Source organism: Stenotrophomonas maltophilia complex sp. Om-AH-Sm3 (assembly GCF_059337855.1).
The window spans coordinates 1-56,965 of sequence record NZ_JBYBLQ010000014.1 but is presented as its reverse complement, the minus strand read 5'-3'; the positions used below and the strand labels follow the sequence as shown (position 1 = coordinate 56,965).

The following is a 56,965-nucleotide window of genomic DNA, read 5'->3' as shown; positions in this document are numbered from 1 at the left end:
GGTTCGGGCCTCGGCGCGTGGATGCTGGGCAATCCGGGCAGCGTGCACCTGGGCGCCAGTGGCGTGACCCACGGCCTGATGTTCCTGCTGGCCAGCCTCGGCCTGCTGCGCCGCGACCGTGCGGCGATCGCCACCGGTCTGATCGGCATGCTGTTCTACGGCGGCATGCTGATGACCATCCTGCCGCACGCCGATGGTGTGTCCTGGCAGTCGCACATGGGCGGCGCCTTCGCCGGCATCATCGCCGCGCTGCTGTTCCGCAACGCCGACCCACTGCCACCGCGCCAACGCTACAGCTGGGAAGACGAAGAAGACGAGGCCGAGCCGCTGTCCGAAGACGAGCTGGAGCCGCCGTCACCGCAGCGCGTGCCGGTACTGTGGCAGCCGCGCGAGGGCCAGGACTACGTGGTGATCCCGTTCCGCCGCCCGGACGAACCGCGCGGTTGAGGTGAGGGTGGTGCCGGCCGCTGGCCGGCAACTTCATGAATCGGTAGTGGCCGACCTTGGTCGGCGCGGTTGTTGTGTGCCAACCAAGGTTGGCACCTACCAGAGCACACCGGCCCCCGGGTAGCGCCGGGCCATGCCCGGCGCGTTGATCGCTCAGTTCCCCGCCGCGCCCATCCCATCCACCGCTTGCCGGCCGAGCGCCGGGTCATCGGTGAAGAACGCATCGATGCCCGTCGCCAGGTAAGCCCGCATCTCGGCGATCGATCCCTCGGCATTGCGCGCGCTGTCGGCACCCTTGCGCAGGTTGCTGGGCTGGAAGTGGTTTTCCGGGCGGAAGGTGTACGGAATCACCATCAGGCCAGCGGCATGCGCATCACGTACCAGCGAGGTCGGCGTGCCCAGCGCGCCCTTGGCATCCAGTGGAATGATCGAACGCAGCTCGGGGCCGATACCATCGGCGTAGCCGGCAATGTCCTTCAGGCCGGCCGGGGTCATCATCTGCGCATAGGTCAGCGCGCCGCCGGCCTTGACGATGTCGGCCGGCTGGGTATCGCCCTTCCACAGCAGCTGCAGCAGCCGGATGTTGCTGCCCCGGCCGATCCTGCCGCGCAGGTAGCGCAGGTTGGCGGTCTCGAACGACTGGATCGTGACCGGCCCGACATTGGTATACGCGTTGCCACGCAGTGCGGCCAGCAGCTTGTCTTCCATCGGCAGGCCGATGGACTGGAAGTAGGTCGGGTGCTTGATCTCCGGCACCAGGCCGATGCCGCGGTTGGCACGCCCGGCCTGCTGCACCAGGAAGGCCAGGATCTCGTCCAGGCTGGCGATGCGGAACTGCCCGTCGTAGGCGGTGCTGCGCAGTTCCGGCAGGCGCTCGCGCGCATAGAGGGTCTTCAGCTCGGCCAGTGTGAAGTCTTCGGTGAACCAGCCGTCGACCTTCTGACCATCGATCACCTTGCTGGTGCGGCGGCTGGCGAACTCTGGATGCGAAGCGACGTCGGTGGTGCCGCCGATCTCGTTCTCGTGGCGGGCCACCATCACCCCGTCCTTGGTCATCACCAGGTCCGGTTCGATGTAGTCGGCGCCATCGGCGATGGCCTGTGCATACGAGGCCAGGGTGTGCTCGGGCAGCAGTGCGCTTGCCCCGCGATGGCCGTAGACCGACACCTTGGGTGCGGCCGGGGTGGAGGATTCAGCACTCATGGCTACCGATGGTGCCACGGCCAGCGACAACAGCAACGCACAACCCCACGACTTCACTGCGACTTCCTCAAGCGGTATGTGATGGCTGTCAGTATGCGGCGGCAATGTGACAGGTGGGGGAAGGGGGGGAGCGGATGCCGGCAGGGGCTCCGATCTGACCGCCGCCGCTCTTCAAACAATTCTGATTGAAGCGCTGTAAGGCCCGCGACTAGCCTCGAATGACCAAAAGCGGGTTGTCAGGGGCAGATCATGGAACAACCGATGTACATGCCGATCCTCAAATGGCGACAGGGTGAGTATCTCGCGGTGGGTCGTACCAACGAAGGAATCAAGGATGGGATCTATCCTCTGTTCGAGATCCCTATCGAGCAGTGGGACTTCGAGAACGATGCGCCGGCCAAGTCACTCGATGACCACCTGAAGAATGTGGGCAGACGTCTGAGCAGTAACTGGAAGTCGCGCCGCTGCCTGTTTGATTCGCCCTATCTTGCTGGGGACGACACCATGGCGGACGGCCAGCATCATCTGGAGCGGATCTTCGACCTCATTCGCACCGCGGGATGCGAGGCCATTCCCGTTACCGGCATTGACCGGCACGTCGACTACCAACAGGCGGTGGCACGCATTGTCGCACGCGATGATCGTGGCTGCGGATTGCGGCTCGTACCGGATGATCTTGAAGGAGGACGCCTTGCTCGGATCTCCGGGCTGCTGAGACTGTTGGGAGTGGTATCTGGTCAGGTGGATCTGATCCTCGACAGCTCGGCCGACGTCGCCGACTCACCCACGCTGCAGGCATCGACTTGGCAGGCATGGATTGCGGCGGTTCCGGATCTGGCCGACTGGAGATCAATCACCATCGTAGGAGGCAGTTTTCCTGCCAGTCTGAGCCCCTCTTCGAGCTATCGCCCACATGGCGATGTGAATCGCCGGGAATGGCGCGCGTACACGCGGCTAGCCGGCATGCATTCTGGACGGATGCCGTGGTTTGGTGACTATGGCTGCGCTTCCCCGCAGACGGAACTGATGGATCCGCGCCTGTTCGACCCCAACGCCAAGATCAAGTACACGATCGATGATCAGTGGCGGATTGTTGTGGGTACCCAGATCAAGCGCAATGGCCGCGACCAGTACCGTGATCTGTGCAGGCACCTGGTCTCCGATCTGCCGGTGGTCTTCATGGGGCGCGGCTACAGCTGGGGCGATGCGTACATCGAAGACTGCGCAAACAGTGTCACCAGTACCGGGGGAAGCTCGACCTGGCCAACGGTGGCGACCAACCACCATATGACTAAGGTTGTTCGCGACCTCGCCAGTCTGACCGGCGCTTCAACTGTTCCCTGACCAGCGCACGGATTTCCGCAAGACTGTAGAGCTCCGACAGTCGTTCGCATAGCGTTGCGCGGTTGCCGCGCAGCGCTGATCTTTCCGGCGTCCGCCCACCGATCAGAGCAGAAAGTTCATCGCGCCATAGGAGTGCTGCGACGGCCGTCGCGCTCACTGATGGATTGAGTTTTGCAGGCCGCACTAGTTCTAGCCTCACTGCGTTGCGCGCTCCACGTGATGCCAGCCTGACCCCCCACCAAGCAGGCAACGTCTCCAATGCATGGTCCAGGTGGCGCTGACCCACCACGATCGTCGCCTTGTCGAGGACATCGGAGTAGAACTGCTGCTGCAACGGGAGTCTCCGCAGCGTGTCGACATCACTCTTGATCTCGTAGCCGTGCAGGTGGCCATTGATGACACATACATCGACACGGCAGGCGCCGCGCGCAAGCCCCATTTCCTCCACCACAAGCGTGTTTGGATTTGCGACATGCTCAGCAATGACCTTGCCCAGCAGAGCTGATCGCACGTCACTGTCGGTAATCGGGTTCATGACGGGATGATATCAAGGAGGTGTCGCGCACAGGTTTGAAACCCATTGCCGCCAGTCATGGGTAAGCTAGACGATCAGAGCGTCTTCGGGGATGTGACCCCGTGTTACTTGCCGATGCAGAAACTGGAGAAGATCCTTCCCAGCAGATCATCGGCACTCATCTGCCCGGTGATCTCGCCCAGTGCGTCATGGGCCAGCCGCAATTCCTCGGCGGCCAGTTCCAGGTGCTCATGCGCCAGTTCGCCATCGGCGCGCTGCGCGTGTTCCTGCGCTCGCTCGATCGCGTCCACATGGCGCGTGCGCGCGGAGAACTCGCCATCCACCTGCTCCCCTGCCCCGGCCGAGGCAATCGAACGCAGGCGCGCATGCAGGTCGTCCAGCCCGGCGCCGGTGGCTGCCGAAACGAATACGCGGTCCGGGTCGTCCAGCGCCGGCAGCACACCGAGCAGGTCCGACTTGTTGTGGATGTAGATCTTGTGCGGCACCGCTGCCACGGCGTCACCCAACGCCGCCTGCCCGGCCGCCGGATCGCGCGCATCCAGCACGATCAGCGCCAGGTCGGTGCGCTCGATTTCCACGTGGGCGCGGCGCATGCCTTCGCGTTCGATGGCGTCGCCGCCGTCGCGCAGGCCGGCGGTGTCGACCAGGGTCAGCTCCAGGCCATCCAGGCGGATGGTCTCGCGCAGCGTGTCGCGGGTGGTGCCGGCGATGTCGGTAACGATGGCGCGCTCGCTGCCGGCCAGCGCATTGAGCAGTGAACTCTTGCCGGCGTTCGGCGGACCGATCAGCACCGCGTGCAGGCCATCGCGCAGGCGACGGCCGCGTTCGGCGTCGCGGCGCAGCAGGGCCAGATCACTGCGCGCCTGCTCCAGCCCACGCCGCACCTGCGCACCGCCGAGGGTATCCAGCGGTTCGTCGGCGAAGTCGATGGCTGCTTCCACGTGGATGCGCAACAGCACCAACTGCTCGACCACGGCGTCGATGCGCCGCGAGAACACACCATCCAGCGAACGTCGCGCGGCGCGTGCGGCGCGGTTGTCGCCGGCCGCGATCAGGTCGGCGATGGCCTCGGCCTGGGCCAGGTCGAGCTTGCCGTTGAGGAACGCGCGTTCGCTGAACTCACCCGGCCGCGCCTGGCGCGCACCGAGCGCAATGCAGCGCGCGACCAGTTGCTGCAGCAGTACCGGGCTGCCGTGCCCCTGCAGTTCCACCACCTCTTCGCCTGTGAAGCTGTTCGGCGCCGGGAACCACAGCACGATGCCATCGTCGATGACGTCGCCATCGGCGTCGCGCAGGCGCGCATAGTGTGCATGGCGCGGGCGCAGTGCAGGCGCACCCAGCGCGCGGGCGATCGCCGCAGCGCGCGAACCGGACAGGCGCAGAAGGCCGACACCGCCAGCGCCCGGAGCGCTGGCGATGGCCACGATGGTGTCGGTACGGATCGCGTCGTTCATGGTTCAGAGTTTCTCCAGCTGCGCGCGTGCCTGCGCGGCACCACTGCCCTGCGGCTGCAGCGCCAGGTAGGTCGTGTAGGCCTGCTTCGCCTTGGCCTTGTCGCCGGCGTTGAAGTAGGCATCGCCCAGGTTGAGATAGGCCACCGCACGCGACGGATCGATCTTCAGCGTGTTCTCCAGCCAGCGTGCGGCTTCAGCGTAGCGCTGCTGACGGTAGTAGACGAAGCCGAGGTTGTTGGCGGCCTGGGCAAAGTCCGGACGCAGCTTCAGCGCTTCGGTGAACTGCGCGGCTGCCTCGTCGTACTGCTTCTCGCGGTACAGCTGCAGGCCACGGTCGTTGGCCTGCTGCGCGCGCTGGCGGTCGGACGCCGGTCCGGCGGAGGGCACTACCAGCTTGGCCTTGCCGCCCTGCAGGTCAGCCACCGTCACCGGTGCCTGGCTGCCCTTGGCCTCGCTGGCGGCCTCCACCTTGTTGTTCAGCGCGATCGCATCGGCGGTCAGCTGGCGCGTATCGGCATTGAGGAATTCCTGGCTGTCCGGCACCTGGAACACGAACTCGCCGCCCTGCGAACCGGGCAGGCTGCCGAAGGCCGGGGTCTGGTGCGAGACCGCCGATACGGCCGGCGCCACGTAGGCGGCCAGCTCGGTACCGGTGATCAGGCCGTCGCCGTTGAGGTCACCCTTGCCGGCCAGCGCCTGCAGTAGCACCCAGGTGAACACCGAGTGGCCGTTGGGGCCGGCATCGGCCACCTGCTGGTCGGCACCACCGGCGGTCAGCATCTGCCGCGCGCTGCGACGCGCGTTCTCGCGCAGGAACGACGACGACGACGGGCCGCCACGGGTCAGGCCCAGGCCGCTGTAGCAGGCATCCATCACGAACATCACATGCTTGGCCTGCATGCTTTCGGCGATGTTCTGGATGTCGGTCATCGCAATCGCGTCGGTGGCGAATTCCTTCGGATCCGAATCGACCGGGATGATGTAGCCGAGGTCGCGCCCTGAGGCGAGCTGGCGGGTCGCGCCATGGCCAGCGAAGAATACGAACACGCGGTCGTTCTTCCCGGTGCGATCGTCAGCCAGGCGGTCGTGGAAGGCCGCGAGGATGTTGTTGCGCGTGGCCTGCTCGTTCTTCAGCACGATCACCTGCGAGGACGGGAAGCCGAACTGCCCGGTCAGGGTATCGGCCACCGCCTGCGCATCATGGCTGGCGTATTCCAGCTTCGGCCACTTGGCGTAGTTGTCGATGCCGACCACGATCGCCCACGACTTCTCGTAGCCGGTGGTGACGGTGGCGGCAGCGGCATCACCCTTGCGCGCACGGGCCACGGTGAAGTCGCGGCCGTTCCAGCCGGCAAACTGGTAACCCTCGGCGATCAGCCGGTCGAGGATCTGCGGCAGCGCCTTCACTGCGCGATCGTGGATGTCATGGAACAGGATGATGCCGCGCTGCTCCTTGTTCACCTGGTCGAGTACGCGCTGCACGATCGATTCCGGCACCGGGTCGGCCCAGTCCATCGAGTCGATGTTCCACATGATCGACTTCAGCCCGGCTTCGTTGAGCAGCTGCAGGCCTTCGGCATTGCGCGCGCCGTACGGGAAGCGGAACAGCGGCGCGCGCTTGCTGTCGACATCCTTCAGCAGCGTGTCGGTGTCCAGCACCTGCTGGCGCAGGGCGTCGCCGGTGGTGCGCGACAGCTGGGCGTGGGTCAGGCTGTGGTTGCCGACCGCATAGCCCTGTTCCATCAGGTTGCGGCTGATCTTCGCCATCGGGCCGAGGCTGACCTTGCCATCGGCCTCGACCTTGCCCAGGTTGCGGCCCACTTCGAAGAACACGCCCGGCACGTCGTAACGCTTGAGGATGGCCACCACTTCATCGGTGTAGGCCTTGTGCGGACCGTCGTCGAAGGTCAGCACCACGGTCTTGGCCGGCAGGTCTCGGCCGAAGATCTCGCGGTCACTGTCCTTCATCGACATCGGATACGGCTCGATCACCCCGTAGTCGCGCAGGATCGCTTCACGGCTGTAGTCCTTGTGCAGGTGGGCGATGTAGTCGTCCCACTTCTCGCGCTTCAGTTCGATGGCGCGGGTGCGCTCGAAGCGGCTGAAGATGCGGGTCAGTTCCTGGTTGTAGTTGCGCTCGATCTCATCGAGCGCTTCCAGATCCTCACCGATGCGCTGGTGCAGCTTCACCGCCGGCAGCGAGGAATCGGTGCCGACCCGCTCATGCAGGTCACGCAGCACTTCACGGAAGGCCAGGCGATCGGCGTCGAACAGTTCCGGCGCAGACTCGATGTAGTCCAGCACCGTGCCGAGAGTGGCAAAGCGCTGCGGGCTGGAACCGCGCAGCAGGGTGTCGAACTGCGCGGCGATGGTCGTGCGCTGTTCCAGGCCATCGTGGAACAACTGCTGTCCCACACGCGTGGAGGTGCCGCGGTCGGCGGTCGACTGCTGCTCCTCGTCGGCCAGCAGCACGATGATCCGGCGGTAGCCATCGAGCTGCTTCTGCAGCGCCGCCAGCAACGGCGCAGCGGCAGGATCGGCGGCGGCCGCAGCCTGCGCGCTCGCCTGGGTGACGGTGGCCGCCGGCGCCTTCGCGTCCTTGTCGCCGCAGCCGGCAACAACCAGCGTCAACAACAGCGAAGGCAGGAACAGGCGGAACGACGACGCACGCATGGCGGACTCGAAGATGGGAGGAACGGTGTGCAGGCGATTCTAACGCCGCATGCGAAAAGCCCGCCTTGCGGCGGGCTTCTGCTGGGGTCAGCCGGCCAGCGGCCGGCTCTACCGATTACTTCTTCTTGACCGGGGCCGGAGTGGTGGTGGCCGGGACCGGCTCGCCGCCATGGCGCTTGGTCATCCACCACTGCTGCAGCAGGCCCAGGCCGCCGTTGACCACCCAGTACAGGACCAGGCCGGACGGCATGAAGGCCATCATGACGCCGAACACCAGCGGCATGAACTGCATCATCTTCTGCTGCATCGGGTCCATGCCCGGTGCCGGGGTCAGCTTCTGGGTGAACCACATCACCGCCACGTTGATCACCGGCAGGATGAAGTACGGGTCGCGTGCAGTGAGGTCCTGGATCCAGCCGAACCAGGGCGCCTGGCGCAGTTCGACCGATTCCACCAGCACCCAGTACAGGGCGAAGAAGATCGGCATCTGGATGAGGATCGGCAGGCAGCCGCCCATCGGATTGATCTTTTCCTTCTTGTACAGCTCCATCATCGCGGTCTGGAACTTCTGGCGGTCATCGCCATAGCGTTCCTTCAGCTGCGCGATGCGCGGCTGGAAGCGACGCATCTTGGCACCGCTCTTGTACTGGGTCGCCGACAGCGGGTACAGCACCAGCTTCAGCAGCACCACCAGGCCGACGATCGCCCAGCCCCAGTTGCCGACCAGCTTGTGCACCTGGTTCAGCACCCAGAACAGGCCCTGGCCGATCACCGCCATCATCGAGAAGCGGCTGTAGTCGACCACGCGGTCCAGGCCCGGCACGTCTTCCTTGGCAATCAGGTTGACCAGCTTCGGGCCGACCCACAGGCGGGCTTCGGTGCTGGTGGACTGGCCCGGGGCCACGGTGAAGGCCGGGCCACGCGCTTCGATCAGGTCACGACCGGCCACCTGCGACAGTACGTAGTGTGCGGTCTGGTCCTTCTGCGGGATCCAGGCGGTGAAGAAGTGGTGCTGCAGCATCGCCAGCCAGCCGCCGGTGATGTTCTGGTTGAGCGTGCCGTCTTCCAGGTAGTCCTTGAACGCACGACGCTGGTACTTCTTGTCGTTGTCGTACCAGGTGGCACCGTTGAAGCTGAAGGAGTCCGGGTTGGTCATGCTCCGCGACAGGATGGTCGGGGTGCGGTCCAGGGTGCGGTAGACGTAGCCGTTCCACGGCGCGGCGCCGGCATTGCTGACTTCGTCCTTGAAGCGCACGGCGTACTCGTTGCGCGAGACAGTCAGGGTGCGCTTGATGGTCACGCCGTTGTCGGCAGTCCACACGAACGGGATCTGCAGCTCGTTCTGGCCCTTGGCCAGCACGAAGTCCTTGGTGTCACCGACCAGCTTGAAGCCGTCGGCGCCGGGAACCGGGGTGTTCTTGTCTTCGCTGGCCCAGCCACTGATCGCGCTGTACGGATGCGCGGGGTCTTCGGTCAGCAGGCGAACCGGCGGGCTGCCTTCGTCCTTGGTCTGCGGGAACTGCAGCAGCTCGGCGTCGAGCACGCGGCCACCATCAAGCACCAGGCGCAGCACGTCAGTGGTGACGGTCACGCGCTGGCTGGCCGGGGTGGCACTGGCCTGCGCCTGCACAGCGGCCTGGCCCGGGGCGCCCGGGACCTGTGCACTGGGAATGCTGCCCGAGGCAGCGCCCGGAACACTCTGTACGGCAGCCGGGGCCGACGTGGTCGTCGGTGCCGGGGTCGGAGCAGCCTTTTCACGGCTCCACTCCATCCACAGCAGCACGGCCACCATCAGCCAGGCAAAAATGAGGAATACGCGGGTCTGGTTCATCAGCGGACAGGCTCGGCGGGGCCGGGACGCGATGCCGGCTCGGTCAAAGAAGGAGTTGCGATGCCATCAGGCGGCGGCATTGTGCCGTCCATGCCCGGCGCGGGCAATGCACGCAGGCGACGCAGCAGGCGCAGGAAGGCCTGGCGGATCTCGTCGTTGCTGGCGGAACGCGCAGCACTACGGGCCACGACGACGAAGTCGCCTGGCTGGATATCGGTACGTGTCTGACGCAGGATGTCGCGCAGGACGCGCTTGATCCGGTTACGCCCAACGGCGTTCGGATCGACCTTGCGGGAAACCGCCAGACCCAGCCTGGCCGGCCGGTCAGCCGGCAGCCAGTGCAGGGTCATCAGCGGATCGGACACACGGCGGGCGCCGTTGAAGACCGTTGAGTATTCGGCACGCGTGCGAACCCGCGCAGAGCGAGGGAATCGCTTGCGCGGGTCTGCAGTATTCACTGTCGAAGGGATTGCGTCTGCCGCAGGGTGCGGCATGGCAATCAGGCGCTCAGGACTTTGCGGCCCTTGGCGCGGCGACGCGACAGGATCTTGCGGCCGTCAGCGGTCTTCATACGGGCACGGAAGCCGTGGTCGCGCTTACGCTTGAGGTTGCTGGGCTGGTAGGTGCGCTTCGTGGCCATTGGGGGCCTCTCGTATGAATGGGACGGAAAGAACCGGAAATTCTAGAGAGGTCTCCCCCCTCACGTCAACCCCTGGGGACTACGCGAATTCACCGGGCTGTGCAATAGCTGTGGATGTTTTTGTGAATAAGTAGGGGACAAGCATTCCGAAGGCGGGCGCTCGGTGGTAGTCTGAGCCATCCATTTCCCCCCTTTCCGGCCTGTGTTTGGGCGCCTTGTCGCGTCCATGCCCCGGCCACCGGACGATTATTGCTGATGGATGCCTGGTCCCGTAGTCTCGAGCGCCTCGAAGCGGAGTTCCCGCCGGAAGACGTTCATACCTGGTTGAAGCCGCTGCAGGCCGATCTGCGCGTGGACAGCCTGGTGCTGTATGCACCGAATGCCTTCATCGTCGACCAGGTCCGCGAGCTGTACCTGGCCCGGATCCGTGAACTGCTGGCTCACTTCGCCGGTTTCAGCGACGTTTTTCTTGAAATCGGCTCGCGCCCGCGCCCCGTGGAGGCGCAGAACGCGCCGGTTTCCATGTCGCCGGCGCCTGTGTCCAGCGAACCGCAGGTGCCGTTCGCCGGCAACCTGGACAATCACTACACCTTCGCCAACTTCGTCGAAGGCCGCAGCAACCAGCTGGGCCTGGCCGCTGCCTTCCAGGCAGCGCAGAAGCCGGGCGACCGGGCCCACAACCCGCTGCTGCTGTACGGAGGCACCGGCCTGGGCAAGACCCACCTGATGTTCGCCGCCGGCAACGCGATGCGCCAGGCCAATCCAGGCGCGAAGGTGCTGTACCTGCGTTCGGAACAGTTCTTCAGCGCCATGATCCGGGCCCTGCAGGAAAAGACCATGGATCAGTTCAAGCGCCAGTTCCAGCAGGTGGACGCGCTGTTGATCGATGACATCCAGTTCTTCGCCGGCAAGGACCGCACGCAGGAAGAGTTCTTCCACACCTTCAACGCGTTGTTCGATGGCAAGCAGCAGATCATCCTGACCTGCGACCGCTATCCGCGCGAGGTCGAAGGCCTGGAAGCGCGCCTGAAGTCGCGGCTTGCCTGGGGCCTGTCGGTCGCGATCGAACCGCCGGACTTCGAGACCCGCGCCGCGATCGTGCTGGCCAAGGCGCGCGAACGCGGTGCCGAGATTCCCGATGATGTTGCGTTCCTGATCGCCAAGAAGATGCGCTCCAACGTGCGCGACCTCGAGGGCGCGCTCAATACCCTGACCGCCCGCGCCAACTTCACCGGCCGCGCGATCACCACCGAATTCGCCCAGGAAACCCTGCGCGACCTGCTGCGCGCCCAGCAGCAGGCGATCAGCATTCCCAACATCCAGAAAACCGTTGCCGACTACTACGGCCTGCAGATCAAGGATCTGCTGTCGAAGCGTCGGACCCGCTCGCTCGCTCGCCCCCGCCAGGTCGCCATGGCCCTGACCAAGGAACTGACCGAGCACAGCCTGCCCGAGATCGGCGACGCCTTTGCCGGTCGCGATCACACCACGGTGCTGCATGCCTGCCGCCAGATCCGGACCCTGATGGAAACCGACGGCAAGCTCCGCGAAGACTGGGACAAGCTGATCCGGAAGCTGAGCGAATGATGCACGGATGCCGATGAGGCGTCATCGCACAAAACGGTGCAGAATCCGGTAGCAAGCGCGGGACACGTTGTGGATAAAAATGGCGTCTGAAATCACGTCGAATTTATCCACAGCTTTCCCCACCCCTTGGGGGTCGGTAATACAGAGGGTTTCGATGCCTGAAACTCCTTTATTTACAAAGACTTAGCATTGTTTTCCAGCGATTCTGTCTCTACCAGCACCACCAAGCTTTTGATTTATTCCACATTTTTTAAAGCATAGGGGCACGGAACCACATGCGTTTCACACTGCAGCGCGAAGCCTTTCTCAAGCCGTTGGCACAGGTCGTCAACGTGGTCGAACGCCGCCAGACCCTTCCGGTTCTGGCCAATTTCCTGGTCCAGGTCCAGAACGGCCAGCTGTCGCTGACCGGTACCGACCTGGAAGTGGAGATGGTGTCGCGGATCGCGGTTGAAGACGCCCAGGACGGCGAAACCACCATTCCCGCCCGCAAGCTGTTCGAGATCATCCGCGCCCTGCCCGATGGCAGCCGGATCACCGTCTCGCAGACCGGAGACAAGATCACCGTGCAGGCCGGTCGTAGCCGCTTCACCCTGGCAACCCTGCCCTCCAATGACTTCCCGTCGGTTGACGAAGTGGAAGCCACTGAGCGCGTGGCCATCGGCGAAGCGACCCTGAAGGAGCTCATCGAGCGCACCGCCTTCGCGATGGCGCAGCAGGACGTGCGCTATTACCTCAATGGCCTGCTGTTCGATCTGCGCGGTGACGCCCTGCGTACCGTTGCCACCGACGGCCACCGTCTGGCGCTGTGTGAAACCGACCTGGCCAAGCCGAGCGGTTCCAAGCGCCAGATCATCGTGCCGCGCAAGGGCGTGACCGAGCTGCAGCGCCTGCTGGAAAGTGGTGATCGCGAGATCGAGCTGGAAGTCGGCCGCAGCCACGTCCGCGTCAAGCGCGACGATGTCACCTTCACCTCCAAGCTGATCGACGGCCGCTTCCCGGATTACGAAGCGGTGATTCCGATCGGTGCCGACCGTGAAGTGAAGGTTGATCGTGAAGCGCTGCGCGCCTCGCTGCAGCGCGCTGCGATCCTGTCCAACGAGAAGTATCGCGGCATCCGCGTGGAAGTGTCGCCGGGCAACCTGAAGATCAGCGCGCACAACCCGGAGCAGGAGGAAGCCCAGGAAGAGATCGAAGCCGATACCACGGTCAGCGATCTGGCCATCGGCTTCAACGTGAACTACCTGCTGGATGCCCTCTCCGCCCTGCGCGATGAGGAAGTCATCATCCAGCTGCGCGACTCCAACTCCTCGGCGCTGGTGCGTGAGTCCAGCAGCGAGAAGTCGCGTCACGTGGTGATGCCGCTGCGTCTCTGACAGCAGCGCTGTTCCACGTGGAACCGAACGACGCCCGGGATTTTCCCGGGCGTTTTTTTTTACGTTCCACGTGGATCATCGGGCTGAACCCTTTCCAGCACGGATTTCGAACGGACAGCATCTTCCTTGATGGACCCGGTTGCGTGCGCTTTGCTTCCCAGGCCGAACTGGCGACGGGACTTTGAGTCGATGCCAGGGACTGCTTCCAAATCATGTTTGATCGGGGCCGGTACCTAGGGTCTCAACGCAGTTGCTATGGACTTGGCTGGTCGGATGCCGAAGCGCATCCACGCTGCGGCGACCGTGCTCGCTGTTGATGAAATTCTCTCTGTCCACAGGACCCATTCGGGACAGATCGGGCCACGCCTAGCTTCTAAATCTGGGTATAAATCTAAAGCATGGTGGTGATGGTAGAGCCAGATTTCGTTGAAAAATGTGTTATCTGCATGATTTAAAAGGAATTTATGAGGGTGAAACCCCCTGTATAGAGGCGTCTCAGGCTGGGGGGGAACCTGTGGATAGTTTCCAGACCCAGGCAAAAGGGCTTTTTTATCCACAGATTGCCCATACCTTGTGTATAAGTCATACAGTCCCGCTGTGGACAGCGTGAAACTAATGGTCCGGATTCTTTGAAATCTGTGGAACCTCCCAAGGTATCGGATCTCAGATTTGGAGGAATCCGGGCGCCCGCCCGCTCACCCGGCCGGGCAAGCGCTCATCAAACACCTGCGGCCGTGGTCCTGAAATCGTTGAAATCTGGCGGGCCACGCCCCGCAACCCTGTGCAGAATTGAAGGAATTTCAGCTGCGTCCGGAGCTGGAAACGGGCATGCCGGTGAACCGGCGCCACGTGGAACCCGCGATCAGTTGGTGCGCGGGAGCTTCTGCTCCGCATCGATGCGGGTGCAGCGCGTCCGGCTTGACCGATGCAGTAAGCTGATGGATTCCCTTCCCCTCTACCGCCTCGAGCGGATGGTCGTTCGCGCCCCATGCTTATCCGCCGCCTCGCCTTGCACCAACTGCGTCGCTTCAGTGCGGTGGATCTCTTGCCCCAGCCGGGGCTGAACCTGCTCACTGGCGACAACGGTGCCGGCAAGACCAGCGTGCTGGAGGCCCTGCATCTGATGGCCTATGGCCGGAGCTTCCGCGGCAGGGTTCGCGATGGACTGGTGCGCCAGGGCCAGGAGGCGCTGGAGATCTTCGTGGAATGGGACGAACAGCGTGCCGACCACGCGCCGCATCGCCGAAAGGCCGGCCTGCGCCACAGTGGCCAGGACTGGAAGGGACGATTGGACGGTGAAGACGTGGCTCAGCTCGGCAACCTCTGCGCAGCGCTGGCGGTGGTGACGTTCGAGCCCGGCAGCCATGCGCTGGTCAGCGGCGGTGGCGAGCCCCGCCGTCGCTTCCTGGATTGGGGCTTGTTCCACGTGGAACCTGATTTCCTGTCCTTGTGGCGCCGCTATTCAAGGGCGCTGAAGCAGCGCAACGCCCTGCTCAAGCAGGGCGGCCCGTCGCGGATGCTGGACACCTGGGATCACGAGTTGGCTGAGGCCGGAGAGCCCCTTACCAGCCGGCGTCAGCACTACCTTGAGCGGCTGCAGCAGCGTGCCGTGGCGCTCGCGGCCAGTTTGGCACCGCAACTCGGTATCCAGGCACTGCAACTCAGTCCGGGCTGGCGTCGGCATGAGCTTCCCCTGGCAGATGCGCTGCTTCTGGCCCGGGATCGTGACCGCCAGGCCGGCTACACCTCGGTTGGGCCGCACCGGGCGGACTGGAGCGTGGATTTCCACAGCATTCCTGGTCGCGATGCACTGTCACGCGGTCAGGCCAAGCTGACCGCATTGGCGTGCCTGATGGCGCAGGCTGAGGACTATGCAGAACAGCGCGGCGAATGGCCGGTGATCGCACTGGACGATCTGGCCTCCGAACTGGATCGTACCCACCAGGCGCGGGTATTGGAGCGCCTGCTCACCGGCCCGGCGCAGATCTTCGTCACCGCTACTGAACCTCCGGCGGCCCTGCAGGGCCTGACCCAGATCGCCCGGTTCCACGTGGAACATGCACAGATCGTGGCTGTGCCATAGTGGGCACATCAGGGCCACTCGACCCCGGCTGGTATAATTCGGGTTGGAATCCTTTCATTCTCGGCACACCGCCCCAAGCGGTGTCCGACCTGCGGAGCCTACGGCAAGCGCAATGAGCGACGAACAGAACACCCCGGCAAACAACGGCAATTACGACGCCAACAGCATTACCGCCCTGGAAGGCCTGGAGGCTGTCCGCAAGCGACCCGGCATGTACATCGGTGACGTGCATGACGGCACCGGTCTGCACCACATGGTGTTCGAGGTTGTCGACAACTCGATCGACGAAGCGCTGGCCGGCCACGCCGACCATGTCGCGGTGACGATCCACGCTGACGGCTCGGTCTCGGTGTCCGATAACGGTCGCGGCATCCCCACCGGCAAGCACGAGCAGATGAGCGCCAAGCTCGGTCGCGAGGTCTCCGCCGCCGAAGTGGTGATGACCGTCCTGCACGCAGGCGGCAAGTTCGACGACAACAGCTACAAGGTTTCCGGCGGCCTGCACGGCGTCGGCGTCAGCGTGGTCAACGCGCTGTCGCAGAAGCTGCTGGTGGACGTGTTCCAGAACGGCTCCCACTACCAGCAGGAATTCAGCAACGGCGCAGCCGTGACCCCGCTCGCCAAGCTGGAAGCCACCACCAAGCGTGGCACCACCGTGCGCTTCTGGCCGTCCACCGTCGCCTTCCACGACAACGTGGAATTTCACTACGACATCCTGGCCCGCCGTCTGCGCGAGTTGTCGTTCCTGAACTCCGGCGTCAAGATCGTTCTTGCCGACGAGCGCGGCGACGGCCGTCGCGATGACTTCCACTACGAAGGCGGCATCCGCAGCTTCGTGGAGCATCTGGCCCAGCTGAAGACCCCGCTGCACCCGAATGTCATCTCCGTCACCGGCGAGCACAACGGCATCGTCGTGGAGGTGGCGCTGCAGTGGACCGACTCCTACCAGGAGACGATGTACTGCTTCACCAACAACATCCCGCAGAAGGACGGCGGTACTCACCTCGCCGGTTTCCGCGGTGCGTTGACCCGCGTGCTCAATAACTACATCGAGCAGAACGGCATCGCCAAGCAGGCCAAGATCAACCTGACCGGCGACGACATGCGCGAAGGCATGATCGCGGTGCTGTCGGTGAAGGTGCCGGACCCGAGCTTCTCCAGCCAGACCAAGGAGAAGCTGGTCAGCTCCGACGTGCGTCCGGCGGTGGAAAACGCCTTCGGTGCGCGCCTGGAAGAGTTCCTGCAGGAAAACCCGAACGAAGCCAAGGCGATCGCCGGCAAGATCGTCGATGCCGCGCGTGCGCGTGAAGCTGCGCGCAAGGCCCGCGACCTGACCCGCCGCAAGGGCGCGCTGGACATCGCCGGCCTGCCGGGCAAGCTGGCCGACTGCCAGGAAAAGGACCCGGCGCTGTCCGAACTGTTCATCGTCGAGGGTGACTCGGCAGGTGGCTCGGCCAAGCAGGGCCGCAACCGAAAGAACCAGGCGGTGCTGCCGCTGCGCGGCAAGATCCTCAACGTGGAACGCGCGCGCTTCGACCGCATGCTGTCCTCCGACCAGGTCGGTACGCTGATCACCGCACTGGGTACCGGCATCGGCCGCGACGAGTACAACCCGGACAAGCTGCGCTACCACAAGATCATCATCATGACCGACGCCGACGTCGACGGCGCCCACATCCGCACCCTGCTGCTGACGTTCTTCTACCGTCAGATGCCGGAGCTGATCGAGCGCGGTTACGTCTACATCGGCCTGCCGCCGCTGTACAAGATCAAGCAGGGCAAGCAGGAGCTGTACTTGAAGGATGACCCGGCGCTGGACAGCTACCTGGCCAGCAGCGCAGTGGAAAACGCTTCACTGGTGCCGGCCACCGGCGAGCCCGGCATCGAAGGCCTGGCGCTGGAGAAGCTGCTGCTGGCGTACGCCGCCGCGCTCGATTCCATCGAACGCAACGCGCACCGTTATGACCGCAACCTGCTCGAAGCGCTGGTCGATTTCGTGCCGATGGACATGGACAGCCTGCGCAATGCGGGCGAAGGCGAAGGCCTGGATGCGCTGGCCAAGCGCCTCAACCAGGGCAGCCTGGGCAGCCCGCGTTTCAGCCTGGAACTGCAGGAAGCCAACGACGAGCGCCCGGCCGCCGTGCTGGTGACCCGTCGCCACATGGGCGAGGAGCACATCCAGGTGCTGCCGATGTCGGCGTTCGAGAGTGGCGAACTGCGTGCGATCCACCAGGCCTCCAAGCTGCTGCACGGCCTGGTGCGCGAAGGTGCAACGATTTCCCGCGGCGCCAAGTCGATCGAAGTCGACAGCTTCGCGAAGGCGCAGAACTGGCTGCTCGAGGAGGCCAAGCGCGGCCGCCAGATCCAGCGATTCAAGGGTCTGGGTGAAATGAATCCGGAGCAGTTGTGGGATACCACGGTGAACCCGGAGACCCGTCGCCTGCTGCAGGTGCGCATCGAGGATGCGGTCGCTGCCGACCAGATCTTCAGCACCCTGATGGGCGATGTCGTCGAGCCGCGTCGCGACTTCATCGAAGACAATGCGCTGAAGGTCGCCAACCTGGATATCTGACACAATCGGGACCTGGCCGGTGCGCGGGGAGCTGCACCGGCCTTCGTCCCTTGAACACAGGTACCTGATGTCCGCATCCACCCCGGTCTCCGCCGCCCCGCCCCCGGTTCCGCCGGTGTCTGCCCCCCCGCGCACCGTGGCACCGTTGGCAGGCTTCTTCATCGACCTGGGCATCGCCGCCGTTACCCTGGTCGGCCTGAGCATGGTCACCGGCCTGTTCTGGGGCTTCTACCGTGCAATCGTGGTCAGCCGCGCCAACGCCGAGGCCAATGGCGGTGGACTGACACCTGACGCTGTCGGCGCGGCAGTGGGCCAGCCCGGTGCCCTGGCGCAGATCCTGATGGCCCTGATCGCCACCGGTGGCGCCGCGCTGCTGCTGTACTTCTGGCGACGCCCGGCAAGCGCCGGCGAACGCATGGCGTCGCGACAGGCGTTGCTGCGGCCGTCCACCTGGGGCTGGACCCTGCTGGTGGCCACGCTGATCGTGCTCGGCAGCAACGGCATCGCCTTCCTTTCCAAGCAGTTCGGCATCGAGCCGGTGCCCACCAACGTGGAACTGATGCAGAGCGCGATCGCTCGCTTCCCGCTGTTCCTGGTGCTGTTTGCGGTCGTCCTCGCCCCCGCCTACGAAGAGCTGCTGTTCCGCCGCGTCCTGTTCGGGCGCCTGTGGCAAGCCGGCCGCCCCTGGTTGGGCCTGATCCTCAGCAGCCTGGCGTTCGCCCTGGTCCATGAAGTGCCCGGTGTCAGCAAGAACTCGCTGCTGGGCATGGCGCAGCTGTGGCTGGTGTACGGTGGCATGGGCGCCGCCTTCTGCTGGCTGTACCGCCGCACCGGCACCCTGTGGGCGGCGATTGCCGCGCATGCGCTGAACAACGCGGTTGCGCTCGCCGCGATGGTGTTCCTGGGGTCAACGTAACGCCGTGCCCGCTTGACGAAAGATTAAGCAGGTACGCTACACACTGCGCACATGAACACGGGGGCGGACCCATGAAACAACTGCTGCTGGCTCTAGTCATCACCACCTTGGTCAGTGCCTGTGCAACCACCACCTCGCCAACCGGACGACGGCAGATGGTGGGCGGTGTGTCGCAGGCACAGCTTGACCAGCTCGGTGCGCAGGCGTTTGCCGAGACCAAGCAGAAAGAGAAGATCAGCACCGATGGCCGCCAGAACGGCTACGTGCAGTGCGTGGTCAATGCGCTGGTCGCACAGCTGCCGCCTCAGTACCGTGGGGTACGGTGGGAGACTGCCGTATTCGTCGACAAGGAACCCAACGCCTTTGCCCTGCCCGGCGGCAAAGTGGGCGTGAACACCGGCATCTTCACCGTCGCCAGGAACCAGGACCAGTTGGCTGCCGTGATCGGTCATGAGATCGGCCACGTGATCGCGCGTCACCACGAGGAACGCATTACCCGGCAGATGGGCGCGCAGACCGGCCTGGCCGTGCTGGGCGCGCTGGCCGGTGCCGCCTATGGCGATGGTGCCGCCAATACGGTCAATCAGCTGGGCGGCATGGGCGCGCAGGCGGCCTTCCTGTTGCCCGGCTCGCGGACCCAGGAAAGCGAGGCGGACGTGATCGGCCAGCGGCTGATGGCGCAGGCCGGATTCAACCCGGCCCAGGCCGTGGATCTGTGGCAGAACATGATGGCCGCCAGCGGCGGTCGAAGCCCGCAATGGCTGTCCACCCACCCCGATCCGGCCAACCGGATCCAGGAGCTGCGACGCGATGCGCCGGGCCTGGCGCCGGTCTATCAGCAGGCCCAGGCGGCCGGGCTGCGGCCAAAGTGCGGATGAGTGCGCAGTTCTATGCTGTATTGCAGCACATAAAACGATTTCTCACGCCATCTGTTTCTGATACGTTTGGCGGCTCAGATTTTTCTGACAGTCCGACTTTGCCGCTATCCGGCGGTTCGATCGAGGTGAACGATGATTTTCCGTAACCACAAAGCTGTGCTTTCCGTCCTCGTCGCGACCGCCCTGACCGGCGCCGTGGTCACCGATGCCTTCGCGCAGTCCTCGCGTTCCTCCGACCGTGGCAGCCGCGGCGGCAGCAGCAAGCAGGCCAAGGCCGAACCGCTGTACCCGAATGCGACCCGCCAGGAGCCGACCGCCAAGGCCTCGGCCAAGATGGGCAGCAAGCTGCAGAAAATGATCGACAGCTACAACAAGGAAAAGTTCCCGGAGACGCGCACGCAGGCTGACGCGATCCTGGCTGACAGCGCCTCCAACGAGTACGACAAGTCGCTGGCCGCGCAGCTGGCCTCGCAGGCCGCCTACCAGACCGACGACACCCCGGCCGCCATCGCCTACCTGAAGCAGGTCATCCAGTTCAACGGCCTGGACAACAACGGCCACTTCCAGTCGATGCTGATGCTGGGCCAGCTGCAGCTGCAGGAGGACCAGACTGCCGAAGGCCTGGCCACCCTGGACAAGTACTTCGCCGAGAGCAAGTCGACCAAGCCGGAAGAGCTGATTGCCAAGGGCCAGGCGCTGTACCAGCTGGAGCGCTACCAGGAAGCGATCCCGGTGCTGAAGCAGGCTATCGCGGGCGCTGCCGAGCCGAAGGACAACTGGAACCAGCTGCTGATGGCGGCCCTTTCCGAAGCCGGCCAGACCGGTGAGGCCGTGCAGGCCGCAGAAGCGCTGGCGGCCAAGAACCCGTCGGACAAGAAGGCCCAGCTGAATCTGGCCAACATGTACATGCAGGCTGACCAGATGCCGAAGGCCGCCGCGGTGATGGACAAGCTGCGCAGCAGCGGCCAGCTCACCGAAGAGCGCGAGTACAAGCAGCTGTACTCGATCTATGCCAACACCGAGAACAAGGAAAAGGACGTCATCGCGGTCATCAACGAAGGGTTGCAGAAGGGCATCCTGAAGCCGGATTACCAGGTCTACCTGGCGCTGGCCCAGTCCTACTACTACTCCGACCAGGTGCCGCAGGCGATCGATGCGTGGCAGAAGGCCGCCCCGCTCTCCAAGGACGGTGAGACCTACCTGAACCTGGCACGCGTCCTGCATGCCGAAGGTCGCGTCCCCGAGGCCAAGCAGGCCGCCCAGCAGGCGCTGGCGAAGGGCGTGAAGAACCAGGCTGATGCCAAAAAAATCATCAACCTGAAGTAAGTAGGAATAACGCCTGAATGCCTGCTCAGTTGATGCGCAGGCGCTCAGGATTGGTATAAGCTTGGAGGTTCCTGCGGTGTCATGCACCGCTGATCAGGGATCCCGCCCCCGGGATTCCGGCCCCACTATTGAGCTCTTGGCGCATGACGGAACAACTAGTCGTTCACCGGTACGAACAACCCGATGACAAGGGGCTGAGCTGGCCTCGCATCGTCGGCATCGCGTTTGTAATTGCCCTGCATCTGGCCGCCTTCATGATGCTCCTGATTCCCGCCGTGGCTCCCAAGGCCGTCGCGGAGAAGGAGCGCAACGTCATGGTGACCATCGTCGACGCGCCGCCGCCGCCCCCACCGCCGCCGCCGCCGCCGCCGCCGCAGGATACTCCGCCACCGCCGGTGAAGAATCTGTCGCCGCCGAAGCCGTCGCCCGTACCGCCGCCGCCGCAGGCGCCGGTTGTCGACGTGCCGGAGCCGCGCCCGAACGATATCGTCACCCCGCCGTCGCCTCCGGCGCCGCCGGCACCGCCGACCTCGATCGAGGCCAGCGTGGACATCTCGTCGAAGGCCATGAATCCGCCGCGCTACCCCCCGGCAGCCTTCCGCGCAGGTATCCAGGGCGAAGTGATCCTGATCATTGATGTCGATGCCAGCGGCAACGTCACCAATGTCACGGTGGAAAAGTCCAGCCGTAACCGCGACCTGGACCGTGCTGCGATGGAAGCGGCTCGCAAGTGGCGCTTCAACGCCGCTGAAGCAGGCGGTAAGAAGACGGCAGGTCGCGTTCGCGTCCCGGTCAACTTTGCGCTGAACTGATGCGCCCGGGTGGCCGCCTGGCCACCCCCGCTCCCGGTTCGATTGTTTAGCTTAGCTACACCCTTTATCACCACACACAACAAAGGTAAGCGTCATGCTGCAGGAAATTTTCATCGCCGCTGCTGCCGGGGGCAATCCGTCCAACGCCCTGTCGCAGATGGGCTTCGAGCACCTGATCCACGAAATGACCACCAAGCCGGGTGATTTCGCGGTTTCCTGGGTCGTGCTGCTGACCCTGATCGCCATGTCGGCCATGTCCTGGTACTGGACCGTCATCAACATCTTCCGTGCCACCCGCCTGAAGAGCGCCGCTGATCGCGTCGTCAGCCTGTTCTGGGACACCCCGAACGCGCAGGACGCCATCCGTGCGATGGAAGAGCAGCCGGCTTCGGAGCCGTTCTCGAAGATCGCCCTGGACGCTGCCCAGGCAGCCGCCCACCACCAGCGCGCTGAAGGCGGTGCTACCGGCGGCGTCGGTGAGAACCTGAGCCGTTCGGAGTTCGTCGACCGCGCTCTGCGTCAGGCCGTCACCCGCGAAAGCAACAAGCTGCAGTCGGGCATGACCCTGCTGGCCACCGTCGGCGCGACCGCTCCGTTCGTCGGTCTGCTGGGTACCGTGTGGGGCATCTACGGCGCGCTGATCAAGATCGGTGCCACCGGCTCCGCTTCGATCGACGCCGTTGCCGGCCCGGTGGGTGAAGCGCTGATCATGACCGCGATCGGTCTGTTCGTCGCAATCCCGGCCGTGTTCGCCTTCAACTTCTTCAGCAAGATCAACAGCGCGACCATCAGCAAGTTCGATACCTTCGCGCACGACCTGCACGACTTCTTCGCCACCGGTTCGCGCGTCCGCTGATTGCGGCGCGCGTCACCCAGCGACGAAGTAAGTAGTCACCAAGATCTAGACGGAGCCCGTTATGGCTTTCAGTAGTGGTAACAGCGGCGGCCCCATGGCCGACATCAACGTTACGCCCCTCGTGGACGTGATGCTGGTGCTGCTGATCATCTTCATCATCACGGCGCCCCTGATGTCCCACAAGGTCAAGGTGGATCTGCCGGAAGCCAACCTGATCCAGAAGCCGGAAGATGCTGAAAAGCGTCCGAACCCGATCACGCTGGCAGTCAAGGAAGACGGCTCGATCTACTGGAACGACGAAGAAATCAACAAGCAGACTCTCGAGTCCCGCTTGGCGACCGCCGCACAGCAGACCCCGCAGCCGCCGCTGAACCTGCGTGGTGACCGCACCACCAAGATGCGCGTCATCAACGACCTGACCAAGGTCGCGCAGGAACAGGGCATGCTGGACGTCGGCTTCGTTGCGACCAAAGAAAAGGGGCAATAAGCCATGGCATTCAGTAGTGGTGGTGGCAAGGGCCCCATGGCAGACATCAACGTCACGCCCCTCGTGGACGTGATGCTGGTTCTGCTGATCATCTTCATCGTGACCGCGCCGATCATGACGTACCCGATCGCCGTGGACCTGCCGCAGCGCGTGCTCAACCCACCGCCGCAGCTGGTCGAACCGCCGCCGCCGATCGAACTGAAGATCGACGCCAGCAACCAGGTCTCGTGGAACAACAGCCCGATCAATACCAGCGAGCTGCAGCAGCGGATGGAGCAGGAGGTCCAGCGTGACCCGACCAACCAGCCGGAACTGCGCATCGACGCCAGCCCGGATTCCGAGTACGACGTGATGGCCAAGGTTCTGGCCGCCGCGAAGAACGCTCAGATGAAGAAGATCGGTTTTGTGCAGCAGTAAACGCGACACCGCAACACAACAGTCATGACGCGACTGCAGACGCCCCTGGAGACAGGGGCGTTTTTTTGTTTGTGGGATGCAGTCGGGGTCAGATCCTTATTTGGCAGGAAAAGGGATCTGACCCCATCAGGGAGCACGCGCCCGCTATGATCGGCGCATGCTTGCCCTCTTCGATTCCCTGCGCCATTGGCTCGACGGTATCGCCCACCTCGGCACGATCCTGGCGGTGGCTTACCTGCTGTACCTGTTCGCGCTGGCGGGCTGGATCATGCTGCAGAAGCGCGAGCCGGTGGCCACGCTGAGCTGGATCCTTTCGTTGGCACTGCTCCCCTATCTCGGGCTCTTCATCTACTACCTGCTGGGCCCGCAGAAGGTGAAGCGGCAACGGCTGCGTCGTGGCCGTGCACGCTCGGGCATGGAGCACTACAGCGATGTCTGCCCGCCCGATTCGGACTGCACCGAACTGGCCAAGGTTGCCCAGGCAACGACCGGACTGGCCCCAAGCAGTGCCACCGAAGTGACCTGGCTGGTGGACGGTGCGGCGACCTACGCGGCCTTGCTGGAAGCCGTTGCACAGGCGCACGATCACATCCATCTGGAGTACTACATCTTCAATCCGGATCGCGCAGGCACCGCCCTGCGCGATGCCCTGGTCGAGCGCGCACGTGCCGGTGTGCAGGTGCGCCTGCTGCTGGATGCGGTGGGCTCATCCGCCCTGCCCCGCCGTTTCCTGCAGCCCCTGCTCGAGGCTGGCGGTGAAGCGATCTGGTTCCACCCACGGCAGCTGCTGAAACCGTTCAAGCGCCCGTGGCTGAACCTGCGCACGCACCGCAAGCTGGTGATCGTCGATGGCCGCCTGGCCTTCACTGGCGGCATCAACATCACCGACGAGGAAGACGAAAGCCGCAGGCCCGACGCCTATCGCGACCTGCACATGCGCATCCGCGGTCATGTGGTGCGCAGTCTGCAGCTGGTGTTCGCCGAGGACTGGCTCTACGCCAGTGGCCAGGAACCCTCGCGGATGGATATCGCCCGCTTGTGGCCGGCCGATATGCCGCTGCGCGGGGATGGCGCAATCAACGCGCAGGTACTGGTGTCCGGCCCGGATTCGGGCTGGGAGACGATCCACCGGCTGCACGTCGCCGCCATCCAGGAAGCGCACGAGCGGGTGTGGCTGGTGACGCCCTATTTCGTGCCGGGTGAAGCGGCGCGGATGGCGCTGACTTCGGCCGCGCTGGGCGGCCTGGACGTGCGCCTGCTGGTACCGAAAATGAGCGATTCGTGGTTCGTCACCCAGGCCGCGCGCTCGTACTTCGATGAGCTGTTGCATGCCGGCGTGAAGATCTACGAGTACGGCCCGCGCATGCTGCACACCAAGGCGTTCATCGCCGACGACGACGTCTGCATTGTCGGCAGTGCCAACTTCGACCACCGCAGCTTCCGCCTGAACTTCGAGCTGTCGATGATGATCAGCGACCGGGACCGCGTGGCGGCCCTGGCCGAGCTGCTGCAGGGTGAATTCGATCGCGCCACGCGGGTGCATGACCAGGCCGGGCGCTCGCTGTGGCTGCACCGCCTGCCCGAGGCCTTCGCCCGGCTGGCCTCGCCGCTGCTCTGACGCAGCGCTACACTGCGGCGATCATCCGGGGAGCCCGACTATGTACTGGTTGTACCTGCTGCTGGCGCTGGGCTGCTTTGCCTTCGCGCTGAAGACCCCAAGCGCAGGGTTGATGACCCTGTGCCTGCTGGCCGCGCTCGGCTTCCTGCTGGCCTGGGTACGCGGTCGTTACGTGGCCCGTTTCGGCGACCTGCAGCGCGACCCGGCCACCCTGATCGATGCCGAGGAACTGCGCCGCCTGCGCGAGCAGGCCCAGGCGCGCCGCAACGATGACGCCAACGACAACGATCCGTCCCCTCTTTCCAAGTAGTTCCGTTCCATGACCCAGCTCAGCGTCAACGTCAACAAGATCGCCGTCCTGCGCAATTCGCGCGGCGGTGCCGAACCGGACGTGGTGCGCGCCGCCCAGGCCTGCCTGGATGCCGGCGCGCATGGCATCACCGTGCATCCGCGGCCGGACCGCCGCCACATCACCGCCGAGGACGTGCTGGCCCTGTCCACGTTGACCCGCGCCCGTGGCGTTGAATTCAACATCGAGGGCAATCCATTTGCGCCGCCGCGCGAGGGGTACCCGGGGCTGCTGCCGCTGTGCGAACAGACCCGTCCGGCGCAGGCCACCCTGGTGCCCGACGGCGATGGCCAGATCACCTCCGACCACGGTTTCGACTTCGAACGCGACGCCGAGCGCTTGCGCCCGTTGATTGCCCAACTGAAGGCGATGGGCTGCCGGGTCAGCCTGTTCGTGGATGCGGGCAACCCGTCGCTGGAGCAGGCCGCCGAGGTCGGTGCCGACCGCATCGAGTTGTACACCGGCCCCTACGCAGAGGCGCATGCGGCGGGCGACGCTGCGGCAATGCTCGAACTGTTCGCCACTGCGGCGCGGCGGGCGCAGGCGGTGGGCCTGGGCGTCAACGCCGGCCATGACCTGTCGCAGGACAACCTGCGCGATTTCCTGGGCCACGTGCCGGACGTGCTGGAGGTGTCGATTGGCCACGCGCTGATCGGCGAGGCACTGTATGACGGGCTGGATGCCACCGTGCGGGGCTACCTGGCGCTGCTCTGACCGATGGATACAGCCGAGCATGGGCTCGGCTCTACAGCGCCGACCCCATGCTCGGCTCAGCGTTCCGCTGAACCCTTCAGGCGGCCGTCGCAGCCATTGAGACAGCCCCGGCGTACGCTGCCGCAATGGGTATTGCGATCAAGGGCCGAGGTTCCACGTCCCACCTTGCTGGGCGCTTCGAAAGCACCGTCAGCGAGGCGGTGGACGACGGCTGGGCGGTCGATGAGAGCGAGGAGTTCCTCGCGCCGCGCCTGCGTACCGAGGTGCGCGCCGAGACCGCGCGCAGCATCATCACCCGCAACAATTCGCCGGACGTCGGCTTCAGCCAGTCGGTGAATCCGTATCGCGGCTGTGAGCATGGGTGTTCCTACTGCTTCGCGCGCCCTTCCCATGCCTATCTGAACCTGTCACCTGGTCTGGACTTCGAGACCAAGCTGTTCGCCAAGACCAATGCGCCTCAGCTGCTGCGCAAGGAACTGTCGAAACCCGGTTACGTGCCGCAGCCGATCGCGCTGGGCATCAACACCGATGCGTATCAGCCGATCGAGCGCAAGTTCAAGCTGACCCGCCAGCTGATCGAAGTGATGCTGGAAACCAGGCATCCGTTCTCGCTGATCACCAAGAACGCACTGGTCGAGCGCGACATTGATCTGCTCGCGCCGCTGGCGGCGGAGAACCTGGTCAGTGTGCATTTCTCGGTGACCTCGCTGGACCCGCATCTCTCCGCGAAGCTGGAACCGCGCGCATCAGCACCCCATGCACGATTGCGCGCGATGAAGCGCCTGCATGACGCGGGTATCCCGGTGGGCGTGATGGTGGCACCGGTGATTCCGTGGATCAACGACAGCGAACTTGAAGCGGTGCTGGAGGCTGCGCACGATGCAGGCGCCAGTACTGCAGGCTACGTGCTGCTGCGCCTGCCGCTGGAAGTGGCGCCACTGTTCCGCGACTGGCTCGATACCCATCATCCCGATCGCGCCGCGCACGTGATGAGTACCATCCAGCAGCTGCGTGGTGGCAAGGACTACGACAGCCAGTTCGGCACCCGCATGCGCGGCCAAGGCGTGTATGCCGATCTGTTGAACAACCGCTTCAAGCTGGCGCGCAAGCGGTTGGGATTCAATGCGCAGAACAGCCATTGGCCGAAGCTGGATTGCAGCCGGTTCCAGAAGCCGTTGCCGCCGAAGAAGGATTCGCCGCAAGGGTCGTTGTTCTGAGGCCATCAGTCGAGCATGGCTCGACTGTACATCAAGGCCGACGAGCAGTTCGGCGTCACCCCCCAAACAACTTCTGCGCACTCTGGAACAGGATCCAGCTGGTGGCGATGAACTTGTCGCCACCCTGTGGCCGATTGCCGCGATGGGTGTGGGTGAACGCCGTCGGCGCAATCAGCAAACTGCCGGTGCGCGGCGCGATCTTCCGCCCCTGGAACAGGAACTCGGTTTCGCCCTCGTCGAAGTCGTCATTGAGGTACAGCGTCCACAGCACATGCCGGTGCAGGGTCTCGGCCTGCGCATCCTTCGGGTACAGCTCGCAGTGCCAGTACGGGTAGCCACCCTCGCCCGCGGCGTACCACTGCAGGTTGATCGCACCCGGACGAAGGCAGGTGCGGGCCAGGTCGGCCAGCTGCTGTTGCGGCATGTCGGGAAAGTCCTCGGCAGACAGGCGTCGCGGTTGGCCATTGCTGTCCTGGATCTGCAACATCAGCGGCGCGATCAATGCCTGTGGATAACGGCGTAGATAAGTCAGCAGGCCGTTGAACACCGCGATCTGCAGCTGCTGGTCGACGTCCTGCCAGCCGTCCAGGCCACTGATGCGCAGATCCTTGCTGTGCTTGAGTTCGGGGAACACGCCACTGCCCACCGCACCGGGCAGCAGGCCACGCGTGGCACGCATGCGCTCGACGATGGCCGCGCAGACCTCACTGGGGACGGCGTTGTGGATGACTTCGATGAAATCGACCGGGCCCTGCTCGTGCATGCGTGCATTCCTTCGGCGGCAACGGCTTGATGGTGCCGTTTGCCGCCCGCGGTGTCACCCTGCGGTCATGTCATCGAACTGCCATGACCGCCGTCAGGCGTCGAGCCGTCAGCCCTGCGCTTCGTCGTGCGCGTGGTGGTAACGCACCGCTTCGGCCACTTCCTCGCGCGAACCCAGGAACACCGGCACGCGCTGGTGCAGCTGGTCGGGCTGGATGTCGAGGATGCGCTCGCGGCCGGTCCAGGCGGCGCCGCCGGCCTGTTCGACCAGCAGGCCCATCGGATTGGCTTCGTACATCAGGCGCAGCTTGCCGGCCTTGGACGGATCCTTCTTGTCCCACGGGTAGATGAAGATGCCGCCGCGGGTCAGGATGCGATGCACGTCGGCCACCATGCTGGCGATCCAGCGCATGTTGAAGTTCTTGCCGCGCGCGCCTTCCTTGCCTGCCAGCAGGTCGCTGACATAGGCCTGCATCGGCGCTTCCCAGTGACGCTGGTTGGACATGTTGATGGCGAACTCCTGGGTGGCCGCCGGAATCTGCATGTTCTCGGTGGTCAGCACGAACTCGCCCTTCTCGCGGTCCAGAGTGAAGGCGTGGGTGCCGTGGCCGACGGTCAGCACCAGCTGGGTGCTGGGCCCGTAGATGCAGTAGCCAGCGGCGATCTGCTTGCTGCCCGGCTGCAGGAAGGCGTCATCGCCTGGCAGCTCGACGTTGGTCGGGCAGCGCAGCACCGAGAAGATGGTGCCGACGGAGACGTTGACGTCGATGTTGGAGCTGCCGTCGAGGGGATCGAACAGCAGCAGGAAATCACCGCGCGGATAGATATCCGGCACCGGCTGGCTGTGGTCCATTTCCTCCGAGGCGCAGGCGGCAAGGTGGCCGCCCCAGGCATTGGCTTCGAGCAGGATCTCGTTGCTGATCACGTCCAGCTTCTTCTGTGCTTCACCCTGCACGTTGCCGGTACCGGCGTCGCCGAGCACGCCTCCGAGGGCGCCCTTGCTGACGGCGATGGAAATGCTGGTGCAGGCGCGGGCGACCACGGCGATCAGCTGGCGCAGGTCGGCATTGATGCGGCCGGCGTGCTGTTCCTGGATCAGGAAGCGGGTCAACGAAGTACGGGACATGGTCGGGCAGGTCTCGGCAGCGGGAAAACGCCTATTGTCGCCCGTCTGGCGGGGGCGTGCGTGAGCGCGGGAAGGCGTAATCGTTTCCAGATGCGTTGCGCTCGTGGCGCCTTCCTTCATGGAGGCACAGGGCGAGGTACACCGTGGCCAGGACACGCCGTAAACCCATCCATGGGGGCTCGGTCGGCGCATCCATGCGCCTCACGGTCCTGGCCACGGTGTACCTCGCCCTGCGCTTCAGGGTTCGCCGCGAGCGCGGAGGGTGTGGCAAGGGCAGAGGCAAAGCAGAAGCAAAAACAAAGGCGCCTTTCGGCGCCTTTGTTCTCAAACCCGTGCAGCCTTGCTTCAGCCCTTGGCGACGGTGGCCACGGCCTTGGCGACGTATTCCAGGTTGTTCTGGTTCAGCGCGGCCACGCAGATGCGGCCGGTGCCGACGGCGTAGATGCCGAACTCGTCGCGCAGGCGTTCGACCTGCTCACGGCTCAGGCCGGAATACGAGAACATGCCGGCCTGTTCGTTGATGAAACCGAACTGCGGCGCGCCGGCGGCGGCCAGCTTCTCGACCAGGCCCTGGCGCAGGGCGTGGATGCGCTCGCGCATCTCGGTCAGTTCCTGCTCCCACATGGCGCGCAGTTCCGGATTGGTCAGCACGCCGGCCACCAGCGCGGCACCGTGGGTGGACGGACTGGAGTAGATGGTGCGGATCACACGCTTGACCTGCGACTGCACGGCCTTGGCGTCAGCAGCGGTCGGCGCCACCATCGACAGCGCACCCACGCGCTCGCCATACAGCGAGAACGACTTGGAGTACGAGTTGGCGACGATGAAGCTGTCGATGCCGGCTTCGGCGATGATGCGCACGGCGGCGCCATCCTGCTCGATGCCCTTGTCGAAGCCCTGGTAGGCCATGTCGATGAAGGGGAACAGCTGCTTGTCCTTCAGCAGTTGCGCGACCTGCTTCCACTGGGTGACCGTGAGGTCGGCACCGGTGGGGTTGTGGCAGCAGGCGTGCAGCAGCACTACGGTGCCGGCTTCCAGCTTGCCGAGGTCGGCCAGCATGCCGTTGAAGTCGACGCCATGGCTGGCCGGGTCGAAATAGGTGTAATCCAGCACCTCGAAACCGGCCGCGCTGAACACCGCACGGTGGTTCTCCCAGCTCGGGTTGCTCAGCGCCACGGTGGCATGCGGCAGCAGCTTCTTCAGCACGTCGGCGCCGACGCGCAGCGCACCGCTGCCACCGACGGTCTGTGCGGTGGTGACGCGGCCGGCGGCCAGCAGCGGCGAGTCTTTGCCGAACACCAGCTCTCGCGTGGCCTGCGTGTATGCCGGCAGGCCATCGATCGGCAGGTAGCCGCGCGGTTTGGCGTCAGCGGCAAGCTGCTGCTCGATCTGCTTGACGGCGCGCAGCAGCGGGATGCGGCCGCTCTCGTCGTAGTAGATGCCCACACCCAGGTTGACCTTGGTCGGGCGGCTGTCGGCGTTGTACGCCTCGGTCAGGCCCAGGATCGGGTCGCCTGGGACCAGTTCCACGTTTGCAAAGAAGGACACGGCGGTACTCGTTCGGTAGACGGAAAGGGGGAGGAAGTGCGCTACGCGGTCTGCGGCCTTGCAGCCGGAAACAGCCCATCGTAACAAAGCCTGCCGGGGCTGGCCGCCGCCGTCGTCATCCGTGGCCCCGTACCATGGCGTGCGTTGCCGCCTGATCCATCAACCTGAATCATGAATCCCGCCGCACGTCGCCATTGCCTGCCGTTGTCCATCCTGCTGCTGTCGCCCTGGGCGGCCGTGGCCGGGCCCGCACCGACCGCCCTGCCCAGCGTGCAGGTGCAGGCAGCGCGGGTGCCGGGCATCGACCCGTTCGCGTTGCCGGCCAGCCTGGACACGGTCTGGATCGACGCCGGCCGCGCCGGCGCCGGCGCACAGCTGTCCGAGGCGCTGGCCGGGGTCCCGGGCCTGGTCGCCCGTGACCGCCAGAACTTCGCGCAGGACACCCAGCTGTCGATCCGTGGCTTTGGTGCGCGCTCGACCTTCGGTGTGCGTGGGGTGCGGGTGTTGATCGACGGGGTGCCGGCGACCATGCCCGACGGACAGGGCCAGCTGTCGCATGCCAGCCTGCTCGGTGCCGAACGGATCGACGTGCTGCGCGGGCCGTTCTCGGCGCTGTACGGCAATTCCTCCGGCGGCGTGCTGCAGGTCTGGAGCGCACAGGGCCAGGCCGGCGACCCGTGGCGGCTGCGCGTCAACGCGGGTGCCGACAACACGCTCAGCGTCGGCGCGCAACTGAAGGGTGCCGGCCGTGTTCTGGATTACAACATCGCCGCCAATCACTTCCGCACCGATGGCTGGCGCGACCACAGCCGTGCCCGTCGCGAATCGCTCGCTGCGCGTATCGGTGGCGATCTCGGCGGGGGGCGGCTGGAGCTGCTGCTCAATGGCTTCGATGCCCCCGATGCGCAGGACCCGCTGGGCCTGAGCCGTACCCAGGTGGCGGCCGATCCGCGCCAGGCCACCGCCGTGGCGCACCAGTACAACACCCGTAAATCGGTGCGCCAGCAGCAGGCTGGCCTGCGCTGGACCCGTGAAACCGGGGCGCAGCGTTGGCAGCTGATGGGCTATGCCGGCCAGCGCGCGGTACGCCAGTACCTGCCGATCCCGCCGGCAGCTCAGACCAACAGCCCGTTGCATGCCGGCGGGGTGATCGACCTGGAGGGCGGCTATGGCGGGCTGGACGCGCGCTGGGGCTGGCACGGCGACCTCGCCGGCCGACCGCTGGATCTGGTGGCCGGGCTCAGCGCCGACCGCCAGCGCCAGCATCGCACCGGCTACGAGAACTTCATCGGCAGCGCTCTCGGCGTGCGTGGGCGGCTGCGCAGAGACCAGATCGACACCGTGCAGAACGTCGATCAGTTCGCCCAGGCGTGGTGGCAGTGGAGTCCACGCTGGTCATTGCTGGCTGGCGTGCGTCACAGCGCCGTGCGCTTCGAATCCGACGATCGCTACATCACCGCCCGCAACCCGGACGACAGCGGCCACCGCCGCTACCAGGCCACCACGCCGGTGGCCGGAATCAGCTTCGAGGCCAGCCCGCAGTGGCGACTGCACGCGGCGGTGGGCCGTGGCTTCGAGACGCCCACCTTCAACGAGCTGGGGTATCGCGCCGACGGGCAGGCGGGACTGGCGCTGGATCTGGCGGCGGCGCGCAGCCGCAGCCTGGAGGTGGGCAGCAAATGGCATGCACAGGACGGAACCCAGCTCGATATCAGCCTGTTCCGCGCAGATACCGACGATGAGTTGGCAGTTGCCAGCAACATCGGCGGACGCAGCACCTATCGCAACATCGGCCGCACCCGCCGCCAGGGTGTGGAACTGCGCTACCGGCAGCCGTTGGCAGAACAGTTGGAACTGCAGGTGGCCTGGACCTGGCTGCAGGCGCAGGTGCGTGCGCCGTACCTGACCTCGAACACCTGGGTTTCCGCCGGCAGCCGCTTGCCCGGCGTACCGCGCCAGCAGGCGTTTGCCCGGCTGCAGTGGACCCCGGCCGACTGGCAGTGGGCGCTGGAGGCCGCCGCCAGCACCGATACCCTGGTCAACGACGTGGCCACGGAGCGGGCGCCGGGCTACGCGTTGCTGAACCTGGAGGCCGGTCGTTTCTGGACACTGCCAGGTGGCGAGCTGCGCGCCTTCGCCCGGCTGGAGAACGTGCTGGACCAGGCCTACATCGGCTCGGTGATCGTCAACGACGGCAACGGGCGCTTCTACGAACCGGGGCCCGGGCGCCGGGCCAGCGTGGGCCTGCAATGGTCCTGGCGTTGACTGGGTAGTGCCGGCCGCTGGCCGGCATCGCGCCGTGCACGACGTCAGGAGGTTGCCGGCCAGCGGCCGGCACTACCCGTAAATCGGGGGCAGGGCGTCAGGGGGTTGCCGGCCAGGGGCCGGCACTACCCGTCAGTCGGGCGCCTTGGCCGGTACGAACGGCGAGGTCGGGTCGCTGGCCGGGAAGGTCTCCTCCAGCGCCTCGTCCTGGTTGTCGCTGGCGCGCTGCTTGCGTTCGCGACGCTTGAGCGGGCTTTCCTGGCCGCCGCGATGGCGGTCGCCGCCATCCTTGCGGTCCTGGGCGGCCTGTTCAGCCTCGTGCTTCACCGGCAGATGGTCGCCACCGTGCTCGGCGTCGTAGAAAGGTGCGCCGGTGCCGCGGTAGTCGGCATTGTCGGCATCGCGCTTGCCGCGCTGTTCACCGGGAATGGGCGGGTGGTTTTCCCGCAACGGGTCTCGGGAATTCTCTCGGCTCATGGTCTGGCTACCTGCGCTCGGGGCTCCCACTACACCGCGCCACAGGTAAAGCCGCCGCGAACCCGGCGTCATGAACATCTCGCTCACCCCCCGGTAACGGCACCGCGCGTATTCCTGCCCACCCGCCCCCGCTGCAGGAGCCGGCCATGCCCCGTCTTGAACGACCCGCACCGTCCGTGTTCAACGCCCTGCTCGATCCGCTCGGCCAGCGCACCGCACAACGCCGCACGCGCCGCCATGAAGATCCGCAGGCGGTGGCGCAGGACTACCTGCAGTACATGCTCAGCGACTACGAAGAGCGTCGCGGGCAGAACCACCGCAACTGGCGCGATCTATGCCCGGTCTATGCCTTCGCATTGACCACCCACGCTGCGGACTGGCCGCGCGGTGACGCCGCGGATACCTGTGAGGAACTGGCCGAACACTGGGAACAGATGCGCGGGCAGTCGCGGTTGAGCTGGTCGCAGGCACGGCCGGTGGTGGAAGACGCTTGGCGCGCGCTGGATCATATTCCTGCGGTGGCGGTGAGGCCGTTGCTGCAGTAGTGCCGGCCGCTGGCCGGCAACCTCAGGAAACTTCAGGCCGCGAGCTCTGCCGGCCCGCAGCCGGCACTGCCGTTCTCCGTAGAACCCACGTGCACGGTATCGACACGGGTGGTTTACACCGCCCATCCGAAGCTGGATGCCCTGCCCCGCCAAAGGTACGCCCATGGCCCGCCCGATCTGGACCGGCACGCTGTCGTTTGGCCTGCTCAACGTGCCGGTGTCGCTGATGTCAGGCGAACGCAAGGTCGATCTGCAGTTCCGCATGCTCGACTCCCGCGACCGCAAGCCGATCCGCTTCGAGCGGGTCAACGCCGATACCGGCGAGGAAGTGCCATGGAAGGACATCGTCAAAGCCTATGAGTACGACAAGGGCAGCTATGTCGTGCTGGAGGAAGGCGATATCCGGTCTGCGGCACCGGAAAGCCACGAAGCGGTGGAGGTGGAATCGTTCGTGGATGCCGCGCAGATCGACCCGCGCTACTACGAGAAACCCTACCTGCTGGTGCCCGGCAAGAAGGCCGAAAAGGGCTACGTACTGCTGCGCGAGACATTGCGCAGTACCGGCAAGGTGGGCATCGCCCGGGTGGTGGTGCGTACCCGCGAATACCTGTGCGCGGTGATGCCGCATGCGGACGCGCTGGTGCTGATGATCCTGCGCTATCCGCAGGAACTGGTGGATCCCGAAGATTACAAACTGCCCACCGGAAAGCTCGCCGATTACCGCATCAGCAGCAGGGAAACGGCGATGGCCGAGCAGTTGATCGAGTCGATGTCCGGTGATTGGGATCCGTCGCAGTACCACGACGAATTCCGCGAGCGCCTGCAGCAGGTGCTGAACAAGCGCATCAAGTCCAAGGGCGGTACCACACGGGTGGAGGATGAACCTGCACCGCGTGAGGACGCCAGCACCAACGTGGTCGATTTCATGGCACTGCTGCAGAAGAGCCTGGATGCGAACAAGCGTACGCCGGCGAAGAAGACGGCAACGCGGAAAGCAGCCACCAAGCCGACGGTAAAGAAAGCCGCAAAGAAGGCAACGAAGAAGGCCGCAAAGAAAACCGCTGCACGGCGTAAGGCAGGTTGAGTCATGTCGTTGCACCAGTACCGGCGAAAGCGCCGGCTTGGCGGTGGCCTCGGGCAGACACCGGAACCTGACGACACACCCGGACACGGCAACCCGAAGCGGCGGCCGATCTTTGTCATACAGCTGCACCATGCCACTTCGCGGCACTATGACTTCCGCCTTGAGATGGACGGTGTGCTGAAAAGCTGGGCGGTGCCGAAGGGTCCTTCGCTTCGCGCTGGTGACAAGCGGCTGGCCGTGGAAGTGGAAGACCATCCGCTGTCCTACGCCGGTTTCGAAGGAGATATTCCCGAAGGCCACTACGGCGCTGGCCACGTCGAGGTCTTCGATCACGGCACATGGGCCTGCGAAGGCGATCCACTGCAGGCACTGGCAGCGGGAAAGATCGACTTCGTGCTGCATGGGCAACGCCTGGCTGGCGGCTGGAAGCTGGTGCGCACAGCGATGAAGGGACGCCAGGTACAGTGGTTGTTGATCAAACGCGACGACGAGGAAGCGCGAGATGCCGAAGCAGATGATCTGCTCCAATCCCCCATGCCGAAACGCACATCCGCAGTGAGCAAGCGCACGGTGGGCAAGTCAACGCGCGCCGCACCGGCTGCACGATCGGCGACCCGCAAGGCCGATGCGCGTTGGCATGCGCGAGCGCTGAACCTGGATGGCGCTCGTGACACGCCCTACCCGCGCGCCTTCAAGCCACAGTTGACCGATCATCGCGACAGTGCACCGGACGGCGAGCGCTGGTTGCATGAGATCAAGTGGGATGGCTATCGCCTGCTGGCCGATCTGCACGAAGGCAAGGTGACGCTGCGCTCCCGCAACGGCCTGGATTGGACCGGTGATTTCCCCGAGGTGGTACAGGCCGTGCAGGCACTGCCGGTGCGGGATGCGCGCCTGGACGGCGAGCTGGTGGTGCTGGACAAGCAGGGGCGCAGCGACTTCGCCGCGCTGCAGCGTGTGATCGACGGGAGTTCGAAGCAACCGTTGCGCTACATCGTGTTCGATCTGCCGGGTGTGGCCGGCGTGGACATCAGTCGTTCACCGCTGCTGGAGCGCAAGGCGCTGCTGAAGGATCTCATCGGACCCACGCCCGGAACCCTGGCCTTCAGCGAGCACGTGATCGACCATGGCCCGCAGGTATTCGATGCCAGCGGCAAGGCGGGATTCGAAGGCATCGTCAGCAAGCAGGTGGATGCGCCCTACGTGAACACCCGTGCACGCAGCTGGGTGAAGGTGAAGCACGAAGACACCGACGAGTTCGCGATTGTCGGCTACACGGCACCGAAGGGCTCCCGGGTGGGGTTCGGCTCGCTGCTGCTGGCGACGCCGGACAAGGGCGCCTTGCGCTATGTGGGCCGCGTTGGCACCGGCTTCGACGACGAAAGCCTGCGCGCGCTGCACAAGGCGCTGCAGCCGTTGGCGGTGAAGACGCCTGTGCTGCAGCTGCCGGCGCACGTGCCGTTCCGCGCCGCCAGCGTGCGCTGGGTGAAGCCGGTGACGGTGGCGGAGGTGGCATTCCGTGGCTGGGGCAAGGAAGGCCTGCTGCGCCAGGCGAGTTTCAAGCGGCTGCGCAGCGACAAGCAGAAGGAGGACCTGGGAGTGGCCGTTTCGAGTGCTGAAGCCGGGGGCGAGGTCCAGATCACCCATCCAGAGCGGGTGGTGTTCCCAAGGCAGAAGCTCAGCAAGGGCGACGTGGCGGACTACTACCAGCGCATGGCGCGCTGGATCCTGCCCGAAATTGCCGGGCGGCCCTTGTCACTGCTGCGCTGCCCGGATGGCGTGGGCAAGGCCTGCTTCTTCCAGAAGCACCATGGCCCCGGCCTGGGGGATGCCGTGCACGCGGTGCCCCTGCAGCAGAAGAGCGGCCGCGAGGACTACGTCTACATCGACGATGTGCGGGGCCTGCTGCAACTGGTGCAGATGAACACACTGGAGCTGCATCCGTGGGGCGCGACCGTGGCCGATCCCGAGCACCCGGATCGCTTGGTGTTCGATCTCGATCCCGGTGAAGGAGTGGGCTGGGCGGAGGTGAAAGCCGCTGCGCGTGATGTCCGTGACCACCTGCAGGAAGTCGGCCTGAAGAGTTTCGTGCGGCTGTCCGGTGGCAAGGGCGTGCATGTGGTAGTGCCGCTGCGGCCCAAGGCCGACTGGGAACAGGCCAAGGCGTTCTGTGAGGCGTTCGCCCGGGCGATGGCGGAGCGGGCGCCGGACCGCTACGTGGCCACAATGAGCAAGGCCAAGCGTGGCGGCGTCATTTTCATCGACTGGCTGCGCAATACGCGGGGTGCCACCAGTGTGTGTTCGTGGTCGTTGCGTGCGCGCGATTCCGCCGGTGTGGCAGTACCGCTGCGCTGGGATGAACTGGCTCGTATCAGTGCCGCCGACGCATTTTCCATGGGCAAGGCGCTGGCGCGCGCGAAGCGGCTGAAGGCGGACCCTTGGCACGGCATCGCGCGGCTGAAGCAGACGCTGCCGTCGCTGAAGCGGTAGTGCCGGCCAGCAGTTGCAACGGCAGCGACGCCAGCAGTGAAATGACGAACCAGAACGGGAAATCCGCACCCGCCGTCCACATGGCGTAGCCACAGCCCAGCGCGACCAGCGACCAGATCGAGAAGCCGTGCGATCGCGGCCAGCAGGGCGCGTAATAGGTGGCAAAGGAAACCCCGGCGATGCCACCGAGCACGCTGAAGGTGAGATCCCAGCCCAGCTGCACGCTGTTGTTGTCCGGCGACAGGCCCAGCAACGGTGGCAGCCAGCTGGCGACGCTGCTGACCAGCGCAAGCGACAGCACGCCGCCGATCAGGGCAACGAGGGACAGGAACAGGGTCTTGAGCACGCCAGGCATGCGCGCATTGTACGGCTGCGGCGGAGAACCCGGCATGCCGGCCAGCGGCCGGCACTACCGAAATGTGTGTGGATCCGATCCGATGAATCGGCATGGCCGCCGCGTCCGTGGGAGAGGGGGACGGAGCGACGGCGGCCATGCACAGGCGGTCAGGCGGCGAAGTCGAGCACCACGCGGCCTTCGATGGTGCCCGCATGCATGCGCGCGAACACGTCGTTGATGTTTTCCAGGCGGTCGGTGCTGACCGTCGCCGCGACCTTGCCCTCGGCGGCGAACTGCAGCGATTCCTGCAGGTCCAGGCGGGTACCGACGATCGAGCCGCGCACGGTGATGCCGTTGAGCACCATGCCGAAGATGTCCAGCGGGAAGTTGCCGGGCGGCAGGCCATTGAGCGAGACAGTGCCGCCACGGCGCACCATGCCCAGTGCCTGCTCGAACGCCTTCGGCGATACCGCGGTGACCAGCGCACCGTGGGCGCCGCCGATTTCCTTCCTGAGGAACGCGGCCGGGTCGGTGGTGCGCGCGTTGACGGTGACCTGCGCGCCCAGCTGGCGGGCCAGTGCCAGCTTGGTGTCGTCCACGTCCACTGCGGCCACGTTCAGGCCCATCGCACGGGCGTACTGCACGGCCATGTGGCCCAGGCCACCGATGCCGGAAATCGCCACCCAGTCACCGGGCTTGGTGTCGGTGACCTTCAGGCCCTTGTAGACGGTCACGCCGGCGCACAGCACCGGCGCGATCTCGACGAAGCCCACCTCCTTCGGAAGCAGGCCGACATAGTTGGCATCGGCCAGTGCGTACTCGGCGAAGCCGCCGTTGACCGAGTAGCCGGTATTGCGCTGCGTCTCGCACAGCGTTTCCCAGCCACCCAGGCAGTGTTCGCAATGACCACACGCCGAGTACAACCAGGGGATGCCGACCCTGTCGCCTTCCTTGACGTGCCCTACCCCGCCTCCCACGGCCACGACGTGCCCCACGCCCTCGTGGCCGGGGATGAACGGCGGGTTCGGTTTCACCGGCCAGTCGCCCTCGGCGGCGTGCAGGTCGGTGTGGCAGACGCCACAAGCCTCGATCTTGACCAGTACCTCGCCCGCCCCCGGGCGCGGTACCGAGACTTCCTCGATCACCAGTGGCTTGCCGAACTCACGCACGACAGCGGCCTTCATGGTGGAATTCATGTTCGGATCTCCGTAGTGCGCTTGCCCACAGAATGACGCCGGCGCGAGGCGGGCGCTTTGATCACGATCAAACCTTTGAAGTTCCGCGAAGCAGGTTCAGCTGGCCAGCACCGAGGCCTCGCGGGCCAGGCGCTCGATGGCGTCCCAGTCGCGGGTCTGCAGCAGCGCCGGGGTGGTCAGCCACGAACCGCCCACGCACAACACGTTGGGCAGGTGCAGGAACTGCGGCGCGGTCTGCGCGCTGATGCCGCCGGTCGGGCAGAAGCGCACATCGGCGAACGGGCCGTGCCAGGCGGCCAGCAGCGCGGCGCCGCCGGCCTGCACGGCCGGGAAGAACTTGAAGGTGTCCGCGCCGTGCTCCAGGCCCTGGATCAGGTCCGAAGCGGTGGCAGCACCGGGCAGGTACGGCAGGTCGGCATCACGCGCGGCCGCATACAGTGCCGGCGTGGCACCGGGGGAAACGGCAAAACGCGCACCGGCCTGCTTCGCCGCCTGCATCTGCGCGGCGTTGAGTACGGTGCCGGCACCGATCACCGCGTCCGGCACGGCCTCGACCATGGCCTTGATCGCATCCAGCGCCTGCGGCGTGCGCAGGGTCACCTCGATCACCGGCAGCCCGCCACGGAACAGTGCCTGGGCTACTTCGACCGCTTCATTCACATCTTCGGGGGTGTACACCGGGATCACCGGTGCCAGCTTCAACAGCGCGCGCAGGCGCGGATCAGCGCTGGACATCGTCTTGCTCCTTGCCCGCCAGGGCATCGCGGATGCTGCCGGTGCCGGCAGCGCAGCGGCGCATGATGCCATGCGGACCGCGATGGTGCCCTGCTCCGCACCGCGCCGGATTCAGGCCGGGTCGGCCTGCAGCGCCTGGATGCGGCGCTGGTACCAGTCGCCACCGAGCGGATCGAACACCGCCGAGCGCTCCATCTGCGCCTCGTACACGTGTACCGAGATCGCCAGTGCCTCATCGCTGGCATTGCGCAGGGTGTGGTACTCATGCGGGGGGATCAGGCTGCCGGCACTGCCGCAGCCCCCGCGCAGCGCGGCGTGGCGGCGGAAGCGCCAGCGCTCGCCGGCGCACTCCAGCAGCTCGTAACGGGTGATCTCCAGCTCGCCCAACCACACGCCCTCCACACACCACATGGCATCGTGGTCGTGCAGCGGCGTGCCCTGCCCTGGGCCCCAGCTCATGGCAATCACGCTGTAGCCGTGTTCGCGGCTGTGGTACAGCGGACGTCGCGCGTAATGATCACTGACCGGCCGATGCACGCATTCGGGCAACTCGATGCGGTTGTCGGTTATGGCTTCCTGCAGCGCCAGCTGCAGGTCGGCCGTGATGCGCTCGGGATCACCGGAGCTCATCGCCGCGTCGACTGCGGCGATCAACCGGTCGCGGCCGCGGAACGGCGGAAACGGAGAAGTCTGCAGGTCCATGCCTCGAATGTAGCGGAGCATGGTTAAGGGAATGTTGGCGTTCGCGCGCGTCGCGTCCACATCCAGGGTGAATACGCGCGGAAGAACGGTTCAGATGCAGACGCAGTAGAGCGATCACAATGGAACCTTGCGCAGCAGAACCTGTCGAACACGACACGATTCAGATCCGCTGCGACATTCCGCAACTTCGCGCCCGACGGGCGCAAGGCTAGAATTCTCCGACTTACCTGGTTCTATACATGTCAGTGCGAACTATTAGCGATGCCGCGTTGCCGGCATCGAAGGGCAAGGCTGCCACGATCAACGACATCGCACGACTGTCGGGAGTTTCCAAGAAAACGGTTTCAAGAATCATCAACAACTCGCCGCTGGTGCGCAAGGACACCCGCGACAAGGTCGAGGCGTTGATGCGCGAGGTCGGTTACGTGCCCGATCCTCTCGCGCGCGGGCTGGCATTCCGCCGCTCCTTCCTGATCGGCCTGGTGTATGACGATCCGGGTGCCCAATGCATCGTCGACCTGCAGCACGGCGCGCTGGACGCGCTGCGCGGCACTGGCTATGAGCTGGTGGTGCACCCCTGCGACAGCCAGGATCCGGAATGCCCGCAGGGCGTGCGCCGTTTCGTGCAGCAGCAGAAGCTGCACGGCGTGATCCTGGGGCCGCGTGCGTCCGAATCGGCTGCGCTGGCGCAGATGCTCGATGACATCGACTGCCGCTACGTGCGCATCAACGCGCATGCCTCGGAGGATGAGAACCATGCCGTGGTCACCCATGACCGCGATGGTGCTGCCGCTGCGGCGGGCTACCTGCTTTCGCTTGGCCACCGCGACATTGCGGTGATCGCCGGACCGGGTGACCGGCGTGCCGCGCGCGAACGGACGCATGGTTTCCTTGATCGGCTGGCGCAGGTCGGCCTGACCCTGCCCGGCGAGCGCGTGCTGGAAGCGGGCGACACCTTCGAGTCCGGCGTGCATGCCGCCGAACGGCTGCTGATGGGCGAGCAACGCCCCAGTGCGATTTTCGCCGGCAACGACGAAATCGCCGCAGGTGTGTACCAGGTGGCATTGCGTGCAGGCATCGCGGTGCCGCAGCAGTTGTCGATCGTCAGCTACGACGACAGCCCGTTGGCATCGCGGCTGTGGCCGCCGCTGACGTCGGTGCGGCGCCACGTTTCCGACATCGGCCGCACCGCCGCCGCCATGCTGGTCCAGGCCGACGTGCCCGACGCACCGACCGCGGCCAGCGTGCATCCGCAGTTGATGGTGCGCGGGTCCTGCCGGGCCGTGGATGGCTGAGTGTCCTGCCCTCGCCTGCGCCGCTGCAGTGGCGCAGGCAGGCAACAACGAAAACGGCGCACCCATGTGCGCCGTTTTCAGTGCAAAGCCGTGCGCGTTGTGTGCTTACACGTCGCCGCCGTCGGCCCAGCCTTCGCCGGTGCCCTTCTGGAACACGCGGTCGTCGCCCTGCACTTCACCGGCCGGCAGATGCGCCTGGTTGGCCAGTGCCGCGTAGATCGGGGTGAAATCCGGCGAGGTCGCCTGCATCAGCTGTTCGAAGCTGTCGATGACGAAGTAGGTCTTCTGGAAGGTGTCGATGCGGTACTTCGTGCGCATGATCCGCTGCAGGTCGAAGCCGATGCGGTTGGGCGCGGCCGATTCCAGCGAGTACAGCGACTCGCCCTTCGACGACACAATGCCGGCACCGTAGATGCGCAGGCCCTCGGGCGTGTCGATCAGGCCGAACTCCACGGTGTACCAGTACAGGCGGGTCAGGTTCTGCAGCGCATCCGGACCGATCGCATGCGCTTTGACGCCGCCGCGGCCGTACGCCTCCATGTAGTCGGCGAACACCGGGTTCATCAGCAGCGGCACGTGGCCGAACAGATCGTGGAACAGGTCCGGTTCGGCGATGTAGTCGATCTGGTCCGGGCGGCGGATCCACCAGGTCACCGGAAAACGGCGGTTGGCCAGATGGTCGAAGAAATCCAGTTCCGGCAGCAGGCCTTCAACGCCGACCAGGGTCCAGCCGGTGGCCGCGCCCAGCACTTCGTTGAGCTGGTCGAAGCGCGGAATCATGTGTGCGCTCATGCCCATCTCGTCCTGCGCATCCAGGAACTCCTGACAGGCACGGCCGACCAGCAGCTCGCGCTGGCGCTGGTAAAGCGTGCTCCAGGTCGCGTGGTCGTCGGCGCTGTAAGTGTCCCATGGCTGCTCGACGAGCGCGGTGGTATACACCGGCACGTAGCCCTTGTCGGTCTGCTGGTGTTCGACGCGGCGGGGCTGGGCGAGGTCCATGCGGCACTCCTGGATGGGATACCCATGATGCTAGGGCAGGGGACGCGCAACAGGGTTGCAAAAGTTGCGCCGATTGGCCTTGTTGGCGCAATATCCTTGCGTACTCACCATGTTGCGGGGCAACAATGGCCGGAGAAGTCCAGTTCGATCGCACGGATATACGCCTGCTGGCCGAAATCCAGCGGGATGGGCGCGCCACCAACGCCGAGCTGGCGGCGCGGGTGAATCTCTCTCCTTCGGCCTGCCTGCGGCGGTTGCAGCGGCTGGAAAGCGAGGGCGTGATCGTCGGCTATGGCGCGCGGCTGGAGCCACGGCAGCTGCGGCTGGGCCTGCAGGCCTTCGTGCGCGTGCAGCTGGAAAAGCACGACCAGGCCGCCATCGGCCACTTCGTGGACAGCGTGCAGGCGTGGGACGAGGTGGTGGCCTGCCACGCGCTGACGGGTGACATGGACTACCTGCTGCACGTCTACGTGCGCGACCTGGAGCACTTCTCGCGCTTCCTGCTGGACCGGCTGCTCAATGCCGGTGGCGTGGCCGATGCCAATTCCAGCTTCGTGCTGCGCACGGTGAAGGGCTTCCAGGCGTTGCCGCTGTCGCAGCTGGAGTCCTGAGCAACCACCGGGCGGGCCCGGTGGCCTGGCTTCAATGGATCAGCACTTGTCCTTGCGGCCCATCAGCTTGCCCAGGCGCGAGGCTTCCTCGCACTTCGGCGCGGCCACCGGTGCCGGTGCGGCAGCTGCGGCGCGCGCGCGCTGCAGCTGCTGGATCCTGGCGCGGATCTGCGGCATCGCTGCCATCGCAGCCTTTTCGCCTTCCAGGATCGCGGTGCCACGCTGGCTGAAATCGGCGGCACCGATGTCCAGTACCTTCGGGCGGATGACGATGTCGGCGCGCGCCAGTTCCTGCTCGCCCAGGCGCTGGCCCATGATCGAGATGGACTGGTTGACGATGCCCAGCATGTCGGTCGGCGCCTTGCCGCTGGCCTTGCTGGAGATGTCCACGGCGATCACGAAGTCGGCGCCGAGCTGGCGTGCGGCATCCACCGGCACCGGGCTGACTACGCCACCATCGATGTAGTTGCGGCCGCCGATCTTCACCGGCTCGAACACACCGGGAATGCTGCTCGACGCGCGCACTGCCTGGCCGACGTTGCCGCGCACGAAGATTGCGCGCTCGCCGGTTTCGAGCTGGGTGGCGACGGCGGCGAACGGCTTCTTCAGGCGCTCGGCGGGACGGTTGGCGACCTGCTCGTTGACGTAGTCCTGCAGCTTCTGGCCCTGCACCAGGCCACCGGAGAACAGGCGCACATCGCGGATGCTGGCTTCGTCCAGCGCGACGGCCTTGCTCTGCATCTGGAAGGCATCCATGCCGCTGGCATACAGGGCGCCGACCACGCTGCCGGCGCTGGTGCCGGCGACCACGGCCGGCTCGAAGCCGTTGGCCTCCAGCATCTTGATCACGCCGATATGGGCAAAGCCTTTGGCCGCGCCGCCGCCCAGGGCGATGCCGATCTTCACCGGCTTGGCCTGCGGGACCACGGTCGGCGCAGGCGGTGGCGTGGGGCGGACCGGATCGCCACCGCAGCCGGCCAGCAGGCCGATCAGGGCGACGGACAGCAGCATGCGGGGGCGGAACAGGCTCATCGGCAGTGCGCGCACGGCGCCGGATTCAGGAAAGGGCGCCAGCATACCGAAGCTGCGGCGGGGCGGGCAGGGTGGGAAATATCGCCCATTCATAAAGGTAGTGCCGGCCGCTGGCCGGCAACCATAGGGAAACTGGCAACGGTCCACGGGGCTGCCGGCCAGCGGCCGGCACTACCGGGATGCGCGCCAAGGTCCATGAGGTTGCCGGCCAGCGGCCGGCACGACCGGAGGCGGTCAGAACCGGTTGTCACCATCCAGCATCCGGCCCAGGCCGCCCAGCACCGAGCCTTCGCCGCGGCTTTGGCCGCCGCCCTGCGGTGCGGCCATCCACATGCGGCCGGCCAGGCGTGAGAACGGCAGCGACTGCAGCCAGACCTTGCCGGGGCCGGTCAACGTGGCCAGGAACACGCCTTCGCCGCCGAACAGCATGCTCTTGATGCCGGCCACCCGACGCACGTCCATGTCCACCGTCGGGTGGTAGGCCACCACGCAGCCGGTATCCACATCCAGGCGTTCGCCGGCGGCCAGCTCGCGCTCCACCACGCAGCCGCCGGCGTGGATGAACACCCAGCCGTCGCCCTCCAGTTTCTGCATGATGAAACCCTCGCCCCCGAACAGGCCGGTCATGATCTTGCGCTGGAACTGCACGCCGATCTGCACGCCGCGCGCGCCGGCCAGGAAACTGTCCTTCTGGCAGATCAGGCGGCCGCCGTGCTGGTCCAGTTTCATCGCCAGCACCGTGCCGGGGTAGGGCGCAGCGAAGGCGACCTTGCCCTTGCCATGGCCGCTCTGGGTGTAGACGGTGGCGAACAGGCTTTCGCCGGTCAGTACGCGCTTGCCGGCAGCCATCACCTTGCCCATGAAGCCGCCGCCCTGGTCGCCATTGGCGGCGCCGAACACGGTATCCATCTGCACCGTGGCGTCCTTGAACATCAACGCGCCGGCCTCGGCAATGGCGCTCTCACCGGGATCAAGCTCGATTTCCACGAACTGCATTTCATGGCCGACGATGCGGAATTCGATGTCGTCGGCGCGGCCGCTGGCGGCGGCGGGGACCGGGGGGGGGGTGTGGGGCATGCCCGGGGCCGCGGATTGCAGTTCGGGCACTTCGGCAATCGAGGTCCATCCGCTCATGCCCTGGCACCAGGCCAGCGCGCGCGGGTTGGCCTGCGCGTAGCGGCGCGCGGCCGGGTCATCGAGCGGTCCGATTCGGTCGGCCTGGGCCGAGGCATGGAAGTACCACTGGGTCATTGCGGCGGCTCCGCGGCGCTGGAAAACCCCGAGTCTAGCGAGCGCCCCGGGGGCAGGGCGACGGGGCCATGAACGGCCGGCATTTGCGGGGCAGGTGCTGTATTGCAACAATTATCTGGTAGCGCCGTTTTACCACCCCTCCAAACACAGCCTACCGCCATGTCCCCGACCCGCACTTCCCGTGGCCGCCTTCCGGTCGCGCGCCCTCTCGTTGCCGCTCTTTCCGCCCTGCTGCCGCTGGTAGCAGCCGCCCAGGAAAACCCTGCCGCCAAGGATCCGGTTGCCCTCGACACCCTGCAGGTCACCGCGCAGCGCCGTGTCGAGAACGCCAAGGACGTACCGGTTGCAGTCAGCGCGATCCAGGGCGAGAAGCTGGATGTGCTCGGTTCGGCCGGCGATGACATCCGCTTCCTGGCCGCACGCGTGCCGAGCCTCAACATCGAGTCGTCCTACGGTCGTGCCTTCCCGCGCTTCTACATCCGCGGCCTGGGCAACACCGATTTCGATCTCAATGCCTCGCAGCCGGTGTCGCTGGTATACGACGACGTCGTGCAGGAAAGCCCGCTGCTGAAGGGCTTCCCGCTGTTCGACCTGGCCAACGTGGAAGTGCTGCGTGGCCCGCAGGGCACCCTGTTCGGCCGCAACACGCCGGCCGGCGTGGTCAAGTTCGATTCGGCCCGCCCGTCGCAGGATGCCGACGGCTATATCCGCGTCGGCTACGGCAGCTACAACAGCTGGAACGTGCAGGGCGCCTACGGCGGCCCGCTGACCGACCGCTGGTCGGCACGCGTCTCGGCGATCTACCAGCGCCGCGACGACTGGGTCGACAACACCCGTGTCGGTGCGCCCAACAGTGGCTTCGAAGGCTACGACGAAGCGGCAGGCCGCGTGCAGTTCCTGTACGAAGGCGATGACTTCGAAGCGCTGTTCAACCTGCACAAGCGCAAGCTCAACGGCACCGCCCGCCTGTTCCGCGCCAACATCATCCAGAAGGGTGGCAATTCGCTGGTCGAGAACTTCGACCGCGACAAGGTGGCCAACGACGGCGTCAACTTCTCCGACCTGGAAACCTGGGGGGGCAGCGCGCGCCTGCAGTGGAACCTCGGCTCGGTGACCCTGCACTCGATCACCGGCTACGAGACCGCCGAATCGCTCAACCGCGGTGATATCGACGGTGGCTACGGTGCAGCCTTCCTCGGTGCCGGCAACTACGGCCCGGGCCTGATTCCGTTCTCCTCGGAGTCGGCTGATGGCCTGCCGCACCATCGCCAGTGGACGCAGGAAGTGCGCGTCGAGTCCAACGAGTGGGGCCGCTTCGACTGGCAGGCCGGCGTCTTCTACTTCGATGAAGACGTGACCATCAACAACTTCAACTACGACTCGCTGACCCCGGGCAATCCGCAGACCGGCCACGTGGTGCAGAACCAGCGCAACAAGGCCTGGGCAGTGTTCGCCTCGGGTGACTTCGACGTCACCGACCGCTTCAAGCTGCGTGCCGGCGTGCGCTACACCCAGGACAAGAAGGACTTCAGCGCCAGCGTGCTGCAGGCGGTTCCGTTCGGCACCCCGGTCAGTGGCCCGTACCTGGCCAACACCGACGTCAACGACGTCAGCTGGGACCTGAGCGGCGTCTACAAGCTCACCGACGACATCAACGCCTACGCCCGCGTGGCCAAGGGCTTCCGCGCGCCGTCGATCCAGGGCCGCCTGGCCTTTGCGCCGGGTCTGTCGCAGGCCGATTCGGAGAAGGTCATCTCGTACGAGGCCGGCATCAAGGCCGATCTGTTCGAGCGCCGCGCGCGCCTGGGCCTGAGCGTGTTCCGCTACGACGTCGATGGCCAGCAGCTGATCGCCGTGGGCGGTTCCAACAACACCGCCACCCTGCTCAACGCCGACAAGACCATCGGCCAGGGCGTCGAGCTGGACCTGGAGGCCTACCTGGCCGACAACGTCCTGCTGACCTTTGGCAGCAGCTACAACGACACCGAGATCAAGGACAAGAACCTTGCGGTGGCGATCTGTGGCGGCGGCTGCACCATCACCGACCCGACCACGGTGATCAACGGCCAGACCTACGCGCTGGTGAACGGCAACCCGCTGCCGCAGGCGCCGAAGTGGATCCACAACGCGACCCTGCGCGTGGGCTTCCCGCTCAGCGATGGCAGCGAGCTGTACGCCTACACCGACTGGGCCTACCGCAGCGCGGTGAACTTCTTCATCTACGAGTCGCCGGAATTCCGCGGCCGTAGTTCGCTGGAAGGCGGCCTGCGCCTGGGCTACAACTGGGGTTATGGCCAGTACGACGTGGCGGTGTTCGGCCGCAACCTGACCAACCAGACCCGCGTGGTCGGTGCGATCGACTTCAACAACCTGACCGGCTTCCTCAACGAGCCGCGCACCTGGGGCGTGGAGTTCACCGCGAAGTTCTGATGCGGTCGCTGCGGTAGTGCAATGAAGAAGGGCCGGCGCACTGCCGGCCCTTCTGCTTCGCACCCACCGGTAGTGCCGGCCGCTGGCCGGCAATGACCGATCGCGCAGGCGCCTACAGCGCGCTCTGCGGGCGCACCTTCAGTACCGCGTTCTCGGTGGTGCAGTCGCGGCTGGAGTGCAGGCCGGCCTTGCGCGCGGCAGCGATCTCCTTGCGTGCGGCCAGCAGGTCCTTGTTGAACGCGGCGTTGTCGTGCAGGCGGGCCACGGCGGCGGCACCCATGAAGCGGCCTTCGAGGATGTCGCTCTGCCAGTGCACGTTGCATACCAGGCGGCTCTCGCCGTAGTTGCGGCCGCGGGCCTGGATGGCATCGGCGCGGTCCGGCACGATCTCCGACAGGATCAGTGCCCAGGCCCAGCCGATCGAGGTGTGGCCGGATGGATAGGAACCATTCCTGCGCAGGCCATCCTCGTCCTTCGGCGAGCAGGTCGGCTCACCGTTGACCATGAACGGGCGCGGGCGCTGGTAGTGGTTCTTGGCTGCCTTGGTAGCGGCGCTGGCGTCGATCCGGCTGCGCTCCAGCAGTCGATACAGCGCCGGAGTCTTCACCGCATCGACGTCGATGTCGGCGGCGCAGGAGAAGTGGTTTGCACCTTCGGGGAAGCCGAGTTCCGCATCGATGCCGGCCTGGGCGAAGCGCGGGCTGCCTCGCAGCGTGCGGGCTTCACGGCTGACCTGTTCGTCCAGGGCGAGGGCGGCCGAACCGGCCACCGGCGGTGCCGGCACCAGATCGAGGCTGGCCGGAACAGCGCTCTTGTCCAGATAGCCCACGGCCTTGGTGGTGATGTTGGCTTCGACGGCGGTCGGCTTGGTGGCCGTGGCAGCACAGCCGGCCAGGGCCACGGCAACGGCGAGGCCGAGCAGCGGGCGGGCAGGGTGGGAAATCAGCGACATGGACGGGCTCCGGAGGAAAAACATCGCGTCATGATCGCAGCCCGTGTGCGGCACCGCAGTGGCCATCGGTCATACGGCCAGACCCGGCATGGTCATTACAGGAGATGAAGAACGTCATCGAAGCGTGCCAGTCTGCTGAATCCGGGCGCAGCGCACGGACTTTCACGCGGCCGCACCGTGAGCATCGGCACATCGGCAGTTACCAGGGGCCGTCCAGTTCCAGCCGGGTCGGGGGGATCCGAAGACAGAGGGAGAGAAGCGATGCGCAGCACCGCAACAGGAAGTACCGTCCTGGCCCTGCTTCTGGGGCTGGCAGCAGCACCGGCGCAGGCCGCCGACGTGGTCGGCGTGGCCTTCGTGCATGGCACCGGCGCGCAGACCAATGCCACCCAGGACTACTGGCAGCCGGCGATCATCGACACCGTGCGCCAGGGCCTGCCGAACAGCAGCAACTATGTGGTCATCAACTGTGACTTCACCCAGTACATGTGGAAACCGGAGGCCGCCGGCTGCCTGGCCAACCAGCTGACCGGCTTCATCGACAGCCGTGGCATCACCCAGCTGGTGGTGATCACCCATTCCAACGGCGGCAACGTGATGCGCTGGATCCTGTCCAACCCGACCTACGACAGCCGCTATCCGAAGATCATCCGCACGGTGCGCAAGGTCACCGCACTGGCGCCGTCCTCGGCGGGCACGCCGCTGGCCGATGCGGTGCTCAACGGCAATACCTTCGAAACGTCACTGGGCTGGCTGCTGGGCTACAAGAACGACGCGGTACGCCAGCAGCAGGTGGCCAGCATGGCCACCTACAACGCGCAGAACCTGTACGGCACGGCCGGTCGCCCGGCGCTGCCCAGGCCGTTCCGCGCGGTGGTCGGCAGTGACGTGGAATCGGCGGTGTGGGACAGCAACAGCTACTGCGGTGGCTATGCCGCCAACGTTGGCCTGGAGTTCACCCAGAACTGGTTGTCGTCCTGCTCCGATGGCTTCCTGGAGTGCAGCAGCCAGAAGGCGGCCGGTACCACCTGGTTCACCGACAAAGCGCGCACCCAGGGCGCAGAACCGCTCAGCCACAACCAGAGCCGGCGCGAGTGCTTCGGCCTCGGCACCCTGCTGCGCAACGACCTGACCCAGTGAGGGAGATGACCATGACGACCCATTCCACCCTGCTGGCCAGTGCGGTGCTGGCAGTACTGTCCCTTTCCGCCGCGCAGGCCGCGCAGCCTCTGCAGGCGGCCCGCGCGGGCGATCAGGTGCCTGCCGCATTGGTGGCCGCGCCGCTGCCTGCCGATGAAAGCGAACACGCGCCGTTGTCGTTTGCCTGGGCGCTGGACCCGGCACAGCCGCTGCAGGCGGCCACGCCATATGCCTCGGTCAGCCGCAGTTACTGGCAGCAGGTCGATGGCACGCAGCTGCAGCGCGGCCTGGACCTGCCGCTGACGGCGCCCGATGCGGTGATCCAGCTGAGTCCGGCCGCAGGAGCCCGCGCGCTGCCGGCCAACACCCTGCAGGTGCGCGACCCGGCTGGCCGCAGCAGCGTGGCCCGCAGTGTCGATGCGCGCGCGCTGCAGGATGCCGGCATGCCGGTGAGTGATGGCAGCAGCATGCTGCGCACCGGCGCGACCAGTGCCGCCGGTGCGTACACCCTGCAGAGCACGCAGGCGCAGGGCCGCTATGTGGTGCAGGTGCTGGAGCCCAACAGCCCGCTGCGGTTGGAAGTGCAGGCCAACCAGGCGCAGGTGCTGGCCGGTGGCAACGTGCAGCTGCAGGCACGCCTGCTGGAAGACGGCGCCACCACCGCGCAGCTGGCATCGCGTCGTGGCGGCCTGGGGGGGGAAGCCCTGCTGGTCGCACCGGATGGCCGCAGCTGGCCGCAGCGCCTGCTGCGCACCACCGATGGCAGCCTGCGCGCGCAGGTGCGGATCCCGACCGACATCGGCACCGTGCAGGGGCTGTGGGAGCTGCAGGTGTTCGCCCAGGCCGATGGCGTGCTGCGCGATGGCAAGGTGGCCTTCGCGGTGGCACGGCCGACCGCGCGTTTCAGTGGCCAGGCAGCACCGGACCCTTCCAGCCGCCAGGTGGCGCTGCCGCTGCAGGTGGCTGCGGCAGGCCGCTACGAGGCACGTGGCACGCTGTATGCCACGGCCCGCGATGGCCGGATGAGGCCGGTCGCGCAGGCACATGCAGCCGCGTGGTTCGATGGCCCAGGCGCCGGCCAGCTGGTGCTGCCGTTCGACGAGGCCGCGTTGCCGGCCGGTTTTGGCGCACCGTACGAGCTGCGTGACCTGCAGCTGCAGGACCAGAGCCGGATGGCACCGATCGAGTCGCGCGCGCTGGCGTTGCGGTTCTGAGGTTGCGTGCAGCGGGCCGGGGTCCGGCCCGCTGCACCGGCATGGCGATGGAATGGCATCACAACGGGAATGACACCACGACGGGGTAGAGTCGACTGTTAGTCGACTGCTTTTCGCCTGGATCGCAAAGATCCCGCGCTGCGCGCGATAGTCGACTAACAGTCGACTCTATCGTCGCCGGTTTTCCAAGCCCCTCGGGTTTCCCGAGGGCTCCGCCTCACCCCGCGTATGCGGTCAGCCGGCCTTCCTGCTCGCAGACGGTGATCGCGCCGCCGAACACCGCCGACAGCGGTTCGTTGCGCAGCAGCTCGGCGCGGGTGCCGTCGGCCAGCACGCGGCCATCGCGCAGCAGCACCACCCGCTCGATCTCGGGAATGATCTCTTCGATGTGGTGGGTCACCAGCACCAGGGTGATGCCCTGCTGCGCCAGCACCCGCATGGTCGCCACCAGCTGCTCGCGGGCGACCAGGTCCAGCCCGGTGGAGGGTTCATCCAGCAGCAGTGCCTGCGGCCGGTTGACCAGCGCGCGGGCGATCAGCACGCGGCGGGTCTCGCCAGCGGACAACTCGGCGTAGGCGCGGTCGCGCAGGGACAGGGCGCCGGTCATCGCCAGTGTCTCGCCCACGCGTGCGCGCATATCGGCGGTCACTTCGCGGAAGGCCGGCACCACGTAGCTGGCGAAGAAGCCGGACAGCACTGCCTGTTCCACGGTCAGGCCCGGCATGTCGGCCAGGTTGCTGCTGAGATCGCCGGTGACGATGCCGAGCTGCGATCGCAGCCGGTCCACCTGCCAGCGGTTCTGCCCCAGCACCCTTACCGCCACGGAGCCGTCGACCTGCGCCAGCGGGTACAGCTCGCGGGTGATCAGCTTGATGAAGGTCGACTTGCCGCAGCCGTTGGGGCCGAGCAGGGCGGTGTGCTGGCCCTGCGCGATGCGCAGGCTGAGCCCGTGCAGCACCTTCACCTGGCCGCGCACCACGGTGGCGCGGTCCAGTTCGATCAAGGGGGGCAGCTCCGCAACGGGCGGGGCGGCAGTCATGGTGCTGGCGCGTGGATCAAGGCTCGACAACTCAGGTCCCCAACTGTGAACGGTGCCACGGATGACGGTGGCAATCACCGCCGCAGGGATGCAGTTTGCAACGCAAGCGCCCATCATGTCTGCCATCCCCGCGTCGATCCGGAGAGCTGCCATGTCTGATGCCCTGATGTCCCTGCTGACCGGTGGTGTGCTCGGCCTCGGCTGGTGGGCCATGTTGGGCGTGCTGCTGGTCTTCACCCAGATCACCATCTTCTCGGTGACCCTGTACCTGCACCGCAGCCAGGCCCATCGCGGAGTCGATTTCCACCCGGCGCTGGCGCACGTGTTCCGCTTCTGGCTGTGGCTGACCACGTCGATGATCACCCGCGAGTGGGTGGCCATCCATCGCAAGCACCACGCCAAGGTGGAGACTGAGGACGATCCGCACAGCCCGGTCACCCGCGGCATCGGCAAGGTGTTCTGGCATGGCGTGGAGCTGTACCGCGAAGCGCGCGGCATGCGCGCGGACATCGAGCAGTACGGGCGCGGCACGCCGGACGACGCGATCGAGCGCCACCTGTATACCCCGCACGCCACGCTGGGGCCGGTAGTGCTGCTGGCGATCAACAGTGTGCTGTTCGGCCTGCCCGGCGTGGCGCTGTGGGCGATCCAGATGGCGTGGATCCCGTTCTGGGCGGCGGGCGTAGTCAATGGCCTGGGCCACTGGTGGGGGTACCGCAACTACGAGTCGGCCGATACCTCCACCAATCTCACGCCGTGGGGGTTCTGGATCGGTGGCGAGGAGCTGCACAACAACCACCATGCCTTCCCCAGTTCGGCGCGCTTCGCGATGCGGCGCTGGGAGTTCGATATCGGCTGGAGTGCGATCCGCCTGCTGCAGGCGCTGCGCCTGGCCAGGGTGCTGCGGGTGGCGCCGGCCATGGACGTGCGCCCGAACATCGCCGTGCCCGATGCCGAAACGCTGAAGGCGCTGCTGTCGCACCGCTTCCAGGCGATGACCGATTACCAGCGCAACGTGTTCATGCCGGCCCTGCGCGAGGAGGCCGCGCAGGCCGGGGCCAAGCTGCGCCGCCTGCTGCCACGCCGGTTGCGCCGTGGCCTGGTCAACGATGGCCGCTGGCTGAAGCCGGACAGCCGCGCCCAGCTCAGCGCATGGGTGGCGCAGCGGCCGCGCATCCGTACCCTGGTCGAGTACCGCGGGCGATTGGCTGCGCTGCTGGAAGCCCGTGGCCACGACGCCGCTGAGCGCCTGCATCAGCTGCAGGCGTGGTGCCGCGAGGCCGAGGAAAGCGGCATCGCGGCGTTGCAGGCCTACGCCGCACGGTTGAAGGGCTACAGCCTGGTGGGCGCGTGAGGGCAGGGTACGGGCTTCTGCTGGCGGCGCTGCTGCCGGGTGCGGCGCTGGCCCAGGTCACCGACACCGCCAGCTATCTGCAGCGGATGGACAGCGATGGCGACGGCAGGGTCAGCGAGGCCGAGTACGTACAGTGGATGCTGTATGCCTTCGATCGCATGGACCGCAACGGTGATGGCGTACTGAGCGCCGACGAGCTGCCCGGCGGCAAGGGCAGGGCAATCCGCCGCGAGCAGCAGCGGCAGGTGATCGTGCAGCGCTTCCACAAGCAGGATGCCAACGGTGATGGCTTCCTGGATGCCCGCGAGCTGTCCGCGCCGCCGCGTTGAGCGGGCGTAGAATCGCACCATGCCTGAACTGCCCGAAGTCGAAACCACCCGCCGCGGCCTGGCGCCGCACCTGCAGGGCCGGCGTGTGCATGGCGTGATCCTGCGCCGCGCCGACCTGCGCTGGCCGATTCCACCGGAAGTGGCCGAGCTGCTGCCGGGGCAGCGCATCGAGGACATCCGCCGGCGCGCCAAGTACCTGCTGCTGGATACCGCCATCGGCAGCGCCGTCCTGCACCTGGGCATGTCCGGCAGCCTGCGCGTGCTGCCCGGTGATACCCCGCTGCGGGCGCATGACCACGTCGACATCAGCCTGGACAACGGCCGCCTGCTGCGCTTCAACGACCCGCGCCGCTTCGGCAGCCTGCTCTGGCAGCCGGCTGGGGAGATCCACCCGCTGCTGCAGGGGCTGGGCCCGGAGCCACTGGACGACGCGTTCGACGGCGACTACCTGTTCGACCGCAGCCGGGGCCGCAGCGCGCCGGTGAAGACCTTCCTGATGGACCAGGCGGTGGTGGTGGGCGTGGGCAACATCTACGCCGCCGAGAGCCTGTTCAAGGCCGGCATCAGCCCGTTGCGCGAGGCAGGAAAGATCTCGCGAGAACGCTACCAGCGGCTGGCCGACGCGGTGAAGGAAATCCTGGGCTACGCCATCACCCGCGGCGGCACCACCCTGCGCGATTTCATCAGCCCCGATGGTGCGCCGGGCTACTTCGAGCAGGAGCTGCTGGTGTACGGCCGCGACGGGCTGCCGTGCCCGAACTGCGGGCGCGCGCTGAAGCACGCCACCATCGGCCAGCGCGCCAGCGTCTGGTGCAGCCACTGCCAGCGCTGAGCCGGCGACCAGCGGCAGCTGAACGGGCAGGGCGCGTCTCCGCTGCCCGTTAACGTTTGTCTGCCTATCATGGCCGACCTTCCCTCTGTGCCTGACGCGCCTGCATGCAACGACGCGACTTCATCCGCAATGCCTCCCTCGCCCTGGCTGCATTCGGCCTGCCGTCCCTGCCCGCGTGCGCGGCCAGCAGGAGCGGCCAGATGGGCCTGCGCCGCCTCGGCCAACCGCAGCCGTTCGACTTCGCCACCCTGAAGGGCCAGGCGCGCGCGCTGGCACAGGCGCCCTACAAGAGCCACAAGCGGGTGTTGCCGGGCCGCCTGGAAGGCCTCGACTGGGACCAGTACCAGTCGATTGGCTACCGCCAGGACCATGCGCTGTGGGCCGACCAGCCCGGCAAGTTCCAGGCCAAGTTCTTCCACCTGGGCCTGTACTTCCATTCGCCGGTGCGCATGTTCGACGTGGTCGACGGCAAGGCGCAGGAACTGGCGTATGACGGCGCGGCGTTCAACTACGGCAAGAGCGGCATCAAGGATGGCGAGCTGCCGGCCGATCTGGGCTTCGCCGGGTTCCGCCTGAACACCCGCAAGGACACCGACCGCGACTTCGCCGCCTTCCTTGGCGCCAGCTACTTCCGCGCGGTCGGCAAGGAGGGCCAGTACGGGCAGTCCGCGCGTGGCTTGGCGATCGACACCGGCATGGGCAAGCCGGAGGAATTCCCGGATTTCATCGCCTACTACCTGGAACAGCCGTCGGCTGATTCGGACACGATCGTGGTCTACGGCCTGCTGGATTCGCCCAGCGTGGCCGGAGCCTATCGCTTCGCGATCACGAACGGTGACGTGCTGCTGATGGACATCGACAGCGCGCTGTACCCGCGCAAGACGATCGAGCGGTTGGGCATCGCCCCGTGCACCAGCATGTACCAGGTCGGCGAGAATGACCGCCGGATGGGCTGGGACTGGCGCCCGGAGATCCACGATACCGATGGCCTGTCGCTGTGGACCGGTGCCGGCGAGTGGATCTGGCGGCCGCTGCTGAACCCGCGCAACCTGCGTTTCAACATGTTCGTGGACCGCAACCCGCGCGGCTTCGGCCTGCTGCAGCGCGACCGCAATTTCGACCATTACCAGGACGACGGCGTGTTCTACGAGAAGCGCCCGTGCCTGTGGGTGGAGCCGAAGGGCGAATGGGGCGAAGGCTCGGTGCAGCTGGTGGAGATTCCCACCGTGGACGAGACCTTCGACAACATCGTGGCGTTCTGGAACCCGAAGGAAAAGCCACAGCCGGGCCAGGAGCTGCTGGTCGGTTACCGCTTGTACTGGGGCGCCGAACCGCCGGCGCGCCCGCCGCTGGCGCACTGCGTGGCCAGCCGCACCGGCCTGGGCGGTGTGGTCGGCAAGAAGCGCGAGTACTTCAGCTGGCGCTTCGCGGTGGACTTCGAAGGTGGCGAACTGGCCAGGCTGATCGACAAGGCCGAGGTCGAAGCGGTGGTGGAAGCCAGCCGTGGCCGGGTCGAGATCGTTTCGGCGCGCCCGCTGCGCGAGATCAACGGCTATCGCGCGATGTTCGACCTGGTGCCGCCGGAAGGCAGTACCGAGCAGATCGACATCCGCCTGTTCCTGCGCAGTGGTGGCAAGACCCTCACCGAGACCTGGCTGTACCAGTACACCCCGCCGCCGGCCGGTGCGCCGGAGCGCACGCTGTACTGAGTGGTTTGGGATTGCAGGGCTTGCAGCCCTGCACCCGCTTCAAGCCAAGGCAACGTCAAATGCGTGCATTCCGTGGGATGGCGGGGTGGGTCCGGTTGCGGGGGGACGCTGCAAGTACGTCCCTGTAAGCTCGGTCGCCGCATCCATGCGGCTCACGCCCCCGCAACCGGACCCAC

The 56,965-nt window shown here is 66.1% G+C and carries 49 protein-coding genes and 1 pseudogene (1 of these 50 cut by a window edge); 30 read left to right on the top strand and 20 right to left on the bottom strand.

Annotated elements, in window-relative coordinates; translation table 11 throughout:
* A protein-coding gene (locus AC10QF_RS16010) for a rhomboid family intramembrane serine protease (RefSeq protein WP_111175899.1) crosses the window boundary here: on the top strand, window positions 1–447 show its 3' portion. Its footprint begins 324 nt before the window's first position; only the last 447 of its 771 coding nucleotides appear in the window; its start codon lies beyond the left edge, outside the window; the stop codon is at window positions 445–447.
* A gap of 153 nt (window positions 448–600) precedes the next feature.
* Here the strand turns inward: AC10QF_RS16010 and AC10QF_RS16005 are convergent, their stop codons facing one another.
* Window positions 601–1,707, bottom strand: coding sequence for a glycerophosphodiester phosphodiesterase (locus AC10QF_RS16005; RefSeq protein ID WP_111175897.1), 1,107 nt, complete (start codon window positions 1,705–1,707; stop codon window positions 601–603).
* A 204-nt stretch (window positions 1,708–1,911) separates the two neighbouring features.
* Between AC10QF_RS16005 and AC10QF_RS16000 the strand changes: the two genes are divergently transcribed.
* The gene (locus tag AC10QF_RS16000; protein WP_005421222.1) at window positions 1,912–2,994 is read left to right on the top strand and encodes a beta family protein; all 1,083 of its coding nucleotides are present in this window, start codon (window positions 1,912–1,914) and stop codon (window positions 2,992–2,994) included.
* Here the strand turns inward: AC10QF_RS16000 and AC10QF_RS15995 are convergent.
* From AC10QF_RS15995 to rpmH, 6 genes are all read right to left on the bottom strand, one after another.
* Entirely contained in the window at window positions 2,942–3,529 is a 588-nt protein-coding gene (locus AC10QF_RS15995; protein WP_080104375.1) for a sce7726 family protein, read from the bottom strand. The two genes, AC10QF_RS16000 and AC10QF_RS15995, sit on opposite strands and share 53 nt — an antisense overlap.
* A 104-nt stretch (window positions 3,530–3,633) precedes the next feature.
* Window positions 3,634–4,983, bottom strand: a complete 1,350-nt coding sequence (gene mnmE, locus AC10QF_RS15990) for a tRNA uridine-5-carboxymethylaminomethyl(34) synthesis GTPase MnmE (RefSeq protein WP_111175893.1) — start codon at window positions 4,981–4,983, stop codon at window positions 3,634–3,636.
* 3 nt (window positions 4,984–4,986) lie between these two features.
* Entirely contained in the window at window positions 4,987–7,656 is a 2,670-nt protein-coding gene (locus tag AC10QF_RS15985) for a polysaccharide deacetylase family protein (protein WP_111175891.1), read from the bottom strand.
* Between the two features lie 115 nt (window positions 7,657–7,771).
* Complete coding sequence (yidC, locus tag AC10QF_RS15980; RefSeq protein ID WP_353076126.1) at window positions 7,772–9,487, bottom strand: membrane protein insertase YidC; 1,716 nt, start codon at window positions 9,485–9,487, stop codon at window positions 7,772–7,774.
* Entirely contained in the window at window positions 9,487–9,981 is a 495-nt protein-coding gene (gene rnpA / locus AC10QF_RS15975) for a ribonuclease P protein component (RefSeq protein ID WP_111128181.1), read from the bottom strand. The genes yidC and rnpA overlap by 1 nt, the downstream gene beginning before the upstream one ends.
* Before the next feature lie 5 nt (window positions 9,982–9,986).
* The gene (rpmH, locus tag AC10QF_RS15970) at window positions 9,987–10,127 is read right to left on the bottom strand and encodes a 50S ribosomal protein L34 (RefSeq protein WP_005411729.1); all 141 of its coding nucleotides are present in this window, start codon (window positions 10,125–10,127) and stop codon (window positions 9,987–9,989) included.
* A 255-nt stretch (window positions 10,128–10,382) separates the two neighbouring features.
* Here rpmH and dnaA point away from each other — a divergent pair, with 255 nt between their 5' ends.
* The 15 genes from dnaA to AC10QF_RS15895 all read left to right on the top strand — a co-directional run bounded on the left by dnaA (window position 10,383) and on the right by AC10QF_RS15895 (window position 27,335).
* Window positions 10,383–11,714 (top strand): chromosomal replication initiator protein DnaA, encoded by a 1,332-nt coding sequence (dnaA, locus tag AC10QF_RS15965; RefSeq protein WP_494542494.1) that lies wholly within the window; start codon window positions 10,383–10,385, stop codon window positions 11,712–11,714.
* A 275-nt stretch (window positions 11,715–11,989) separates the two neighbouring features.
* Window positions 11,990–13,090 (top strand): DNA polymerase III subunit beta, encoded by a 1,101-nt coding sequence (gene dnaN, locus AC10QF_RS15960; RefSeq protein WP_005411731.1) that lies wholly within the window; start codon window positions 11,990–11,992, stop codon window positions 13,088–13,090.
* A 988-nt stretch (window positions 13,091–14,078) separates the two neighbouring features.
* Window positions 14,079–15,173 carry a DNA replication/repair protein RecF gene (recF, locus tag AC10QF_RS15955; RefSeq protein ID WP_069138188.1) on the top strand — a complete coding sequence of 365 codons (1,095 nt, stop codon included), beginning with the start codon at window positions 14,079–14,081 and terminating at the stop codon, window positions 15,171–15,173.
* A 112-nt stretch (window positions 15,174–15,285) separates the two neighbouring features.
* The gene (gene gyrB, locus AC10QF_RS15950; RefSeq protein ID WP_061480434.1) at window positions 15,286–17,745 is read left to right on the top strand and encodes a DNA topoisomerase (ATP-hydrolyzing) subunit B; all 2,460 of its coding nucleotides are present in this window, start codon (window positions 15,286–15,288) and stop codon (window positions 17,743–17,745) included.
* A 67-nt stretch (window positions 17,746–17,812) separates the two neighbouring features.
* A complete protein-coding gene (locus AC10QF_RS15945) occupies window positions 17,813–18,661 on the top strand; it encodes a CPBP family intramembrane glutamic endopeptidase (protein WP_111175887.1) in 849 nt (282 codons plus the stop codon).
* A gap of 71 nt (window positions 18,662–18,732) precedes the next feature.
* The gene (locus AC10QF_RS15940; RefSeq protein ID WP_005421202.1) at window positions 18,733–19,539 is read left to right on the top strand and encodes a M48 family metallopeptidase; all 807 of its coding nucleotides are present in this window, start codon (window positions 18,733–18,735) and stop codon (window positions 19,537–19,539) included.
* Between the two features lie 132 nt (window positions 19,540–19,671).
* Window positions 19,672–20,865: a tetratricopeptide repeat protein gene (locus tag AC10QF_RS15935; protein WP_005421200.1), complete on the top strand. Its 1,194-nt coding sequence runs from the start codon at window positions 19,672–19,674 to the stop codon at window positions 20,863–20,865.
* A gap of 143 nt (window positions 20,866–21,008) precedes the next feature.
* Window positions 21,009–21,677, top strand: coding sequence for an energy transducer TonB (locus AC10QF_RS15930; RefSeq protein ID WP_005421199.1), 669 nt, complete (start codon window positions 21,009–21,011; stop codon window positions 21,675–21,677).
* Between the two features lie 94 nt (window positions 21,678–21,771).
* Window positions 21,772–22,533 (top strand): TonB-system energizer ExbB, encoded by a 762-nt coding sequence (gene exbB, locus AC10QF_RS15925; protein WP_005411738.1) that lies wholly within the window; start codon window positions 21,772–21,774, stop codon window positions 22,531–22,533.
* Between the two features lie 61 nt (window positions 22,534–22,594).
* Window positions 22,595–23,020, top strand: a complete 426-nt coding sequence (locus AC10QF_RS15920; protein ID WP_005421196.1) for an ExbD/TolR family protein — start codon at window positions 22,595–22,597, stop codon at window positions 23,018–23,020.
* Between the two features lie 3 nt (window positions 23,021–23,023).
* The gene (locus AC10QF_RS15915; RefSeq protein ID WP_005411740.1) at window positions 23,024–23,437 is read left to right on the top strand and encodes an ExbD/TolR family protein; all 414 of its coding nucleotides are present in this window, start codon (window positions 23,024–23,026) and stop codon (window positions 23,435–23,437) included.
* Between the two features lie 157 nt (window positions 23,438–23,594).
* The gene (gene cls, locus AC10QF_RS15910; RefSeq protein WP_111178696.1) at window positions 23,595–25,055 is read left to right on the top strand and encodes a cardiolipin synthase; all 1,461 of its coding nucleotides are present in this window, start codon (window positions 23,595–23,597) and stop codon (window positions 25,053–25,055) included.
* Window positions 25,056–25,095: 40 nt separating this feature from the next.
* On the top strand, window positions 25,096–25,365 hold the full coding sequence (locus tag AC10QF_RS15905) for a hypothetical protein (RefSeq protein ID WP_005421192.1): 270 nt from the start codon (window positions 25,096–25,098) through the stop codon (window positions 25,363–25,365).
* 9 nt (window positions 25,366–25,374) lie between these two features.
* The gene (locus AC10QF_RS15900; protein ID WP_005421190.1) at window positions 25,375–26,118 is read left to right on the top strand and encodes a pyridoxine 5'-phosphate synthase; all 744 of its coding nucleotides are present in this window, start codon (window positions 25,375–25,377) and stop codon (window positions 26,116–26,118) included.
* 125 nt (window positions 26,119–26,243) lie between these two features.
* A complete protein-coding gene (locus AC10QF_RS15895) occupies window positions 26,244–27,335 on the top strand; it encodes a PA0069 family radical SAM protein (protein WP_053496723.1) in 1,092 nt (363 codons plus the stop codon).
* A gap of 55 nt (window positions 27,336–27,390) precedes the next feature.
* Here AC10QF_RS15895 and AC10QF_RS15890 read toward each other — a convergent pair whose 3' ends face one another.
* The 3 genes from AC10QF_RS15890 to AC10QF_RS15880 all read right to left on the bottom strand — a co-directional run bounded on the left by AC10QF_RS15890 (window position 27,391) and on the right by AC10QF_RS15880 (window position 30,771).
* Window positions 27,391–28,098 (bottom strand): 2OG-Fe(II) oxygenase, encoded by a 708-nt coding sequence (locus AC10QF_RS15890; protein WP_032957940.1) that lies wholly within the window; start codon window positions 28,096–28,098, stop codon window positions 27,391–27,393.
* Between the two features lie 108 nt (window positions 28,099–28,206).
* Window positions 28,207–29,223, bottom strand: a complete 1,017-nt coding sequence (locus AC10QF_RS15885) for a class 1 fructose-bisphosphatase (protein WP_005421178.1) — start codon at window positions 29,221–29,223, stop codon at window positions 28,207–28,209.
* Between the two features lie 345 nt (window positions 29,224–29,568).
* Entirely contained in the window at window positions 29,569–30,771 is a 1,203-nt protein-coding gene (locus tag AC10QF_RS15880; RefSeq protein ID WP_061480467.1) for an amino acid aminotransferase, read from the bottom strand.
* A gap of 171 nt (window positions 30,772–30,942) precedes the next feature.
* On the opposite strand from AC10QF_RS15880, the gene AC10QF_RS15875 reads away from it, so the two are divergent.
* Window positions 30,943–33,036 carry a TonB-dependent receptor family protein gene (locus AC10QF_RS15875; protein ID WP_494542493.1) on the top strand — a complete coding sequence of 698 codons (2,094 nt, stop codon included), beginning with the start codon at window positions 30,943–30,945 and terminating at the stop codon, window positions 33,034–33,036.
* Between the two features lie 132 nt (window positions 33,037–33,168).
* Here the strand turns inward: AC10QF_RS15875 and AC10QF_RS15870 are convergent, their stop codons facing one another.
* Window positions 33,169–33,513, bottom strand: coding sequence for a hypothetical protein (locus AC10QF_RS15870; RefSeq protein WP_053496719.1), 345 nt, complete (start codon window positions 33,511–33,513; stop codon window positions 33,169–33,171).
* 146 nt (window positions 33,514–33,659) lie between these two features.
* On the opposite strand from AC10QF_RS15870, the gene AC10QF_RS15865 reads away from it, so the two are divergent.
* The 3 genes from AC10QF_RS15865 to ligD all read left to right on the top strand — a co-directional run bounded on the left by AC10QF_RS15865 (window position 33,660) and on the right by ligD (window position 37,632).
* Complete coding sequence (locus AC10QF_RS15865) at window positions 33,660–34,058, top strand: hypothetical protein (RefSeq protein ID WP_049413394.1); 399 nt, start codon at window positions 33,660–33,662, stop codon at window positions 34,056–34,058.
* 163 nt (window positions 34,059–34,221) lie between these two features.
* On the top strand, window positions 34,222–35,142 hold the full coding sequence (gene ku, locus AC10QF_RS15860) for a non-homologous end joining protein Ku (protein ID WP_111178698.1): 921 nt from the start codon (window positions 34,222–34,224) through the stop codon (window positions 35,140–35,142).
* Between the two features lie 3 nt (window positions 35,143–35,145).
* The gene (ligD, locus tag AC10QF_RS15855) at window positions 35,146–37,632 is read left to right on the top strand and encodes a DNA ligase D (RefSeq protein ID WP_494542492.1); all 2,487 of its coding nucleotides are present in this window, start codon (window positions 35,146–35,148) and stop codon (window positions 37,630–37,632) included.
* A gap of 1 nt (window position 37,633) precedes the next feature.
* Here ligD and AC10QF_RS15850 read toward each other — a convergent pair.
* From AC10QF_RS15850 to AC10QF_RS15835, 4 genes and pseudogenes are all read right to left on the bottom strand, one after another.
* Window positions 37,634–37,987 (bottom strand): annotated as a pseudogene (locus AC10QF_RS15850) (hypothetical protein); the annotation flags it as partial.
* 149 nt (window positions 37,988–38,136) lie between these two features.
* Window positions 38,137–39,165, bottom strand: coding sequence for an alcohol dehydrogenase AdhP (gene adhP / locus AC10QF_RS15845; RefSeq protein ID WP_053496716.1), 1,029 nt, complete (start codon window positions 39,163–39,165; stop codon window positions 38,137–38,139).
* A 96-nt stretch (window positions 39,166–39,261) separates the two neighbouring features.
* Window positions 39,262–39,900, bottom strand: coding sequence for a bifunctional 4-hydroxy-2-oxoglutarate aldolase/2-dehydro-3-deoxy-phosphogluconate aldolase (gene eda / locus AC10QF_RS15840; RefSeq protein ID WP_065186797.1), 639 nt, complete (start codon window positions 39,898–39,900; stop codon window positions 39,262–39,264).
* A 111-nt stretch (window positions 39,901–40,011) separates the two neighbouring features.
* Window positions 40,012–40,602 carry a cysteine dioxygenase family protein gene (locus AC10QF_RS15835; RefSeq protein WP_065179059.1) on the bottom strand — a complete coding sequence of 197 codons (591 nt, stop codon included), beginning with the start codon at window positions 40,600–40,602 and terminating at the stop codon, window positions 40,012–40,014.
* 239 nt (window positions 40,603–40,841) lie between these two features.
* Between AC10QF_RS15835 and AC10QF_RS15830 the strand changes: the two genes are divergently transcribed.
* Complete coding sequence (locus tag AC10QF_RS15830; protein ID WP_111178762.1) at window positions 40,842–41,897, top strand: LacI family DNA-binding transcriptional regulator; 1,056 nt, start codon at window positions 40,842–40,844, stop codon at window positions 41,895–41,897.
* A 105-nt stretch (window positions 41,898–42,002) separates the two neighbouring features.
* Here AC10QF_RS15830 and phhA read toward each other — a convergent pair whose 3' ends face one another.
* Window positions 42,003–42,896: a phenylalanine 4-monooxygenase gene (phhA, locus tag AC10QF_RS15825; RefSeq protein WP_053496712.1), complete on the bottom strand. Its 894-nt coding sequence runs from the start codon at window positions 42,894–42,896 to the stop codon at window positions 42,003–42,005.
* A gap of 125 nt (window positions 42,897–43,021) precedes the next feature.
* Here phhA and AC10QF_RS15820 point away from each other — a divergent pair, with 125 nt between their 5' ends.
* Window positions 43,022–43,507, top strand: a complete 486-nt coding sequence (locus tag AC10QF_RS15820; protein ID WP_005411782.1) for an Lrp/AsnC family transcriptional regulator — start codon at window positions 43,022–43,024, stop codon at window positions 43,505–43,507.
* 39 nt (window positions 43,508–43,546) lie between these two features.
* On the opposite strand, the gene AC10QF_RS15815 is transcribed toward AC10QF_RS15820, so the two are convergent.
* Together AC10QF_RS15815 and AC10QF_RS15810 are read right to left on the bottom strand one after the other, a co-directional pair.
* Window positions 43,547–44,539: a patatin-like phospholipase family protein gene (locus AC10QF_RS15815; protein WP_053496711.1), complete on the bottom strand. Its 993-nt coding sequence runs from the start codon at window positions 44,537–44,539 to the stop codon at window positions 43,547–43,549.
* Between the two features lie 234 nt (window positions 44,540–44,773).
* Window positions 44,774–45,790: a TIGR00266 family protein gene (locus tag AC10QF_RS15810; protein ID WP_005421115.1), complete on the bottom strand. Its 1,017-nt coding sequence runs from the start codon at window positions 45,788–45,790 to the stop codon at window positions 44,774–44,776.
* A gap of 159 nt (window positions 45,791–45,949) precedes the next feature.
* Here AC10QF_RS15810 and AC10QF_RS15805 point away from each other — a divergent pair, with 159 nt between their 5' ends.
* The gene (locus AC10QF_RS15805) at window positions 45,950–48,220 is read left to right on the top strand and encodes a TonB-dependent receptor (protein WP_494542491.1); all 2,271 of its coding nucleotides are present in this window, start codon (window positions 45,950–45,952) and stop codon (window positions 48,218–48,220) included.
* A gap of 112 nt (window positions 48,221–48,332) precedes the next feature.
* On the opposite strand, the gene AC10QF_RS15800 is transcribed toward AC10QF_RS15805, so the two are convergent.
* A complete protein-coding gene (locus AC10QF_RS15800) occupies window positions 48,333–49,172 on the bottom strand; it encodes an acid phosphatase (protein ID WP_494542490.1) in 840 nt (279 codons plus the stop codon).
* Between the two features lie 261 nt (window positions 49,173–49,433).
* Between AC10QF_RS15800 and AC10QF_RS15795 the strand changes: the two genes are divergently transcribed.
* Window positions 49,434–50,312 carry a hypothetical protein gene (locus tag AC10QF_RS15795; protein ID WP_494542489.1) on the top strand — a complete coding sequence of 293 codons (879 nt, stop codon included), beginning with the start codon at window positions 49,434–49,436 and terminating at the stop codon, window positions 50,310–50,312.
* A gap of 11 nt (window positions 50,313–50,323) precedes the next feature.
* Window positions 50,324–51,526: a DUF4785 domain-containing protein gene (locus AC10QF_RS15790; protein ID WP_032954734.1), complete on the top strand. Its 1,203-nt coding sequence runs from the start codon at window positions 50,324–50,326 to the stop codon at window positions 51,524–51,526.
* A gap of 217 nt (window positions 51,527–51,743) precedes the next feature.
* Here the strand turns inward: AC10QF_RS15790 and AC10QF_RS15785 are convergent, their stop codons facing one another.
* The gene (locus tag AC10QF_RS15785; RefSeq protein WP_053496707.1) at window positions 51,744–52,565 is read right to left on the bottom strand and encodes an ABC transporter ATP-binding protein; all 822 of its coding nucleotides are present in this window, start codon (window positions 52,563–52,565) and stop codon (window positions 51,744–51,746) included.
* A 151-nt stretch (window positions 52,566–52,716) separates the two neighbouring features.
* On the opposite strand from AC10QF_RS15785, the gene AC10QF_RS15780 reads away from it, so the two are divergent.
* From AC10QF_RS15780 to AC10QF_RS15765, 4 genes are all read left to right on the top strand, one after another.
* Complete coding sequence (locus AC10QF_RS15780; RefSeq protein ID WP_188248845.1) at window positions 52,717–53,919, top strand: DesA family fatty acid desaturase; 1,203 nt, start codon at window positions 52,717–52,719, stop codon at window positions 53,917–53,919.
* Window positions 53,916–54,248, top strand: a complete 333-nt coding sequence (locus AC10QF_RS15775; RefSeq protein WP_005421108.1) for an EF-hand domain-containing protein — start codon at window positions 53,916–53,918, stop codon at window positions 54,246–54,248. The genes AC10QF_RS15780 and AC10QF_RS15775 overlap by 4 nt, the downstream gene beginning before the upstream one ends.
* Window positions 54,249–54,267: 19 nt before the next feature.
* Window positions 54,268–55,080: a bifunctional DNA-formamidopyrimidine glycosylase/DNA-(apurinic or apyrimidinic site) lyase gene (mutM, locus tag AC10QF_RS15770; RefSeq protein ID WP_061480453.1), complete on the top strand. Its 813-nt coding sequence runs from the start codon at window positions 54,268–54,270 to the stop codon at window positions 55,078–55,080.
* A 104-nt stretch (window positions 55,081–55,184) separates the two neighbouring features.
* Window positions 55,185–56,789: an OpgD/OpgG family glucan biosynthesis protein gene (locus AC10QF_RS15765; protein ID WP_072167419.1), complete on the top strand. Its 1,605-nt coding sequence runs from the start codon at window positions 55,185–55,187 to the stop codon at window positions 56,787–56,789.
* Window positions 56,790–56,965: the final 176 nt, after the last annotated feature.

Coding starts and splice junctions, on each gene's coding strand:
- AC10QF_RS16000 (WP_005421222.1), top strand. CDS start 1,912: ATGTACATGCCGATCCTCAAATGGCGACAGGGTGAGTATCTCGCGGTG.
- AC10QF_RS15995 (WP_080104375.1), bottom strand. CDS start 3,529: ATGAACCCGATTACCGACAGTGACGTGCGATCAGCTCTGCTGGGCAAG.
- mnmE (WP_111175893.1), bottom strand. CDS start 4,983: ATGAACGACGCGATCCGTACCGACACCATCGTGGCCATCGCCAGCGCT.
- AC10QF_RS15985 (WP_111175891.1), bottom strand. CDS start 7,656: ATGCGTGCGTCGTCGTTCCGCCTGTTCCTGCCTTCGCTGTTGTTGACG.
- yidC (WP_353076126.1), bottom strand. CDS start 9,487: ATGAACCAGACCCGCGTATTCCTCATTTTTGCCTGGCTGATGGTGGCC.
- rnpA (WP_111128181.1), bottom strand. CDS start 9,981: ATGCCGCACCCTGCGGCAGACGCAATCCCTTCGACAGTGAATACTGCA.
- rpmH (WP_005411729.1), bottom strand. CDS start 10,127: ATGGCCACGAAGCGCACCTACCAGCCCAGCAACCTCAAGCGTAAGCGC.
- dnaA (WP_494542494.1), top strand. CDS start 10,383: ATGGATGCCTGGTCCCGTAGTCTCGAGCGCCTCGAAGCGGAGTTCCCG.
- dnaN (WP_005411731.1), top strand. CDS start 11,990: ATGCGTTTCACACTGCAGCGCGAAGCCTTTCTCAAGCCGTTGGCACAG.
- recF (WP_069138188.1), top strand. CDS start 14,079: ATGCTTATCCGCCGCCTCGCCTTGCACCAACTGCGTCGCTTCAGTGCG.
- gyrB (WP_061480434.1), top strand. CDS start 15,286: ATGAGCGACGAACAGAACACCCCGGCAAACAACGGCAATTACGACGCC.
- AC10QF_RS15945 (WP_111175887.1), top strand. CDS start 17,813: ATGTCCGCATCCACCCCGGTCTCCGCCGCCCCGCCCCCGGTTCCGCCG.
- AC10QF_RS15940 (WP_005421202.1), top strand. CDS start 18,733: ATGAAACAACTGCTGCTGGCTCTAGTCATCACCACCTTGGTCAGTGCC.
- AC10QF_RS15935 (WP_005421200.1), top strand. CDS start 19,672: ATGATTTTCCGTAACCACAAAGCTGTGCTTTCCGTCCTCGTCGCGACC.
- AC10QF_RS15930 (WP_005421199.1), top strand. CDS start 21,009: ATGACGGAACAACTAGTCGTTCACCGGTACGAACAACCCGATGACAAG.
- exbB (WP_005411738.1), top strand. CDS start 21,772: ATGCTGCAGGAAATTTTCATCGCCGCTGCTGCCGGGGGCAATCCGTCC.
- AC10QF_RS15920 (WP_005421196.1), top strand. CDS start 22,595: ATGGCTTTCAGTAGTGGTAACAGCGGCGGCCCCATGGCCGACATCAAC.
- AC10QF_RS15915 (WP_005411740.1), top strand. CDS start 23,024: ATGGCATTCAGTAGTGGTGGTGGCAAGGGCCCCATGGCAGACATCAAC.
- cls (WP_111178696.1), top strand. CDS start 23,595: ATGCTTGCCCTCTTCGATTCCCTGCGCCATTGGCTCGACGGTATCGCC.
- AC10QF_RS15905 (WP_005421192.1), top strand. CDS start 25,096: ATGTACTGGTTGTACCTGCTGCTGGCGCTGGGCTGCTTTGCCTTCGCG.
- AC10QF_RS15900 (WP_005421190.1), top strand. CDS start 25,375: ATGACCCAGCTCAGCGTCAACGTCAACAAGATCGCCGTCCTGCGCAAT.
- AC10QF_RS15895 (WP_053496723.1), top strand. CDS start 26,244: ATGGGTATTGCGATCAAGGGCCGAGGTTCCACGTCCCACCTTGCTGGG.
- AC10QF_RS15890 (WP_032957940.1), bottom strand. CDS start 28,098: ATGCACGAGCAGGGCCCGGTCGATTTCATCGAAGTCATCCACAACGCC.
- AC10QF_RS15885 (WP_005421178.1), bottom strand. CDS start 29,223: ATGTCCCGTACTTCGTTGACCCGCTTCCTGATCCAGGAACAGCACGCC.
- AC10QF_RS15875 (WP_494542493.1), top strand. CDS start 30,943: ATGAATCCCGCCGCACGTCGCCATTGCCTGCCGTTGTCCATCCTGCTG.
- AC10QF_RS15870 (WP_053496719.1), bottom strand. CDS start 33,513: ATGAGCCGAGAGAATTCCCGAGACCCGTTGCGGGAAAACCACCCGCCC.
- AC10QF_RS15865 (WP_049413394.1), top strand. CDS start 33,660: ATGCCCCGTCTTGAACGACCCGCACCGTCCGTGTTCAACGCCCTGCTC.
- ku (WP_111178698.1), top strand. CDS start 34,222: ATGGCCCGCCCGATCTGGACCGGCACGCTGTCGTTTGGCCTGCTCAAC.
- ligD (WP_494542492.1), top strand. CDS start 35,146: ATGTCGTTGCACCAGTACCGGCGAAAGCGCCGGCTTGGCGGTGGCCTC.
- adhP (WP_053496716.1), bottom strand. CDS start 39,165: ATGAATTCCACCATGAAGGCCGCTGTCGTGCGTGAGTTCGGCAAGCCA.
- eda (WP_065186797.1), bottom strand. CDS start 39,900: ATGTCCAGCGCTGATCCGCGCCTGCGCGCGCTGTTGAAGCTGGCACCG.
- AC10QF_RS15835 (WP_065179059.1), bottom strand. CDS start 40,602: ATGGACCTGCAGACTTCTCCGTTTCCGCCGTTCCGCGGCCGCGACCGG.
- AC10QF_RS15830 (WP_111178762.1), top strand. CDS start 40,842: ATGTCAGTGCGAACTATTAGCGATGCCGCGTTGCCGGCATCGAAGGGC.
- phhA (WP_053496712.1), bottom strand. CDS start 42,896: ATGGACCTCGCCCAGCCCCGCCGCGTCGAACACCAGCAGACCGACAAG.
- AC10QF_RS15820 (WP_005411782.1), top strand. CDS start 43,022: ATGGCCGGAGAAGTCCAGTTCGATCGCACGGATATACGCCTGCTGGCC.
- AC10QF_RS15815 (WP_053496711.1), bottom strand. CDS start 44,539: ATGAGCCTGTTCCGCCCCCGCATGCTGCTGTCCGTCGCCCTGATCGGC.
- AC10QF_RS15810 (WP_005421115.1), bottom strand. CDS start 45,790: ATGACCCAGTGGTACTTCCATGCCTCGGCCCAGGCCGACCGAATCGGA.
- AC10QF_RS15805 (WP_494542491.1), top strand. CDS start 45,950: ATGTCCCCGACCCGCACTTCCCGTGGCCGCCTTCCGGTCGCGCGCCCT.
- AC10QF_RS15800 (WP_494542490.1), bottom strand. CDS start 49,172: ATGTCGCTGATTTCCCACCCTGCCCGCCCGCTGCTCGGCCTCGCCGTT.
- AC10QF_RS15795 (WP_494542489.1), top strand. CDS start 49,434: ATGCGCAGCACCGCAACAGGAAGTACCGTCCTGGCCCTGCTTCTGGGG.
- AC10QF_RS15790 (WP_032954734.1), top strand. CDS start 50,324: ATGACGACCCATTCCACCCTGCTGGCCAGTGCGGTGCTGGCAGTACTG.
- AC10QF_RS15785 (WP_053496707.1), bottom strand. CDS start 52,565: ATGACTGCCGCCCCGCCCGTTGCGGAGCTGCCCCCCTTGATCGAACTG.
- AC10QF_RS15780 (WP_188248845.1), top strand. CDS start 52,717: ATGTCTGATGCCCTGATGTCCCTGCTGACCGGTGGTGTGCTCGGCCTC.
- mutM (WP_061480453.1), top strand. CDS start 54,268: ATGCCTGAACTGCCCGAAGTCGAAACCACCCGCCGCGGCCTGGCGCCG.
- AC10QF_RS15765 (WP_072167419.1), top strand. CDS start 55,185: ATGCAACGACGCGACTTCATCCGCAATGCCTCCCTCGCCCTGGCTGCA.